General features: G+C 70.5%; 50 protein-coding genes (2 of these 50 cut by a window edge). 29 read left to right on the top strand and 21 right to left on the bottom strand.

Features of this window, described 5'->3' with window-relative positions:
* A protein-coding gene (locus tag ABH935_RS40605) for an MFS transporter (protein WP_370383299.1) crosses the window boundary here: on the bottom strand, window positions 1-1,127 show its 5' portion. It extends 247 nt beyond the left edge of the window; 1,127 of the gene's 1,374 nt are visible here — the first part of the coding sequence; the start codon lies at window positions 1,125-1,127; its stop codon lies beyond the left edge, outside the window.
* A gap of 310 nt (window positions 1,128-1,437) precedes the next feature.
* Between ABH935_RS40605 and ABH935_RS40600 the strand changes: the two genes are divergently transcribed.
* Window positions 1,438-3,393, top strand: coding sequence for a protein meaA (locus ABH935_RS40600; RefSeq protein ID WP_370383310.1), 1,956 nt, complete (start codon window positions 1,438-1,440; stop codon window positions 3,391-3,393).
* Window positions 3,394-3,503: 110 nt separating this feature from the next.
* Here the strand turns inward: ABH935_RS40600 and ABH935_RS40595 are convergent, their stop codons facing one another.
* Complete coding sequence (locus ABH935_RS40595) at window positions 3,504-3,827, bottom strand: hypothetical protein (protein WP_370383298.1); 324 nt, start codon at window positions 3,825-3,827, stop codon at window positions 3,504-3,506.
* A 321-nt stretch (window positions 3,828-4,148) separates the two neighbouring features.
* On the opposite strand from ABH935_RS40595, the gene nucS reads away from it, so the two are divergent.
* From nucS to ABH935_RS40580, 3 genes are all read left to right on the top strand, one after another.
* Window positions 4,149-4,826, top strand: coding sequence for an endonuclease NucS (gene nucS, locus ABH935_RS40590; RefSeq protein ID WP_370383297.1), 678 nt, complete (start codon window positions 4,149-4,151; stop codon window positions 4,824-4,826).
* Window positions 4,827-4,942: 116 nt separating this feature from the next.
* Window positions 4,943-5,911: a hypothetical protein gene (locus ABH935_RS40585; protein ID WP_370383296.1), complete on the top strand. Its 969-nt coding sequence runs from the start codon at window positions 4,943-4,945 to the stop codon at window positions 5,909-5,911.
* Between the two features lie 254 nt (window positions 5,912-6,165).
* Window positions 6,166-6,570, top strand: a complete 405-nt coding sequence (locus ABH935_RS40580; protein ID WP_370383295.1) for an SCO5389 family protein — start codon at window positions 6,166-6,168, stop codon at window positions 6,568-6,570.
* A 777-nt stretch (window positions 6,571-7,347) separates the two neighbouring features.
* On the opposite strand, the gene ABH935_RS40575 is transcribed toward ABH935_RS40580, so the two are convergent.
* Window positions 7,348-8,334, bottom strand: a complete 987-nt coding sequence (locus tag ABH935_RS40575) for an LLM class flavin-dependent oxidoreductase (protein ID WP_370383294.1) — start codon at window positions 8,332-8,334, stop codon at window positions 7,348-7,350.
* A 146-nt stretch (window positions 8,335-8,480) separates the two neighbouring features.
* Here ABH935_RS40575 and ABH935_RS40570 point away from each other — a divergent pair, with 146 nt between their 5' ends.
* The 4 genes from ABH935_RS40570 to cax all read left to right on the top strand — a co-directional run bounded on the left by ABH935_RS40570 (window position 8,481) and on the right by cax (window position 12,654).
* The gene (locus ABH935_RS40570; RefSeq protein WP_370383293.1) at window positions 8,481-10,271 is read left to right on the top strand and encodes a 3-hydroxyacyl-CoA dehydrogenase family protein; all 1,791 of its coding nucleotides are present in this window, start codon (window positions 8,481-8,483) and stop codon (window positions 10,269-10,271) included.
* 78 nt (window positions 10,272-10,349) lie between these two features.
* Window positions 10,350-10,667: a hypothetical protein gene (locus ABH935_RS40565; protein WP_370383292.1), complete on the top strand. Its 318-nt coding sequence runs from the start codon at window positions 10,350-10,352 to the stop codon at window positions 10,665-10,667.
* A gap of 104 nt (window positions 10,668-10,771) precedes the next feature.
* Window positions 10,772-11,536 (top strand): class I SAM-dependent methyltransferase, encoded by a 765-nt coding sequence (locus ABH935_RS40560; protein WP_370383291.1) that lies wholly within the window; start codon window positions 10,772-10,774, stop codon window positions 11,534-11,536.
* Window positions 11,537-11,556: 20 nt separating this feature from the next.
* Window positions 11,557-12,654, top strand: a complete 1,098-nt coding sequence (cax, locus tag ABH935_RS40555) for a calcium/proton exchanger (protein WP_370383290.1) — start codon at window positions 11,557-11,559, stop codon at window positions 12,652-12,654.
* Between the two features lie 37 nt (window positions 12,655-12,691).
* Here the strand turns inward: cax and ABH935_RS40550 are convergent, their stop codons facing one another.
* The 4 genes from ABH935_RS40550 to ABH935_RS40535 form a co-directional block, all read right to left on the bottom strand.
* Window positions 12,692-13,573 carry an ABC transporter permease gene (locus ABH935_RS40550; RefSeq protein ID WP_370383289.1) on the bottom strand — a complete coding sequence of 294 codons (882 nt, stop codon included), beginning with the start codon at window positions 13,571-13,573 and terminating at the stop codon, window positions 12,692-12,694.
* Entirely contained in the window at window positions 13,570-14,607 is a 1,038-nt protein-coding gene (locus tag ABH935_RS40545; RefSeq protein WP_370383288.1) for an ABC transporter ATP-binding protein, read from the bottom strand. Before ABH935_RS40545 ends, ABH935_RS40550 begins: the two co-directional genes overlap by 4 nt.
* 86 nt (window positions 14,608-14,693) lie before the next feature.
* Window positions 14,694-15,683: an ABC transporter permease subunit gene (locus ABH935_RS40540; protein WP_370383287.1), complete on the bottom strand. Its 990-nt coding sequence runs from the start codon at window positions 15,681-15,683 to the stop codon at window positions 14,694-14,696.
* Between the two features lies 1 nt (window position 15,684).
* Window positions 15,685-16,704, bottom strand: coding sequence for an ABC transporter ATP-binding protein (locus tag ABH935_RS40535; RefSeq protein WP_370383286.1), 1,020 nt, complete (start codon window positions 16,702-16,704; stop codon window positions 15,685-15,687).
* Window positions 16,705-16,808: 104 nt separating this feature from the next.
* Between ABH935_RS40535 and ABH935_RS40530 the strand changes: the two genes are divergently transcribed.
* Window positions 16,809-17,549, top strand: coding sequence for an alpha/beta hydrolase (locus tag ABH935_RS40530; RefSeq protein WP_370383285.1), 741 nt, complete (start codon window positions 16,809-16,811; stop codon window positions 17,547-17,549).
* 46 nt (window positions 17,550-17,595) lie between these two features.
* The gene (locus ABH935_RS40525) at window positions 17,596-17,916 is read left to right on the top strand and encodes a DUF2087 domain-containing protein (RefSeq protein WP_370383284.1); all 321 of its coding nucleotides are present in this window, start codon (window positions 17,596-17,598) and stop codon (window positions 17,914-17,916) included.
* On the opposite strand, the gene ABH935_RS40520 is transcribed toward ABH935_RS40525, so the two are convergent.
* Window positions 17,867-19,099 carry an AI-2E family transporter gene (locus ABH935_RS40520; RefSeq protein WP_370383283.1) on the bottom strand — a complete coding sequence of 411 codons (1,233 nt, stop codon included), beginning with the start codon at window positions 19,097-19,099 and terminating at the stop codon, window positions 17,867-17,869. The genes ABH935_RS40525 and ABH935_RS40520 overlap by 50 nt on opposite strands.
* 183 nt (window positions 19,100-19,282) lie before the next feature.
* Between ABH935_RS40520 and ABH935_RS40515 the strand changes: the two genes are divergently transcribed.
* Entirely contained in the window at window positions 19,283-19,780 is a 498-nt protein-coding gene (locus ABH935_RS40515; RefSeq protein ID WP_370383282.1) for a SigE family RNA polymerase sigma factor, read from the top strand.
* 53 nt (window positions 19,781-19,833) lie between these two features.
* Window positions 19,834-20,706, top strand: a complete 873-nt coding sequence (locus tag ABH935_RS40510) for a hypothetical protein (protein ID WP_370383281.1) — start codon at window positions 19,834-19,836, stop codon at window positions 20,704-20,706.
* 331 nt (window positions 20,707-21,037) lie between these two features.
* Here the strand turns inward: ABH935_RS40510 and ABH935_RS40505 are convergent, their stop codons facing one another.
* From ABH935_RS40505 to ABH935_RS40480, 6 genes are all read right to left on the bottom strand, one after another.
* Window positions 21,038-21,991, bottom strand: a complete 954-nt coding sequence (locus tag ABH935_RS40505) for a cellulose-binding protein (RefSeq protein WP_370351802.1) — start codon at window positions 21,989-21,991, stop codon at window positions 21,038-21,040.
* 273 nt (window positions 21,992-22,264) lie between these two features.
* Window positions 22,265-25,870, bottom strand: a complete 3,606-nt coding sequence (locus tag ABH935_RS40500; RefSeq protein ID WP_370383280.1) for a hypothetical protein — start codon at window positions 25,868-25,870, stop codon at window positions 22,265-22,267.
* A gap of 294 nt (window positions 25,871-26,164) precedes the next feature.
* A complete protein-coding gene (gene ccrA / locus ABH935_RS40495; RefSeq protein WP_370383279.1) occupies window positions 26,165-27,514 on the bottom strand; it encodes a crotonyl-CoA carboxylase/reductase in 1,350 nt (449 codons plus the stop codon).
* 186 nt (window positions 27,515-27,700) lie between these two features.
* The gene (locus ABH935_RS40490; RefSeq protein ID WP_370383278.1) at window positions 27,701-28,432 is read right to left on the bottom strand and encodes a GNAT family N-acetyltransferase; all 732 of its coding nucleotides are present in this window, start codon (window positions 28,430-28,432) and stop codon (window positions 27,701-27,703) included.
* A 28-nt stretch (window positions 28,433-28,460) separates the two neighbouring features.
* Entirely contained in the window at window positions 28,461-29,102 is a 642-nt protein-coding gene (locus ABH935_RS40485) for a response regulator (protein WP_370383277.1), read from the bottom strand.
* Window positions 29,103-29,117: 15 nt separating this feature from the next.
* On the bottom strand, window positions 29,118-30,392 hold the full coding sequence (locus ABH935_RS40480; protein ID WP_370383276.1) for a sensor histidine kinase: 1,275 nt from the start codon (window positions 30,390-30,392) through the stop codon (window positions 29,118-29,120).
* A gap of 174 nt (window positions 30,393-30,566) precedes the next feature.
* Here ABH935_RS40480 and ABH935_RS40475 point away from each other — a divergent pair, with 174 nt between their 5' ends.
* The gene (locus ABH935_RS40475) at window positions 30,567-31,778 is read left to right on the top strand and encodes a glycosyltransferase (RefSeq protein ID WP_370383275.1); all 1,212 of its coding nucleotides are present in this window, start codon (window positions 30,567-30,569) and stop codon (window positions 31,776-31,778) included.
* Window positions 31,778-32,485, top strand: coding sequence for a polysaccharide deacetylase family protein (locus ABH935_RS40470; RefSeq protein WP_370383274.1), 708 nt, complete (start codon window positions 31,778-31,780; stop codon window positions 32,483-32,485). Before ABH935_RS40475 ends, ABH935_RS40470 begins: the two co-directional genes overlap by 1 nt.
* Window positions 32,486-32,568: 83 nt before the next feature.
* Here ABH935_RS40470 and mce read toward each other — a convergent pair whose 3' ends face one another.
* Window positions 32,569-33,024: a methylmalonyl-CoA epimerase gene (gene mce / locus ABH935_RS40465; protein WP_370383273.1), complete on the bottom strand. Its 456-nt coding sequence runs from the start codon at window positions 33,022-33,024 to the stop codon at window positions 32,569-32,571.
* Between the two features lie 198 nt (window positions 33,025-33,222).
* On the opposite strand from mce, the gene ABH935_RS40460 reads away from it, so the two are divergent.
* The 3 genes from ABH935_RS40460 to ABH935_RS40450 are packed head-to-tail and all read left to right on the top strand — an operon-like array spanning window position 33,223 to window position 35,777.
* Window positions 33,223-34,374, top strand: coding sequence for an acetyl-CoA C-acetyltransferase (locus tag ABH935_RS40460; RefSeq protein WP_370383309.1), 1,152 nt, complete (start codon window positions 33,223-33,225; stop codon window positions 34,372-34,374).
* A gap of 25 nt (window positions 34,375-34,399) precedes the next feature.
* Window positions 34,400-35,359 carry a methylmalonyl Co-A mutase-associated GTPase MeaB gene (meaB, locus tag ABH935_RS40455; protein WP_370383272.1) on the top strand — a complete coding sequence of 320 codons (960 nt, stop codon included), beginning with the start codon at window positions 34,400-34,402 and terminating at the stop codon, window positions 35,357-35,359.
* A gap of 34 nt (window positions 35,360-35,393) precedes the next feature.
* Window positions 35,394-35,777 (top strand): VOC family protein, encoded by a 384-nt coding sequence (locus ABH935_RS40450; RefSeq protein WP_370383271.1) that lies wholly within the window; start codon window positions 35,394-35,396, stop codon window positions 35,775-35,777.
* Between the two features lie 13 nt (window positions 35,778-35,790).
* Here the strand turns inward: ABH935_RS40450 and ABH935_RS40445 are convergent, their stop codons facing one another.
* A complete protein-coding gene (locus ABH935_RS40445; RefSeq protein ID WP_370383270.1) occupies window positions 35,791-36,099 on the bottom strand; it encodes a DUF3817 domain-containing protein in 309 nt (102 codons plus the stop codon).
* A gap of 105 nt (window positions 36,100-36,204) precedes the next feature.
* Between ABH935_RS40445 and ABH935_RS40440 the strand changes: the two genes are divergently transcribed.
* The 4 genes from ABH935_RS40440 to ABH935_RS40425 all read left to right on the top strand — a co-directional run bounded on the left by ABH935_RS40440 (window position 36,205) and on the right by ABH935_RS40425 (window position 40,528).
* A complete protein-coding gene (locus ABH935_RS40440) occupies window positions 36,205-37,227 on the top strand; it encodes a DUF2127 domain-containing protein (protein WP_370383269.1) in 1,023 nt (340 codons plus the stop codon).
* 104 nt (window positions 37,228-37,331) lie between these two features.
* Window positions 37,332-37,811 carry a MarR family winged helix-turn-helix transcriptional regulator gene (locus ABH935_RS40435; protein ID WP_370383268.1) on the top strand — a complete coding sequence of 160 codons (480 nt, stop codon included), beginning with the start codon at window positions 37,332-37,334 and terminating at the stop codon, window positions 37,809-37,811.
* Between the two features lie 62 nt (window positions 37,812-37,873).
* A complete protein-coding gene (locus ABH935_RS40430; RefSeq protein ID WP_370383267.1) occupies window positions 37,874-39,424 on the top strand; it encodes an MFS transporter in 1,551 nt (516 codons plus the stop codon).
* 12 nt (window positions 39,425-39,436) lie between these two features.
* The gene (locus tag ABH935_RS40425; RefSeq protein WP_370383266.1) at window positions 39,437-40,528 is read left to right on the top strand and encodes a serine hydrolase domain-containing protein; all 1,092 of its coding nucleotides are present in this window, start codon (window positions 39,437-39,439) and stop codon (window positions 40,526-40,528) included.
* Here ABH935_RS40425 and ABH935_RS40420 read toward each other — a convergent pair whose 3' ends face one another.
* Entirely contained in the window at window positions 40,529-41,248 is a 720-nt protein-coding gene (locus ABH935_RS40420; protein WP_370383265.1) for a hypothetical protein, read from the bottom strand. It lies immediately after the preceding gene.
* 180 nt (window positions 41,249-41,428) lie between these two features.
* Here ABH935_RS40420 and ilvD point away from each other — a divergent pair, with 180 nt between their 5' ends.
* Both ilvD and ABH935_RS40410 read left to right on the top strand, forming a co-directional pair.
* A complete protein-coding gene (gene ilvD, locus ABH935_RS40415) occupies window positions 41,429-43,282 on the top strand; it encodes a dihydroxy-acid dehydratase (protein ID WP_370383264.1) in 1,854 nt (617 codons plus the stop codon).
* A gap of 3 nt (window positions 43,283-43,285) precedes the next feature.
* Window positions 43,286-44,167, top strand: coding sequence for a TIGR03560 family F420-dependent LLM class oxidoreductase (locus ABH935_RS40410; protein ID WP_370383263.1), 882 nt, complete (start codon window positions 43,286-43,288; stop codon window positions 44,165-44,167).
* Window positions 44,168-44,221: 54 nt separating this feature from the next.
* Here the strand turns inward: ABH935_RS40410 and ABH935_RS40405 are convergent, their stop codons facing one another.
* The 3 genes from ABH935_RS40405 to ABH935_RS40395 form a co-directional block, all read right to left on the bottom strand.
* Window positions 44,222-46,345, bottom strand: a complete 2,124-nt coding sequence (locus ABH935_RS40405; RefSeq protein WP_370383262.1) for a putative Ig domain-containing protein — start codon at window positions 46,343-46,345, stop codon at window positions 44,222-44,224.
* Between the two features lie 466 nt (window positions 46,346-46,811).
* Window positions 46,812-48,173 carry a M16 family metallopeptidase gene (locus ABH935_RS40400; protein ID WP_370383261.1) on the bottom strand — a complete coding sequence of 454 codons (1,362 nt, stop codon included), beginning with the start codon at window positions 48,171-48,173 and terminating at the stop codon, window positions 46,812-46,814.
* On the bottom strand, window positions 48,170-49,567 hold the full coding sequence (locus tag ABH935_RS40395) for a M16 family metallopeptidase (RefSeq protein WP_370383260.1): 1,398 nt from the start codon (window positions 49,565-49,567) through the stop codon (window positions 48,170-48,172). The genes ABH935_RS40400 and ABH935_RS40395 overlap by 4 nt, the downstream gene beginning before the upstream one ends.
* A 102-nt stretch (window positions 49,568-49,669) precedes the next feature.
* On the opposite strand from ABH935_RS40395, the gene ABH935_RS40390 reads away from it, so the two are divergent.
* A complete protein-coding gene (locus tag ABH935_RS40390; protein ID WP_194914005.1) occupies window positions 49,670-50,176 on the top strand; it encodes a MarR family winged helix-turn-helix transcriptional regulator in 507 nt (168 codons plus the stop codon).
* Window positions 50,177-50,246: 70 nt separating this feature from the next.
* Window positions 50,247-51,938 (top strand): methylmalonyl-CoA mutase, encoded by a 1,692-nt coding sequence (locus ABH935_RS40385; protein WP_370383259.1) that lies wholly within the window; start codon window positions 50,247-50,249, stop codon window positions 51,936-51,938.
* Between the two features lie 176 nt (window positions 51,939-52,114).
* On the opposite strand, the gene ABH935_RS40380 is transcribed toward ABH935_RS40385, so the two are convergent.
* A complete protein-coding gene (locus ABH935_RS40380; RefSeq protein WP_370383258.1) occupies window positions 52,115-52,783 on the bottom strand; it encodes a TetR/AcrR family transcriptional regulator in 669 nt (222 codons plus the stop codon).
* 247 nt (window positions 52,784-53,030) lie between these two features.
* Between ABH935_RS40380 and ABH935_RS40375 the strand changes: the two genes are divergently transcribed.
* From ABH935_RS40375 to ABH935_RS40360, 4 genes are all read left to right on the top strand, one after another.
* Window positions 53,031-54,044: a tetratricopeptide repeat protein gene (locus ABH935_RS40375; protein WP_370383257.1), complete on the top strand. Its 1,014-nt coding sequence runs from the start codon at window positions 53,031-53,033 to the stop codon at window positions 54,042-54,044.
* A gap of 540 nt (window positions 54,045-54,584) precedes the next feature.
* Window positions 54,585-55,247, top strand: coding sequence for a DUF6230 family protein (locus tag ABH935_RS40370; protein ID WP_370383256.1), 663 nt, complete (start codon window positions 54,585-54,587; stop codon window positions 55,245-55,247).
* 96 nt (window positions 55,248-55,343) lie between these two features.
* On the top strand, window positions 55,344-56,096 hold the full coding sequence (locus ABH935_RS40365) for a DUF6114 domain-containing protein (protein ID WP_370383255.1): 753 nt from the start codon (window positions 55,344-55,346) through the stop codon (window positions 56,094-56,096).
* Window positions 56,093-56,702 carry the 5' portion of a hypothetical protein gene (locus ABH935_RS40360; protein WP_370383254.1) on the top strand. Its footprint extends 1,178 nt past the window's final position, so 610 of the gene's 1,788 nt are visible here — the first part of the coding sequence; its start codon is at window positions 56,093-56,095; its stop codon lies beyond the right edge, outside the window. Before ABH935_RS40365 ends, ABH935_RS40360 begins: the two co-directional genes overlap by 4 nt.

The following is a 56,702-nucleotide window of genomic DNA, read 5'->3' as shown; positions in this document are numbered from 1 at the left end:
GCCAGCTCCCACGACACCAGCGAGCGCACCAGCTCCGCCGCCGTCACCACCACCGCGGCCAGCAGCAGCGTCACCGTCGCGACCACCGCGCCGCCGTGGCTGGACCCGGCGATCAGCGCGCAGCCCGCGAGCAGCGCCACGCCGTACCAGCACGCCGCACGCGCCGCCGCCCGGGCGCCGGCCACCCGGGACGAGACCGGCATCTGGAGGAACACGCACATCAGGGTGTTGATCACCATGACCGCCGGGATCACCGCGTGCGGGGCGTCGGTGCGGGTCACGGCCCACAGCGGCACGCCGACCATCAGGATCGCGTCGTCCAGGTTCAGGAAGACGTCGAGCAGGACGAACAGCAGGTAGCCCGGGTCGCGCCACGGATTGCGGCCGCGCGCCTTCGCCTTCTGAGCGCCGTCACCAGCGGAAGCGGCGACACGGCCCGGCTCCCGCCGCTTCGTCCGCATCACCAGCGCCGCCACCGCCAGGTACGACAGCCCGTTCCCGACCACGACGGCCTCGTATACCCCGCTGGTCCCCACCGCCACCGCGATCGCCGAGAGCCCCGCGCCCAGCGCGTACGCGGCGTTCATCACCACCCGCGACAGCGCCCGGTACGTCGCGCGCTGCTCCCCGGCGGCCTGGCCGGCGAACACGATCTCCATGGTCTTCGACCCGCGGTCGCACAGCGTCGTCGCGGTGGTGACCGCCAGCAGCGGTACGAAGCCGTGGCACAACGGAACCGCGCACAGCGTCAGCACCCTGATCAGGTGGCACGCCACCAGGATCGTGCGCACCGGGTACCGCTCGGCCAGCGCTCCGGCGACCGGCGCGCCGGCGATGCCGACCAGCCCGGCGATGCCCAGCAGGGCGCCGATCCGGCCCGCGCTGAGGTGGGACACGACGCTGAAATACAGCACCAGCGCCGAGGACCACACGCCGTTCCCGACCCGGTCCAGGAACAGCGCCGCGAGCATCCGCCGGGCGTCGCTTCCGCCAGGTGGGTTACGCAGCTGGGCGATGGTCCCGGTGCGCTTCGGAGCGGTCCCGGCGGCCGTGGCGGCATCGTCCCGGCGCCCCGTGCCGCCAGCCCTGATGCCACTGCCCGCCGATTGGCTCCTGCCCCACCGCATGTCCCACCCCTAGTGTCAGCCCTGCAGGTCCCTGTGGAGTGTGACGCAGCACATCGCTCGATGTCAAGAAGCTTGATATCGAGATAGTAGTCGTTGCGCGGACCCGCGGACCGGTGTGCGCAAGGTCACCGGTGACACTCCGGTTACCCGTCAGTAGGCTCCGGTCCAAGGCGCCGACCTCTCCCCGGGCGGCGACACCATCCACTTGGGAGCACCCGTGACCGAGCGCGACAGCCCTTCTGGTCGATACAGATCTTCCGGGCACGACGGATCTCACGACGGATCTGTCGAGCGAGACCGTCCCTGGGTGATGCGGACCTACGCCGGCCACTCCACCCCGGCCGAGTCCAACGCCCTGTATCGCAGGAACCTGGCCAAGGGCCAGACCGGTCTGTCGGTGGCCTTCGACCTGCCCACGCAGACCGGCTACGACCCGGACTCGGTCCTGGCCCGCGGCGAGGTCGGCAAGGTCGGCGTGCCGGTCTCGCACCTGGGCGACATGCGCGCGCTGTTCGACGGCATCCCGCTGGAGCGGATGAACACCTCGATGACCATCAACGCCCCGGCCATGTGGCTGCTGGCGCTGTACCAGGTCGCCGCCGAGGAGCAGGGTGCTGACATCGCCGCGCTGTCCGGAACCACGCAGAACGACATCGTCAAGGAGTACCTGTCGCGCGGGACGTACGTCTTCCCGCCCGGCCCCTCGCTGCGGCTGATCACCGACACCATCGCCTACACCGTGGCGAACCTGCCCAAGTGGAACCCGATCAACATTTGCTCCTACCACCTGCAGGAGGCCGGCGCGCAGCCGGTGCAGGAGGTCGCCTACGCGCTGTCGACGGCGATCGCCGTGCTGGACGGGGTGCGCGACTCCGGGCAGGTGGCGCCGGAGGACTTCGGCCAGGTGGTCGGACGCATCTCGTTCTTCGTCAACGCCGGCGTGCGCTTCGTCGAGGAGATGTGCAAGCTGCGGGCCTTCGCAGGGCTCTGGGACCGGGTCACGCGCGAGCGCTACGGCGTCACGGACGAGAAGCTGCGCCGCTTCCGCTACGGCGTCCAGGTCAACTCCCTGGGGCTGACCGAGGCGCAGCCGGAGAACAACGTGCAGCGGATCCTGTTGGAGATGCTGGCCGTGACGCTCTCCAAAGACGCGCGGGCCCGCGCCGTGCAGCTGCCGGCCTGGAACGAGGCGCTCGGCCTGCCGCGGCCCTGGGACCAGCAGTGGTCGCTGCGCATGCAGCAGGTGCTGGCCTACGAGTCGGACCTGCTGGAGTACCCCGACCTGTTCGCCGGCTCGAAGGTGGTCGAGGCCAAGACCGAGGAGATCGCCGAGGCGGCCTGGGCCGAGATCGAGCGGATCGAGGAGCTCGGCGGCGTCGTGGCGGCCGTGGAGTCCGGCTATCTGAAGGCGCAGCTGGTCGGGGCGCATGCCGAGCGGCGCGCGAAGATCGAGTCCGGCGAGCTGGTCGTGGTGGGCGTCAACAAGTTCACCGAGACCGAGCCGAACCCGCTGACCGCCGACCTGGACGCGGCGATCCAGACCGTGGACCCGGCGGTGGAGCAGCACGCCGTGGCGGCGCTGAAGGAGTGGAAGGCGCAGCGGGACGGCGCGGCGGTGGATGCCGCACTGGCCCGGCTGCGTCGGGAGGCCGCGACGGACGCCAACCTGATGGACGCGACGCTGGCGTGCGTGCGCGCCGGGGTCACCACGGGGGAGTGGACCGGCGTGCTGCGCGAGGTCTTCGGCGAGTTCCGGGCGCCCACCGGCGTCTCGGGTTCCGTGGGGACGGCGATCCCGTCCGAGGAACTGGTGGTGCTGCGCGCCGAGGTGGATCAGGCCTCTGCCGAACTCGGCCGCCGGCTGCGGCTGCTGGTCGGCAAGCCGGGCCTGGACGGCCACTCCAACGGGGCCGAGCAGATCGCGGTGCGCGCTCGCGACGCCGGTTTCGAGGTCGTCTATCAGGGGATCCGGCTGACGCCCGCGCAGATCGCGGCGGCGGCGGTGGCCGAGGACGTGCACTGCGTCGGGCTCTCGGTGCTGTCCGGCTCGCATCTGCAACTGGTGCCGGAGGTGCTGGCCGAACTGCGGGCGGCCGGAGCCGGCTCGGTGCCGGTGGTGGTCGGCGGCATCATCCCCGACGCCGACGCGCGGGCCTTGCGCGAGGCCGGTGTCGCGGCGGTGTTCACGCCCAAGGATTTCGGGATCACGCAGATCCTGCACACCATCGTCGAAGAGATCCGGCGTGCCGGATCGGTCGCTGTCTGAGCGGACTCCCTCACCGCCGGACGCGAATCGGCGCCCTTCCTAGGGGATATCCCGCTGGGAAGGGCGCCGATTTGTTGAACGCTTATTCGAACCCGGATTCACCCCGCGAATCAGGCGTCGGCCGCGGCGGCTTCCTTCTCCGCGACGGCGTCCGGGTGGTGCTCGCCGGCGAATTCGCGGCCCAGCACCTCGTGCGCCGCGCGCAGGTGGTCCAGGCCGGTCTCGCCGTGCTCGGCGGCGTGGCCGTCGAGGGCGTTCAGGATGCGCTCCACGGGCTCGTGGTGGCCTTCCAGGCGCTGCTCGGCGTAGTAGGCGATACCCAGCTTCATGAACAGCTTCGCGCCGTGCCGGTGGGCGCTCCACTCCTCGGCTTCCTCAACCGCGCCCTCGAAGCTCTTCTCGGTGATTTCGAGGCACTTGGCTATGAAACTCATCGGTCTGCGACTCCTCGCGTCGAAACGGCGCCCATCGACACTATCGACGAGGCGTATGCGTGCTCCCCTACACGCCCCTGCCGTGACGGACAGAGTGCGGGTTAGCAGCGTATCGAGCTGAATGATAGCGGCAACTGCGAGAACGGGTTACGGCGATGTGCGTATGCGGGACTAGTACTGCGATAGGGGAAGCACTGTGGGTCCGTCACGCAAGCATCGGGTAATGAACGAGGTGCCATCCGCGCGGCGCTCGACGTGTCCGTGCCCCGAAAGGGGTCATAGCGGCGTTGAGGATCGTCGGCGTTGATAGGCTCCGATCCCATGCGCATCGTCATCGCCCACTGCACCGTCGACTACGCCGGACGGCTTTCCTCGCACCTCCCGGAGGCCAAGCGGCTGCTGATGGTGAAGAACGACGGCAGCGTCTCGATCCACGCCGACGACCGCGCGTACAAGCCGCTCAACTGGATGTCGCCGCCCTGCGTGCTCAAGGAGTCCGAGGGCGACGAGGACGGCCGCATCGTCTGGACGGTCACCAACAAGGCCGGCGAGCGCCTGGTGATCACGTTGCGCGACGTCGAGCTCGACGCCAGTCACGACCTCGGCGTGGACCCCGGCCTGCAGAAGGACGGCGTCGAGGCGCACCTGCAGGAGCTGCTCGCCGAGCAGATCGAGACCCTGGGCAGCGGCTGGACGCTGGTCCGCCGCGAGTACCCGACGGCCATCGGGCCGGTGGACATCATGGCGCGCGACTCCGACGGCGCCCACGTCGCGGTGGAGATCAAGCGGCGCGGCGAGATCGACGGGGTGGAGCAGTTGACGCGGTACCTGGAGCTGCTGAACCGCGACCCGCTGCTGGCGCCGGTGCGCGGGGTGTTCGCGGCGCAGGAGATCAAGCCGCAGGCGCGGGTGCTGGCGGCGGACCGGGGGATCGAGTGCGCGGTGCTGGACTATGAGGTGCTGCGGGGGATGGACGACCCGAGTTCGCGGTTGTTCTGAGGTCTCGGCGCGGTTTCTCGCTTCCCGCCGTCCCAAATTCATCCCAGGCTCTTGGCTGCGGCCGAGCGGGTGAATCAGGATATTGCCCAACGGGAACCAACACGGTGGGAGCGAGAATGCAACTCAGCAGAAGGTCACTGCTCGCGGGGACGGCGGCCGTCGTGGCCGCGCCGGCCACGCTCTGGCTGGCCGAGGGCTCGGCTCAGGCGGCCGCGAGCTATGACGTCGCGGTGTGCGAGCAGTACCGGAACCAGATCCAGATCTACTCATCGTCGACCGGTTGGGGCGCGCCGCACTGGGTATGGTCGCCCGGCGGGGGCGGCTGGTCCAACCTGTCGGACGTGAAGTTCCGCAGCACGGCGAAGTTCGGCGAGGTGGCGCTCGTCGCGGCCTCCGGCGGGAACGTCGGGATCGTGCGCAAGAACGCCTCGGGGACGCAGGGGACCGGCAGCCTGCTGTGGGAGGCGTCGCCGGGGTCCAATCCGCACGCGATCGAGCGGATCCCGAACGTCGGCGCGGTGGTCGCGGCCTCCTCCGGCGGGTACCTGCACGTCTACGGGCCGAGCTCGGTCAACGACCCGAGCACGTTGCAGCTGGTGCAGACCATCGACTTCCCGGGCGCGCACGGGCTCTGGTACGACGACGTGCGTCAGCGGTTCTGGGCCGTCGGGCAAGGAAGAGCGACGTCGTACGCGGTCAGCGGCAGCTATCGGAACACACGGCTGGTCGGCGGGGTCGACGTGTCGATCGGTGCGGGGAATCTGGGGCACAGCCTGGACGCCTCGTACAAGGACAGCGGCATTCTGCTGGTCAGCCACAGCACCGCGGTGATCGCGATCAACAAGACGACGCACGCGGTGAGCACTGTGCACGCCAACCACGCGGTGAAGTCGTTCAGCCAGCACTCCTCGGGGGAGGCGTTCTGGGTGCAGAGCACCGGGAAGACGTATCACGGGGACAGCCGGAACTGGGTGAACCCCGATGTGCAGTTCTTCAACGCCTCGGGCGCGCGGACGTTTACGCGCGGACTGTCTTATGGGGCGGAGTTCTATAAGGCTCGGCTGCACGCGGTCGGCTACCACTGACGGCGACAGGCGGGTCGCGGAAACCGGGAAACACCGACGGCTGGGGGCGCGGCGACGCAGCGCGCGCCCCCAGCCGTCGGCCGGAGTACGTCCACACCACGGCCACACCACCTCTGGGCAGGGAGGGGCGCGAGATGTTGGACATCGGTCGTGTGCTGATGTCGTTTTGAAAGCCCTTCGCCCCGACAGGTTAGAAGACCTCTGGGATGGGCCATGCCTCTAGGTGTATCCCCTACCGGGAGGAGTCCCCTGATATGTCCCTCGATGTTTCCCCGGATTTGCTTGACGCCGCGGAACGCGGCGAGGTGTCGGACGAGCAGTTCGCCGAGTGCGTCCGGGACTCGCTGCCTTACGCGTGGCGGATGGTCAGCGACTTGTCGACGCGCCTGCACGTGGACGGCACCGGCGAGGTCGGCTTCGTCGACAACACCACACCGCCACCGGACGAGCAGGCCCGGGGGCAGCTCCTCCGCGCACTGGCCAGCGACGCCATCCGCGGCTGCCTGGAGCGGCACTTCGGGGTGCGCCTGGCCTTCCAGAACTGCCACCGCGTCGCGGTGTTCCCAGCCGGCACGGACAAGGACTCCGAGGTGTACGGCAGATTCACCTCGGTCCGCGCCCAGCTTCTGAACCAGTCGCCACTCCTGCGCGACTGCTGAGCCGCGGGTCCCCGGAGCTGGTGGGGACGGTTCGGGCGCGGATGAGCCGTACTGATCACGGGCTGGTGCGGGCTCCCGAATCGAGGCCGGAGGACTTGCGAACGGCCGGTGGCGTCCCAGGGGGCAGGGGACGCCACCGGCTTTTCTGTGTCTTGCCGGTACCCGCGAACACGACCACGTGGTTCGTCGTGTCCGACCGGACCATGCGGGGTGTTGGTTCTGGGTCCCTCGCCGCGTCGGCGGGCGAAGCCAACCTGCCCGGTTTGGTGGTGTCCAGCCGGACGAGGCAGCACCACAGCAGGTGTGATGCGGCTTGACGCCACCAAACCGGGCTGGTTCCGTAAGGCGACGACGCGGCGAGGGGCACAGAACCTCGGTGACCACAAGCAGCGACCGCCAGCAGACAACGCGACGCAGGCAACAGCGTAAAGGAAGCCGACCAGTCGCGGACCGGCGCCAAACAGCAGGTCGCTCGGGTCGCCCCCTCGCTGTAGAGCGCCCGCCGGAGGCCTCAAGGTGCCCACCACGCCCGACGATTGCCGCCTACGCCATGCGCAGTGACTCGGACCGGCGCGTGGTTGTGGACACGAAAACCGCCAGCCGCCAGCACACTCGCCCACCGACCCGAACCACCGCGCGATCGTGCCCCCGAAAACCGCCAGCCGCCACCGCAACCCGCGGCACACCACCGAACCGCGCCACCCCGCGAGCCCATCAAACCATCCGCGAAGCCATAAAAATCGCCCGCAAACCGCAGAAACACCGCACCCGAAACCCTCAGCCCCCACGCAGCACCGGCAGCACCGCCTCCCCCAGCGCCCTGATATTCCCCAGCGTATGCTCAGGCCCCCCGCCCTCGACGAACAGCAAGAAGCGCTCGATCCCCGTAGCCTCCCGCGCCTCCAGAATGCGCTCCGCACAGTACGACGCCGGACCGACCGGGTGGATCCTCGTCAGAAACTCGGCATAGTCGTCCGCATCGCGTGCCGGCGGCGTCGTTCCGTCGAACCGCACGTACCCCGCCAGCCCTGGCCGCAGCCATGGCGGCATCGTCTGTCGCAGGAGCCTGACCCCGCCACCGCGCGACTCCGCGACCTGCGCGACGACCGCCGAAGCGTGCGGCGCCGAAGCGTGCGGCGCCGCAGCTCCGTACGCCCGAACCATCGCCGCCTTCTCCGCATCATCGGCATGCATCCCGAGCAGCATGGGTAATCGGCGCCCGGCCGCCATCCCGACCGTCTCAGGGGACGTACACGCCACCAGCATCGGCGGCCGTCCGCGCGGCACCACCGAGACCTCCCGAAAGCGGTGGAACTCCCCGTCGTACGAAACAGTGTCCTGCGAACCCCACGCGCACAGCACGTCCAGCGCCTCGGCGAACGACCGGCGGGACAGCCCCTCCATCCCGGTCCCGAACACCTCCAGGTCCACCCACGGGCCGCCGCGTCCCACGCCGAGCGTGAAGCGGCCGCCGGTGAGCACGTCCAGCATCGCCGCCTGCTCCGCCACCGCGACCGGGTGTGCCGTGCTCAGCACCGTCACGGCGGTGCCGATCCCGATGCTCCGGGTGCGGCCGGCCAGGAGAGCGGCGAAAGTGAGAGCTGAAGGGCAGGTGCCGTAGGGCATGAAGTGGTGCTCGGCCATGAAGACGTCGTCGAAGCCGGCGTCCTCGGCGGCGGTGCCGTAGTTCAGTGCCGTGCGCAGCGTCTGCTCCGGCGAGATGCCCGGAAAGCCCGCTGCCAACAGAAAAACGCCGATGCGCATGGGTACCAGTGTGTAACCCATGTGGGGACTCTCACAGGCAAGAAGGTGCTGTCAGAACGGGGGTGTCGCGTAGATACTGGCCAGTAACCGCAGACTCCATCCCTCTAGTAGCTGCGAGTCACCGAAACTCAAGGAGACGGATACCCATGCCCCGCGAGTTCACCACCATCGGCGTCGTCGGCCTGGGCACGATGGGCGCCGGCATCGCCGAAGTCATGGCCCGCAACGGGATCAAGGTCATCGGGGTCGAGGTCGACGACGCCGGGCTGGCCCGGGGCCGGGGCCACCTGCAGTCCTCCGTGGCGCGCGCGGTCAAGCGCGGGAAGCTGACCGACGCCGAGGCCGCGGAGCTGCAGGACCGCGTCACGTTCAGCACCAGCCTGGACGACCTGGCCGCCGCCGAGCTGGTCGTCGAGGCGGTGCCGGAGGACCTGGCGCTCAAGCGTTCGGTCTTCCAGCGGCTGGACGCCGTCTGTCCGCCGGAGACGGTGCTGGCCACCAACACCTCGGCGCTGTCGGTGACCGAGATCTCGGTGGCGACCGCACGCCCCTCGCGCGTGGTCGGCGTGCACTTCTTCAACCCGGCCACGGTCATGAAGCTGGCCGAGGTGGTGCGCACGGTGGTCACCGACCCCGAGGTGGTCGACGACGTCGAGGCGCTGGTGCGCCGGCTCGGCAAGGACGACGTCACCTGCGGCGACCGGGCCGGCTTCATCGCCAACGCGCTGCTGTTCGGCTACCTGAACCACGCGGTGGCGATGTACGAGCAGAAGTACGCCACCCGCGAGGACATCGACACCGCCATGAAGCTCGGCTGCGGTCTGCCGATGGGCCCGCTGGCGCTCCTGGACCTGATCGGGATCGACACCGCCTACGAGATCCTGGACACGATGTACCGGCAGTCGCGCGACCGGCTGCACGCCCCGGCGCCGATCCTGAAGCAGATGGCGACCGCGGGGCTGCTCGGGCGCAAGACCGGCCGCGGGTTCTACACGTATGAGGGCGCTGACTCGCCGGTGGTGGTCGACGACGAGCAGACCCCGGGCGCCGGCGGCCCGGGCCGGCACGGCGACCAGGTCCGCGAGGTGCGGCGGATCGGCGTCGTCGGCTCCGGCACGATGGCCAACGGCATCGCAGAGGTCTGTGTCAAGGCCGGCTACGAGACCGTGCTGGTCGCCAGGTCCTCGGCCAAGGTGGACGCCGCGCGCGCGGCGATCGCGCGCTCGCTGGAGAAGGCGGTGCAGCGCGGCAAGCTGGCCGAGCCGGACCGGGACGCCGCGCTGGCCCGGCTGCACGGCGCCGTCGACCTGGCCGAGCTCTCCGACTGCGACCTGGTCGTCGAGGCGGTCGTGGAGGACGTCGAGGTCAAGCGCGCGCTGTTCGCCAACTTCGACGAGCTGTGCAAGCCCGGCGCGATCCTGGCCACCACGACCTCCTCGCTGCCGGTCATCGAGTGCGCGATGGCCACGCGGCGCCCGGCCGACGTGGTCGGCGTGCACTTTTTCAACCCGGCGCCGGTGATGAAGCTGGTCGAGGTGGTGCGCACGGTGACGACCGCGGACGACGTGGTCGCCACCGTCCACGCGGTGTGCGAGAAGCTGGGCAAGGTCGCGGTGGACTGCGGCGACCGCGCGGGCTTCATCGTGAACGCGCTGCTGTTCCCGTACCTGAACGACGCCGTGAAGATGCTGGAAGCGCACTACGCGACCGCCGACGACATCGACACCGCGATGAAGCGCGGCTGCGGATACCCGATGGGGCCGTTCGAACTGCTGGACGTCGTGGGCCTGGACGTCTCGCTGGCCATCCAGCGCGTGCTGTACCTGGAGTTCCGCGAGCCCGGGTTCGCCCCGGCGCCGCTGCTGGAACACCTGGTGACCGCGGGATACCTGGGACGCAAGGCAGGGCGCGGGTTCCGGGACTACAGCTCCCGCTGACCCGGTCGGCGCCGAATATCCGGTTGACATGGGACCCGCACGGCCGAGCACGGCGCGCGCTCTGATTACCCTTGTGTCATGAGCCCGCGCCGCCGCCCGCCCCGCCGCTCCGACGTCCCCGACGACGAGCAGGACGGCGCGTCCGCGCGGATGGCCTCGCGGGTCCTGGGCTACGACCGGATCGAGTCCGGGCCCGACGGCCGGGACTGGGCCGTGCGTGGCATCCGGGGACAGGCGGCGCAGAAGGTGTACCGGTGCCCCGGGTGCGACCAGGAGATCCGCGCCGGGGTGCCGCACGTCGTGGCCTGGCCGAAGGACCTCGGCCAGGGCATCCACGACCGGCGGCACTGGCACACGCCCTGCTGGAACGCGCGTTCGCGGCGCCGCGCCAGATAGCGCGGCGCGCGGCGTCGCCGTCCGAGGTAACGCTTCGACAAAGTCAGGGCGCGGACACGCCGTTGTCGTGGCGCGGGGCGCACTGACCCGCGATCATTTCCGCCATGGACCGCACATTCGAGGAACTGATCGCGGAGGCCGACGCGGTCGACGTCAGCGGCTGGGACTTCTCCTGGCTCGACGGCCGCGCCACCGAGGAGCGCCCGCCCTGGGGCTACCAGCGGCAGATGGGTGAGCGCATCGGCCGCGCGCACCTGCACCTGGACATCCAGACCGGCGGCGGCGAGGTGCTGGCCGGGGTGCCGCAGCGCGCGTCCGGCGCCACGGTCGCCACCGAGGGCTGGCCGCCGAACATCGCGGTCGCGCAGGCGAACCTGCGGGCCAAGGGCGTGGTCATCGTCGCCGACGAGGACGAGCCGCCGCTGCCGTTCGCCGACGGCAGCTTCGACCTGGTCACCAGTCGGCACCCGGTGATGGCGCACTGGCGGGAGATCGCCCGCGTGCTGGCCCCCGGCGGCACCTACTTCTCGCAGCACATCGGTCCGGACAGCGGCCACGAGGTCTACGAGTGGTTCCTCGGTCCCAAGCCCACCGGCAAGAGCTTCCGCGAGCCGGCCCTGGCGCGTCAGGAGGTGGCCAAGAACGGGCTCGAACTCGTGAGCCTGCAGGAGGCCGAGCTGAAGATGGAGTTCTTCGACGTCGGCGCGATGGTCTACTTCCTGCGCAAGGTGATCTGGTTCGTTCCGGACTTCACCGTCGAGAAGTACCGCGACGACCTGGTGCGCCTGCACGAGCACATCGAGCGCGAGGGGTCGTTCGTGGGGTACTCGCGGCGGTTCCTGATCGAGGCTCGCAAGCCCGAGGCCTGAGATCCCCTATAGTCCCCGGCATGACCGCACTCACGGGGGCCTCACGAGTCTTCTCCCGGTCGGATCTGATCCTGTTCGGCCTGACCGGGCTCGCGGTTCTGGGCTCGGCACTCGTGACGTCCGGCTCCCTGGCCCCGTTCCTGATCACGGCGGTCGCCGTCACGCTGGTGGCGGCGATGGTCGGACGCGCGGTGGACCACCTGGCCGACCGGCTCGGTGCCGGGGCGGTCGGCGTGCTGCAGGGGGCGCTGGGGAACCTGCCGGAGCTGTTCGTGTCCGTCTTCGCGCTGCGGGCCGGGCTGACCACGGTGGTGAGCTCGGCGATCATCGGCTCGATCATGGCGAACCTGCTGCTGGTCCTGGGGCTCTCGTTCGTGGTGGGCAGCGCGCGGCACGGCGTCCTGCGGTTCTCGATCCAGCGAGCCCGGCTCATCATGGGCCTGATGATCCTGTCTGTGGCCTCGATGCTGATCCCCAGCCTCGCCGCCTACATCCACTCCCCGGCCGCCGGGCACGAGGTCGCGCTGGCGCGGGTCACGGCGGTGGTGCTGCTGGCGGTCTTCGCGCTGTCGATCCCGGTGAGCCTGCGGCGCGATCTGGAGCCGACCGCCGCCGAGGAGGCCGCGGAGGTGAAGCAGGAGATCGACGCGGACAATCCGTGGCCGCTGTGGCTGGCGGTCGGGGTCCTGGTCGTGGCCGCCATGGGCGCCGCCTACGTCTCGGACCAGTTCGTCAATGCCCTGACCCCGGCGATGCACTCCCTGCACATCTCGCAGGCCTTCTCCGGCCTGGTGATCGTGGCGCTGGCCGGCAACGCCGTGGAGAACGCGGTCGGAGTGAAGCTGGCGTGGCAGAACCGCACCGACCACGCGTTGTCGGTGGTGCTGAACAGTCCGCTGCAGATCGCGCTGGTGCTCGCCCCGGCGCTGGTGCTGCTGTCGCCGGTGATCGGCGGTCCGGCGTTCACGCTGGTGTTCAACCCGATGCTGGTCACGACGGTCGGGATCGCGACGGTGGCGGTGCTCTACCTGATCTCGGACGGGGAGTCCGACTGGTTGGAGGGCTCGGCGATGATCGGGCTTTACGTCTTGATCGCGACGGCTTTCTGGTGGGGGTGAGGTGGTCGATCGCCCCACCCCCGGGGGTTGACGATTCTCAGGCGTCGCGCCGCTTCAGCATCCACTCGGCGGCGACCAACAACAGTGCGGTCCACAGCGCGAAGACTCCGTAGCCCTGCCAGGCGGACAGCAGGTCCTTCGGTCCCGGTGCCGACTGGGCGACCAGGTGCCCGGCCTCAGTCGGCAGGTACGCGTGAATGTGCTTGCCCACCGAACCCGGCAGGAGCTGTGCCAGCGGTGCCAGCACCAGCACGAAGCCGATGACGCCGGTGATGGCGCCCGCGGTGTGCCGGATCAGGGCGCCGATCGCCATCGCGAACAGGCCGAGCATCGTCAGGTAGAGGCCGGCTCCGACCAGGGCGCGCAGGACGCCCTTGTCGCCCAGGCTCACCTGGACCTTGCTGTGCAGGATCGGGGCCGCGATGAAGAACGCCCCGAAGGACACGATCTCGGTGACCACGAACGTCACCACGGCGAAGACCACCGACTTGGCCGCGAGCATCGGAGTGCGTCTCGGCACGGCGAGCAGAGAAGCCCGGATCATGCCGGTGGAGTACTCCGAAGTGATCACCATCACGCCCAGGACGCAGATCGCCAGCTGGCCCAGGAAGAAGCCGGAGCCGAGGATGTTACCGGTCGGGTCGCGCAGCCACGAGGCCTTCTGGTCGGGGTCCGCCTTGTCCCAGCTGTTCACCGTCAACGCCGTGATCAGCGCGGCCAGGCCGAGCGCCAGGACCACGAAGGCGAGCAGCGACCACACCGTCGAGCGCACGCTGCGGAACTTCGTCCACTCCATCGCCAGCAGGCGCGGGAACGCGGCGCCCGAGCTGCGGCCCTCGTTCGCGGAGACCGGGCCGGCCGGGCCGGTCGGGCCGGTCGGGCCGCCCGGGGTGGCGGCGCCGGTGGTCGTGGCGGTCATTCGGCGACCTCGCTCTCGGAAGTCTGATCGGTCGCGGCGGCCGGCGGCGTGCCCTGCGCCTGGACCGGGACGCCGTCAGCATGCTGATCCGTTCCGACGTGGTACTCGACAGAGCCGCGCGTCAGCTCCATGAACGCCTCCTCCAGCGAGGCCCGTTGCGGGGTGAGTTCGTGCAGGACGACGCGCGCCGCGGCCGCCTTCTCGCCGATCTCGGCGGCCTCCATGCCGCGGACGATCAGGGCGCCGTCGTCGGCGGTGGCCACCGTGACCGCACCTTCGCCTTCGCCGGAGCCGTCGCTTTGCGCCGGGACGGCGGCCCGCTCCAATTCCTTGGCCAGTTGCGCCGGCTGCGGGGTGCGGACCAGGACCGAGCGCTCGGAGGAGCGCGCGATGAACGCGTCCACCGACTCGTCCGCGATCAGCTGCCCGCGCCCGATCACCACCAGGTGGTCGGCGGTCTGCGCCATCTCGCTCATCAGGTGCGAGGAGACGAAGATGGTCTTGCCCGCGGCGGCCAGCGACTTCATCAGGTTCCTGATCCAGAGCACGCCCTCCGGGTCCAGCCCGTTGACCGGCTCGTCCAGGATCAGCACCTGCGGGTCGCCGAGCAGCGCGGCGGCGATGCCCAGGCGCTGGCCCATGCCCAGCGAGAAGCCCCCGGCCCGCTTGCGTGCCACCTCGGTCAGGCCGACCAGGGCCAGCGCCTCGTCCACGCGCTTGCGCGGCAGGCCCTGGCTCTGCGCCAGGCACCACAGGTGGTTGTAGGCGGAGCGGCCGGTGTGGACGGCGCGCGCCTCCAGCAGTGCTCCCACTTTGCGCAGCGGTTCGCGCAGGTCCGCGTACGGGACCCCGTCGATGGTGGCGGTGCCCGACTGCGGGCGGTCCAAGCCCAGGATCAGTCGCATCGTGGTGGACTTGCCGGCCCCGTTCGGGCCCAGGAAGCCCGTGATGTGGCCCGGTTCCACGGCGAACGTCAAGTGGTCCACGGCGACTTTGTCGCCGTACCGCTTGGACAGGTCGTGCACTTCGATCACGGCGGCCCCCTCAGACAGCACGAGACGGAGCCAGCGTGCCCTGGCTCCGTGTCGAAGCTTACGGAAAAGGTCTGGAGATGCAGCCCCTAAGCGTCCCTGCTGCGCATCACGATCGCGCCACCGATCAACGCGATGGCCGCATAGGCCGCGAACACCCCGAATCCGGCCCAGGGCGAGAGCATGTCGGTCTGTGGCTTGGTCGTGATGATCTGCAGCCCGGCGTTGAACGGGATCCACTTGCCGATGTCGTGCTTCCAGTTGCCCGGCAGGAACTGCACCAGGATGAACAGGATGAACAGCAGGCCGACCCCGGTGGTGATGGCGCCGGCCGTGTGCCGCAGCAGGGCGCCGAGGCCGAACGCCAGCAGGGCGGTGACGGCCATGTACAGGCCGCCGCCGATCACCGCGCGCAGCACGCCGGGGTCGGACAGGCTGACCTGGATGTGGTGCCCGGAGTAGATGGCCGAGGCGATGAAGAACGACGCGAACGAGCAGATCAGCCCGATCACCAGCGCCACGGCCGCGACGATCACGGCCTTGGCCCACAGCAGCGTGCCGCGCCGCGGCTGGCTGGTCAGCGAGGTGCGGATCATGCCGGTGCTGTACTCGGCGGTGATCGCCATCGCGCCGAACACCACGATCACCAGCTGCCCGAAGAACAGGCCGGACATCGAGTTCGCGGTCAGGTCGTCGTCCGGGGAGGGGTGGCTGGAGGAGCCCGCGGCGATCAGCGACCCCAGGCCGATGGTGATGACCGCGGTGATCAGCAGCGTCCAGAAGGTGGAGCGGACGGTGCGGATCTTCGTCCACTCCGAGCGCAGGGCGGTGCCGAACGTGGCCTTCGCCTGCGGGAAGGGGTCGGGGCCGGCGAAGGCCGGCTGCTGGTATTGCTGGTATTGCTGGTTCGGGGCGAAGCCGGGCCCGCCCTGCGGGGCGTACTGGTTCGGCTGGCCGGGCTGACCCGGCTGCCCGGGCACGCCGTACTGGCCACCGAAGTTCGGGTTCTGCGGTACCTGCTGGCCCGGGGCGGCGTATCCGGGATGCTGCGGCTGCCCGATCTGCGAGGGGGTGCTCATCTCAACGGGCTCCGATCATCTGGCCGGGGGCGGCGTACGGGTTCTGCGGTCCGCCCGGTCCGCCCGGTGCGCCGGGTCCGCCGGGCGCACCGGGACCGCCGGGGCCCTGCTGTCCGACGCCGACCGCGCGGTACTCCACGTCGTCCTTGGTCATCTCCATGAAGGCCTCTTCCAGCGAGGCCTGGTGCGGCGCGAGCTCGTGCACCCGGATCTGGTTGTCGTAGGCCAGGTCGCCGATCTGCTGCGGGCTGGCACCGCGCACCGTGATCAGGCCGCTGGCGTCGTTGGTCACCCGCGCGCCGTTGCCCGCGAGCAGCTGCATCAGCTTCATCGGGTCCGGGGTGCGCACCGTGACGGTCTGCTCGGAGTTGCGCTCGATGAACTCCTTCACCGAGCAGTCCGCCTGCAGCTTGCCGCGGCCGATCACGATCAGGTGGTCGGCGGTGTGCTCCATCTCGGACATCAGGTGCGAGGAGACGAAGACCGTCCGGCCCTCGGAGGCCAGCTTGCGCATGAACTCACGGATCCAGCGGATGCCGTCCGGGTCCAGGCCGTTGACCGGCTCGTCGAACATCAGCACCCGGGGGTCGCCGAGCAGGGCGGCGGCGATCCCCAGCCGCTGGCCCATGCCCAGGGAGAAGCCGCCGGAGCGCTTCTTGGCGACCTCGCGCAGCCCGGTCAGCTCCAGCACCTCGTCGACCCGGCGGGCCGGCAGGTGGTTGGACTGCGCCAGGCACAGCAGGTGGTTGTAGGCGGTGCGGCCGCCGTGGATGGCCTTGGCGTCCAGCAACGCGCCGACCTCGCGCATCGGGGCCACGGCCTTGACGTAGGGGCGGCCGTTGACGGTGACCGTGCCGGACGACGGCGCGTCCAGCCCCAGGATCATCCGCATGGTCGTCGACTTTCCGGCGCCGTTCGGACCGAGGAAGCCGGTCACCACCCCCGGACGCACGGTGAACGTCAAGCCGTCTACGGCTTTCTTGTCGCCGTACTGCTTGGTGAGCCCTGTAGCTTCGATCATGCGATAGACCGTATCGGGGTTGAGGTGGGTCCGTCGTCGGCCTTAGGTCTTTCGTTGCCGGGTCCGGTATTAGCCCTTAGTAGGGGGCGGTACCGTGGATCACGATGAGCACCGAGATCCGCGCCACCACGATCCTGCCGGCCGAGCGCAGGCCGGTGACCCTGACCACCGCCGACGGCCTGGAGCTGGTCGGCGAGCTGGCGCTGCCGCCGGGCGGCCGCACGCCGGCCGGGACCCTGGTCACGCTGCACCCGCTGCCGACGCACGGCGGCTTCATGGACAGCCACGTCTACCGCAAGGCCGCCTGGCGGCTTCCGGCGCTGGCGGACCTGGCGGTGCTGCGCTTCAACACCCGCGGCACGGTCTCGCCGGCCGGCCGGAGCCAGGGCGAGTTCGACGAGGCGGTCGGGGAGCGGTTCGACGTGCAGGCCGCGATCGAGTTCGCGGACTTCGAGGACCTGCCGAACCGGTGGCTGGTCGGCTGGTCGTTCGGGACCGATCTGGCGCTGATGTACGGCGACGATCCGACGGTGGACGGCTTGATCCTGCTCTCGCCGCCGCTGCGGTATTCGCGGCCGGAGGATCTGGACCGGTGGGCGGCGTCCGGGAAACCGGTCGTGGTGCTGGTGCCGGAGTTCGACGACTATCTGCGGCCTGATGAGGCTCGTGAGCGGTTCGCGCGCATTCCCCAGGCTGAGGTGATCGGCGTGGACGGCGCGAAGCATCTGTGGGTGGGGGAGAAGTACGTCCAGCGTGTGCACAACGAGATCGTGAAGCGGGTGAATCCGGCGGCGTATCCGCTGGCGACGACGTGGGACGGGGAGTTCGAGACGTTCGCCGAGTAGCGGATATTCGGTTGGCTTGGACGGCCCCGGTCGTGAGTATCGAGGCATGGACGAATCACGCCAACGCCAGGCTGCCGACCGAGGGTCGGGAAGCGCCGATCCGCAGATCATCCAGTGTTACAGCCACGGTCGCGTGGTACAGATGCCGTCGTTGCGTGGCCGCAGCCAGGACCTGCGCGACCGGCTGCTGAAGCACATCGCCTCCCGGGCCTTCGAGCCGGGGCGTGCTTACAACGAGCAGGAAGTCAACGCGGCGCTGATGCCGGTCTTCGACGACTACGTCGCGCTGCGCCGCTACCTCGTCGAGAGCCGGCACCTCATACGGGATCAGGCTGGACGGGAGTATCGGCTTCCGGTCCCGGCGTAGGCGGGGCGCTCGGCGGCGCGGCGTCCGGATCCCGGTCCTGCGCCGGCAGCACGACCTGCCGCACGATCACCAGCAGCCCGGCGGTCAGCGGGATGAACAGCAGCGCGCCGGAGACGCCCAGGATGGTGTAGCCGGCCAGGGCCGCTATCACCGCGACCGCCGGCGGCAGGTCGACGGTCCGGGACATCACGCGCGGGTAGATCAGGTAGTTTTCGAGCTGCTGGTAGAGGACGAAGAAGATCAGGGCCGCGAGCGCCTTGAACGGGGAGTCCAGCAGCAGGATCACGGCGCAGGCGATGAACGCGCCGAAGGTGGCCCCGATGATGGGGATCAGGTCGGTGAGGCCGACGAGCAGCGCCAGCGGCAGCGCGAAGCGCACGCCGATCACGGACATCGTGAGCCAGCTGGCGAGCGTGGCGCAGGTGGAGACGACCAGGGCGCCGGAGACGTAGCCGCCGACCCGGTTCAGGACCCGGTCGGTGAGGTCCGCGGCGCGCTCCCGGCGGGAACGCGGGACGAGCTTGAGCCCGCCGGAGGTCATGGCCGGCAGCGAGCCCAGGAAGTACAGCGTCAGCATCAGGATCGTGAACGCCTTGAAGACGCTGGTGAGCACCGCCTTGCCGAAGCCGAAGGCGCCGCCGGCCAGCGTCTTGGTGGTATCGGCGGTGCTGAACCAGTTCTGCAGCTTCGTGATGATGTGGTACTTCTTGTCCAGCCGCTGGATCGTGGAGTTCTCCTGGAGCTTCTTCAGCCCGTCGGGGACGCCGTTGTGCACCAGCGACGAGGTCTGATCCGCCAGCGGCTTGGCGATGACGAAGATGAAGCCGGCGAACAGGGCCAGCGCGGCGAGGGCGACTATCGTCACGGCCCAGCGCCGGTGGAAGCCCCGGGACGTGAGCATCTCCACGAACGGGTTGAGGCCGGCGGCCAGCACCAGCGCCATGGTGATCATGACGATGATGTCGATGACGTTGGTCAGGGTCTTGCCCAGGTAGTAGGCGCCCAGCACGCCGAACCCGCCGACGAGACCGATCGCGAAGGGCGGGGTCCGCGTCAGGGCCGGCCTGAACGCCGACGCGCCCGACGAGCTTGACGAGCCCGACGCCTCCGACGCGCCCTGCGCGCCTGGCGTGCCTGGCGCACTGCTGGCGGGCTCGGCGGGACCCTCATCGGCGGCGGTCATGGAGCGAGTTTAGATGAGCCGCGCGTCGCGGCGCCGACGGCGGAGCGGGGGCGGCGTGCTGGGGGCTGATGTTCGGCGGGGGTTGGGGCGGTGTTGGGGTTGCGCGGTCCCCGCGCGACTTTTCGAGCGCCGGGCAACTCTCCCGGACATCCGCCGGGTCTGCATGGTCGGAAGGAGGTGCCGATGAGAGTCGAGGACGAAGCAGAGTTCCGCGAGTATGTGACCGGTCGCTGGACCTGGCTGGTGCAGGCCGCGGTGCTGCTCACGGGGGACGCCGGGCACGCCGAGGACCTGGCGCAGACGGCTCTGGTGCGGGTGTTCGCCTCGTGGTCGCGGGTGCGCGGCGCGGAGAACATGGACGCCTACACCATGAGGATCCTGATCAACCAGAACAAGAACCGCTTCCGGAGGCGGCGGGTTGTGGAGGACCTGACGGCTGCGCCGCCCGAGCGCGGGGGCGGCGACGCGACCTCGCGGGTCGATCAGCGGGCCGGGCTGCTGGCCGCGCTGGCGTCGCTCCCCAAGCGGCAGCGGGAAGTCGTGGTGCTGCGGTACTGGGAGGACTACAGCGAAGCGCAGACGGCGCAGATCCTCGGCTGTTCGGTCGGCACCGTGAAGAGCCAGGCCTCGAAGGCGCTGGCGAAGCTGCGGACGCACGCCTCGGTGCTGGCGTCGCGCTGACTCACACCGACCAACCCACCCAACCGGACACCATTCACAGAAGACGGGACACCATGCAGGAAGATTTCGACGGCTCCGCGCTGCGCGAGCTGCTCACCCCCGCGGTCGCCGACCGCGGCCGGACCTCGGCGCCGACCGACGCCATCGTCATCGCCGGACGCCGGCGCGTCGTCGGGCGGCGCAGCGCCGTCGCGGGCGGGGCGCTGGTGATCGTCGCCGCGGTGCCGCTGGCCGCCACGGCGATCGCCGCGGGGCCCGACAAGGCGGCCGTGACGAGCGCGACCGGTAAGACGGGCTCGGGCACTGGTACTGGCACAGGCTCGGGCGGCAAGGGCACCACTCCCGGTGTCGTCGCCCCATCGCGCACCGACGCCAAGACGAAGGCGGAGGCAGAGAACAAGGCCCACGAAAGCGCCCCTCCGGCCAAGACGAACCGGGCCGGCTCCCTGCCGACCCACCCGACGCTCCTCGGATCCGGCGTGATCGAGGGCAAGCACTGGTCGATCTCCGGCGTGGCATCCGGCGGCAACAACGCCCTGACCGCGAACGACCAGTGCCTCAAGCTCATCGTCAGCGAGGACGGCCGGATGCCCGACCCGAGTCTCGGCGACCGCCTGCTCTACTGCCTTCCGGGCTCCGCGCCTGGGAACTACATGCTGGAGGAGATGCAGTACGACATCCAGGGCGGCGCCGGGAACGTGGCCATCGGCACCGTGCGGGCCGACGTCGTGAAGATCGTCGCCCGCGTCGGCGGCGCGGCGCCGCTCACCATCGCCACCGTGCCGGCGCCCGGTGCCCCGGACTCGGCGATCTTCCTCATCCCGGCGTCGGGGATCACCCCGTCCATCGCCTTCGACGAGTACGACGCGCAGGGCGTGAAGATCGGCAGCTGGGACAACTCGGCGCCGAACCCCACGAAGCACTGAGGCGAGCACCGACCTGACACCGGCACGAAAAAGCGCCCCGGACCCACCCAGAGGGTCCGGGGCGCGCTCGTGAGATCAGCGAGAGGAGCTCGGGGGACGAGGTGCGCCAGCCTGTCGCGGCACGCAGACCTCAAGCGAACCGGCTCCGGCAACCTGCTCGGCACCGCCGGGCAAGTCATGCCGACCGCCGCGCCGCTGCCCGATTCAGCCAAGCCTCAGCCGCGAACCAGCGCCGGCGGTCTGCCGGGCCCAGCCGAGCCAGATCTCCCCGCCCCCAACCGCGAACCAGCCCCGCCGATCACTCGGCGGGGCTGCCGGTCGTGCCTCAGCGCTAGCGCTGCGCCGGGATCGAAGCCTCGTCGGCCGCCTCCAGCTCGTCCTCGGCCTCGCCGAGGGCGGCCAGGGCGTTGACGTTCACCGCGCCGCCGGTCAGGGTGGCCAGCATCTCGCGCACGTTGTGGAGCTGCGCGTTGATGCTGTCGCGGCGGTGGGTCAGGGCCGCGAGCTCGCGCTCGGCCTCGCTGCGGATGCGGTCGGTCTTGCTGCGGGCGTCGGCGATGATGTCGTCGGCCTGGCGCTGCGCGGTCTCGATCGTCGAGCGGGCGCGACGCTCGGCGTCGGTGCGCATCTTCTCCGCCTCCAGGCGGAGCTGCTCGGCGCGGTTCTCGATCTCGGCGAGGCGCTTCTCGGCCTTGGCCTGGCGGGCCGCCAGGTCGCGCTCGGACTGCTCGCGGCGCTTGGCCAGCTTGGTCTCGAAGTCGGTCGCGGCCGCCGCGGCCTTGGCGCGGGTCTCCTCGAAGAGCGCCTCGGCCTCCTCGCGCTTGGTCGCCGCGTCCTTGGCGGCGGTGGCGCGGACCTGGTTGGCGTCGTCCTTGGCCTTCTCGACGATCCGCACGGCCTCCTCGTCCGCCTTGGCCTTGCGGTCCTTGGCGTACTGCTCGGCGTCGGTGCGGACCTTCATCGCGGCCTGGTCGGCGAGCTCGCGGTGCGCGTCGGCGGCGCGGCGGGCCTCCTCGCGCAGGTCCTTCGCCTCTTCCTCGGCCAGGCGCAGGATCTTCTCCACGCGCGCGCCGAGACCGGCGTAGCTGGGCTCGCTGTCGGCGAGCTGCGCCTGCACCGTCTGGTTCTCCAGGTGGAGTTCCTCGATGCGCTTCTCCATGGAGGAAGAACGCGAATGCGCCGCGTCCCGCTCGGCGATCAGCTTGGTGATTCGGTCGTTGACCTGGACCGGGTCGTACCCGCGGCGCACTTGCTCGAAGCCGTGCGGCGAATGCATGTCGCTCATGAGATCCCTGTCGCGATTCACTGGCCCGCGTCGGGCCGGGGGTGAGTGAACAATCTACAAGTGGCGGTGAAGGTGTATGTACCGAAGGAGGTGGTGTAGGGGAATCCTGGCACGAAACGCGCCTCGCTTCGACCGGGTGCCGCGTAATCGAACAAACGGACTCGCCAAACCCGCCCTATCGAGTGCACTAGACGATCATGATTCACGGGCCGTGGGCAAGAACCTGCGGCGAGTCATGATGCAGCGGCGGCGTCGGAACGCACACGATGTGTCTCAGTCCTCCGACGGCGGCCCGACGGGGACGGAGACCGATGTCGCCAGCGCGTCCAGCACGCCGTGCACCCGCGACATCTCGGCCTTGATCTCCTGCTTGCGCACTTCGATCTCCTCGACCTCGCGCTTGGCGTCCGCCCGCAACTGCTCGGTCTCTTCCTTCGCCTGCGACACCAGCTGCTCGGCCAGCTCCCGCGCCTCCGCGACCGTCTCAGCAGCCTGCTTCCGCGCCGTCGCGAGTGCCGTCTCGGCCTCGGAGTTCGCCTGCTCCCGGGTCTCCAGCGCCTTCTTGTCGGCGGCTTCCAGCACGCCGTCCGCGGTCCGCCTTATGCGCTCGACGTCCGCCTTGGCCCCCGAGGTGACGCGCTCGGCGTCGTTCTCGGCGGTCGTGGTGACGCGCGCGGCCTCCTCGCGGGCGGCGGCCAGCATCCGGTCGACCTCGTTCTCGCTGTCCGCGCGCACCTTGACGGCCTCCGAGCGCGCCATCGCGACCAGCTTGTCCGCGTCCCGGCCGGAGGCCTCCAGCTTGCGGCCGGCCTCCTCGCGGGCGTCGCTGCGGATCTTGTCGGCGTCCGCCCGCGCCGCCTCGGCGCTCGCCGCCGACTCGTGGTGGATGCGCTCGGACTCCGACTTCGCGGCCTTCACCATGGTGTCCGACTTGGTGCGGGCCTCGGCCAGCGCGGCCTCGGCCTCGGCACGCATCGCGGCGGCGTCCCGGCGCGCCTCGGCCCGGACCTGCACCGCCTCCTCGGCGGCCTCCACCCCGAGCACCGCGGCAGCCGCCTCGGCCTCGCCGCGGATCCGCTCGGCGTCGGCGATCTGCCGGTCCGCGGCGGCCTGCGCCTCTTCCACTATCCCGGCGACCTCGGCGCGCACGGCCGCGGCGTAGCGCGTGCCCTCCTCGCCGATCTTGCGCGCCTCGGCCTGCGCGGCCTCCATGGCCTCGTTCCCGGCGGCCTCGGCGGCCTGCCGGGTCTGCGCGGCGTAGGAGTCGGCCTCGGCACGCGTGACCTCCGCGGCCCGGTCGGAGTCGGCCTTGGTCTTGGCCGCGTACGCCTCGGTCTCGGCGCGCAGCGCGTTCGCGTAGTCGTCGGCGGCGACGCGGACGACCTCGCCGGCGCGCTCCGCGTCGGCCTTCGTCTTCGCCGAGTAGACGTCGGCCGCCGCACGCGTGGTGTGCGAGTACTTCTCCGCCTCGGCCCGCACCTCGTCGGCGGCCCGGTCGGAGTCGGCCTTGGTCTGCGCCGCGTACGCGTCCGCCTCGCCGCGCACCCCGGCCGAGTAGTTCTCGGTCTCGATCCGCAGGTTCTCGGCGGCCTGCTCGGCGTCGGCCTTCGTCTTGGCGGCGTAGGCGTCGGCCTCGCCGCACACCCCGGCAGAGTAGTTCTCGGTCTCGGCGCGCAGGTTTTCGGCGGCCTGCTCGGCGTCAGCCTTGATCTTCGCGGCGTAGGCGTCCGCCTCGGACCGCACGCCCACGGAGTAGTTCTCGGTCTCGATCCGCAGGTTCTCGGCGACCTGCTCGGAGTCCGCCTTCGTCTTCGACGCGTACGCGTCCGCCTCGGCCCGCACGCCGACCGAGTAGTTCTCGGTCTCGACCCGCAGCCTGTCGGCCGCGTGCTCGGCGTCGGCCTTGGTCTTGGCGGCGTAGCCGTCCGCCTCGGCCCGGACCCCGGTCGCGTAGTTGTCCGTGTCGGCCTGGAGCTTCTCCGAGGCGAGCTCGGAGTCCGCCCTCGTCTTGGCCGCGTACGCGTCGGCGTCGCCGCGCATGCCCTCGGAGTACGCGTCCGCGTCGTTCCGGGTCTGCATCGAGTACTGGTCGGCGGCCTGCTGCATCTGCTGCGCGTAGCCGTCGGCGTCCGCGCGGACCTTGCCGGCCTCGGCGTCGGTCGTCGCCCGGATCTGCGCGGCGTAGGTATCAGCGTCCTGCCGCGTCGTCCGCGAGTACTCCTCGGTGTCCGAACGCAGCTTGTCGGTCTCGGCGTTGACCGCGTTGCGGGTGTTGTCGGCGTAGCGGTCCGCCTCGGTCCGGGTCGTGGTCGCGTAGGTGTCCGCCTCGCCGCGGGTGTTCTGCGAGTAGCGGTCCGCCCCGTCGCGGGCCTTGGCCGTCTCGGCCTCGGTCCGGGCCTGCAGCTCGTCGATGCGCGCCTGGGTCTTCTCGCGCAGCCGCTGCATCTCCTCGCGGGCCGCGTTCTGCATCGCCTCGACACCGGCCTCGGTGTCCACGCGCAGCTGCTCGGCGGCCGTGTGCGCGTCCTCGTGCGCCTGCTGCGCCGCCGAGTGCAGCTCGCTGGCCTGCGCGTGCAGCGCCTCGATCTGGCCGCGCAGCGGGGCCACGTCCTCCTCGGCGGCCGCGCGCGTGGCGTCGGCGTCGCTCTGGCCCTTGGCGATCAGTTCCTCGACGGTCCTGGCGACCTGGTCCAGCCGCGTCGCCGCCTGCTCCTCGGCCTCGGCCAGGATCCGTGCGGCGTTGCCGGTGACCTGGTCGGCCTCCGAGCGGGCCTCGGCGCGCATCCGCGCGGCGTCGTTCGCCGCCTCCTGCCGGGCCTGCTGCGCGGCCGCCTCGGACTCGGCCCGCAGGTGCTGCGCCGCTGCCTCCGCCTCGCCCCGCACCCGCAGCGCCTCGGCGTTGGACTCGGCGCGCATCCGCTCGGCCTGCCCGCCGGCCTCCATCAGCATCCGCGAGGCCTCGGCGCGCGCGGCGTTCACCGACGCGTCGGCCTCGGTCTTGGCGGTGGCCCGGATCTGCTGGGCGTGCTCCTGGGCCTGCGCGGCCTGGCTTCCGGCCGCGTTCAGCACCCGCTCGGCCTCGGCCTGGGCCGCCTCGCGAGTCTTCTCGGCCTCGGCGCGCGCCGCGGTCCGCATGTTCTCGGTCTCCATGCGGACGTGCTCGATGGCCTGCGCGGTCTCCATCGCTATCCGGTCGCGGCCGGCCTCGACCTCGCCGCGGGCGGCCTCGATGATCCGGCCGCGGTGCGCCTCGGTGTCCGAGCGGACCTTCTCGGCCCACGCGGCCATCTCGTTGACCTGAGCCTCGGCCTGCTGCCGCTTCTCGGTGAGCTCGCGGTCCAGCGACTGCCGGCGGTTGCCGACCTCGGTGTGCCACTCGGCTTCCAGCTCCGCGGAGCGGTGCGCGGCCTCCTCCAGCAGGCGCGCGGTCTTCGCGCGGGACTCGCGCAGCTCGCGCTCGGCGGCGGCGCGGACCTGGTCGGCCTGGATCTGGGCGTTGCGGAGCATCTGCTCCACCTGCCCGGAGATGTTGTCGAAGCGGGGCTGGGCGGCCAGTCGGCGCTGCTCGTGGAGCTTGGAGCGCAGGACCTCGATCTGGTAGCGCAGGTCCTCGGTGTCGGTGACGGCCTCGTCGCGGGCCGTGCGGAGCTTGTCGAGCTCCTTCTCCATCTCCGAGAACGTGGCCTCGACGTCGTGCTTGTCGTAGCCGCCGGGTTCGTCCTCGTAGGACTCGTACGACTCGCCGTAGGGCGCGCGTGATCGCGGCGGGTAACCGCCGGATTGCGCGGAGTTCGCGCCGCGGCGCGCGTGGGATCCGCGATCGCCGGCACGATCGCCGTAGCGATCGGTGCTGCGTTCGTCGAGCCGCCCTGGTCCCATGACAGTGAATCGTGTCAGATTTCCGGCCGGATGACACCTAGTCGGGCCGGGGAATGAATAGAGGCTTCGGATGTTACCAGGCCGATCTCGCAGGCCATCTCAAGTCGGACATCGCCCAGGGAATCAGTGCCTTGTGGAAGGCGTGCAGGCCGCAGCGGTGCGGTGGCCCTGAGTCGCCGGATCCTCACGGTCGGTGGCGGCGAAATTCGAAAAACCGAGCGAAGGCGGGCAATGCCGCCTCCGCTCGGATGTCGGGACGCGCTGTCTCGCCCCGGGGGTGACCCGGGGCGCGGATCAGACGTTGCGGAACCGGTTGATCGCGGGCAGTAGCCGCTCCCGCTTGGCCGCGTCGCGCACGCCGAGCCCTTCCTCGGGCGCCAGGCAGAGCACGCCGACCTTGCCCTGGTGCAGGTTCTGGTGGACGTCGTACGCGGCCTGGCCGGTCTCCTCCAGCGCGTAGGTCTTCGACAGCGTGGGGTGGATCATCCCCTTGTCGATGAGGCGGTTCGCCTCCCAGGCCTCGCGGTAGTTCGCGAAGTGCGAGCCGATGATGCTCTTGAGGTTCATCCACAGATAGCGGTTGTCGTAGCTGTGGTTGAAGCCGGAGGTGGACGCGCAGGTGACGATCTTGCCCCCGCGCTTGGCGACGTAGACGCTGGCGCCGAAGGTCTCCCGGCCGGGGTGCTCGAAGACGATGTCCGGGTCCTCGCCGCCGGTCAGTTCCCTGATCTTCGCGCCGAAGCGCTGCCACTCCTTCGGGTCCTGCTCCGTCTCGTTCTTCCAGAAGCGGAAGCCCTCGGCCTTGCGGTCGATGATGAGGTCCGCACCCATCGCCCGGCAGATCTCCGCCTTGTCCGGCGAGGAGACCACGCACACCGGGATCGCGCCGCCGTTCAGTGCCATCTGCGTCGCGTAGCTGCCCAGGCCGCCGGAGGCGCCCCAGATCAGCACCACGTCGCCCTGCTTCATCGCCGCGCCGTTCTTGGAGATCAGCTGGCGGTAGGCGGTGGAGTTGACCAGTCCCGGGGAGGCGGCCTCCTCCCAGGTCAGGTGGCCCGGCTTGGGCATCAGCTGGTTGGCCTTGACCAGCGCCAGGTGCGCCAGGCCGCCGAAGTTGGTCTCGAAGCCCCAGATCCGCTGCTGCGGGTCGAGCATGGTGTCGTCGTGGCCCTCGGCGTCCTCCAGCTCGACGCTCAGGCAGTGCGCGACCACCTCGTCGCCCGGCTTCCACTTGTTGACGCCGGGCCCGGTACGCAGTACGACGCCGGCCAGGTCCGAGCCGATCACGTGGTAGGGCAGGTCGTGGCGGCGGGTGAGTTCGGACACCTTGCCGTAGCGCTTGAGGAAACTGAAGGTGGAGACCGGCTCGAAGATCGAGGTCCACACCGAGTTGTAGTTGATGGCGCTGGCCATCACCGCGACGATGGCCTCGCCCGGACCCAGCTCCGGCGTCGCCACGTCCTCCACGTGGAGCGACCGCCGCGGGTCCTTGTCCCGGCTCTCCATCCCCGCGAACATCTCGGCCTCGTCGGCGTGGACGGTGACCGCGCGGTAGGAGTCGGGAAGCTTCAGGTGCGCGAAGTCCTCCGCCGGGGTGTTCCCGGCTTGGATCGCTGCGAGAATCTCTACTGTTTCTTGCTGCATCGTCGGCCTCCAGGGGTCGGCGGCGTCGCGGGCCGGTGCTTGCCGTCTGTGAGGGCAGTACGGCAGTCGGCCCTGGGTGAGGGCGGGAGCTACTCACTGGTAACTATGGCGCTCCGCCAACACCCTGGCTAGGTGGGCCTTGTCACAGATTCCGCCGGGTCCCTATCACCCTGCAACATCTTGACGTCACAGGTGGCGGCAGTGATAACGGTGCGCGGTGGTGTAACCGAGGGACGCATAGAGCGCAAGCGCGGGAGCGTTCCCGTCTTCGACTTCCAAGTAGGTGTTCTCTGCACCGTTCTCCGCAGCGAAGCCCAAGAGGTCCCGCAATACGATCCGCGCCAGTCCGCCTCGCCGTGCGGCTTCCGCTGTCGCGAGTGCGGCGATCCCCGCATAGCCGCTTCTGGTGTCAATGGCGACGCGGCCGACAGAGAGGGCCTCTCCGTTGTCGCCGCGCACCACCGCGAAGGCGATCAGCGCGTCGCCGGTGGTCAGGATGTCCTTGAACTCGGGGATACCGAGGCCGCGGCGGTAGACCGTGAAGTAGTCCTCGGGGAGTTCTGGAGTGACCTTCGCAGAGCGATTGAAGTCCGTGGAACCGCTAAGCGTTTCCAACGCAGGGGCCAATAGCGCGGTCTGGCGCAGGGCGGCGCGAAGAGTCTCGGTGAAGCCGAGGGCGGCGATCTCGTTATCTAGCGGACTGCCGTCGATCGTCTGCACAAGGCCGGGGAGAGCGCGCTCTGCGAACCATTCCCGGACCGCGTCCAGAGTCTGGGGAAGCGGCATTCCGGAATCCCCTAGAGGGATCGCCGCGTTGGCTCGCGCAGTGTGTCCTCCGGCGGCGCGTACTTCCCAGTCGCCTATAGAGGCGCGCTCAGAGAAACCCCATCCTGTTGCGGCGATGGCCTGAAGATCCATGCGCGGAGGCTAATGGGGACGCTCTGCGTCACGCAGCCAGGTATCGCAATACGGCCAGCACGCGGCGGTGCCCGAGGTCATCCGGTTGCAGGTCCAGCTTCATGAAGATGTTGTTGATGTGCTTGCCCACGGCACTCTCACTGACCGCCAGCACGTCGGCTATAGCGGCGTTCGCGCGTCCCTCGGCCATCAGCGCCAGCACGTCTCGCTCGCGCGGAGTGAGGCGGTCCAGCGGGTCCGTGGGGCGGCGCACCAGCAGCTGCGCCACGACCTCCGGGTCCAGCGCGGTGCCGCCGGCCGCCACGCGCTCCAGAGCCTCGATGAAGGAGTCGATGTCGGCGACCCGGTCCTTGAGCAGATAGCCGACCCGCGTCGTGTCGCGGGCCAGCAGGTCGGTCGCGTAGCGCTCCTCGACGAACTGGGACAGGACCAGGACGGCCGTGGACGGGAACCGTTCGCGGATCTGCACGGCGGCGACGATGCCCTCGTCCTTGAACGTCGGGGGCATACGGACGTCGGCCACCACCGCGTCCGGCCGGTGCCGCTCCACGGCGGCCAGCAGCGTGATCCCGTCGCCGGTCTCGGCGACCACCTCGTGCCCGGCGATCTCCAGGACCCGCACCACGCCTGCGCGGATGAGGACGGAGTCGTCCGCGATCACCACGCGCATGGTTCCCCCTGGAACTCACACCCCGCAGGGCAGTTCGGCGGTCAGGACAGTCGGACCGCCGCTCGGTGATGTTAGCCGCAGCCGGCCGTCCACCGAAGCCACGCGCTGCGCCAGCCCGGTCAGGCCGGTGCCGCCCTGCGCGTCCGCGCCGCCGACGCCGTCGTCGGTGACCCGGATCAGGAGGTGGTCCTGCCGTCGGGAGACGTCGACCGCGGCCTGTTTCGCGCGGGAGTGCTTGACCACGTTCGCCAGCGCCTCGGAGACCACGAAGTAGGCGACCGTCTCCACCGACGCGCTCAGCGGACCGGTGGCGCCCACGGTCAGGCGCACCGGGACCGCCGAGCGGGCGGCGACACCCGACAGCGCGGCGTCCAGGCCCCGGTCGTCCAGGACCGCCGGATGCAGGCCGCGCACCAGGTCCCGGATCTCCGCCATCGCGTCCTTGACCTGCTCGTGCGCGTCGATGATGACACTCATCGCGTCCGGCGGCACGTCTCCCCGTTCTTTGAGCGTCTTGCGGGCGATGCCCAGGTGCACGGCCAGCGACATCAGGCGCTGCTGCGCGCCGTCGTGCAGATCGCGCTCGATGCGGCGGCGCTCGGCGTCGGCGGCCTCGACCGCGGCGGCGCGGCTGTCGGACAGCGTCTGCACCCGGTTCGCCAGCACGATGGTCTCGCTCGGGCCGAGCAGGCGCCGGGCGGCGGCGAGGTCGGCGGCGGCGAGCAGGCGGATCAGGCGCGGCGCGAAGTAGGTGGCGGTGCCGGCCAGCAGGATGTAAGCACCCTGACCCCAGAACTTGCTGCTGACGCCGTGCCGGGGGTCGATGAGGACCAGCGCGTGCGCGGGGAGTTTGACCGCCACCACGACTGCCAGCAGGTCCATGAAGGTCAGGCCCACGACGGCCAGTCCGACCAGCGGGCCGGCTATCAGGTGGTAGAGCGTCTGCCGCCACAGCGCCTCCGACCGCAGGGTCTGACGGAACTCGCCCCGGTACAGCCGCGGTGTCTCGACCCGGTGGATCTCCACGCTCCGGAACGTGCGGAAGCGTTTGCGTTCCCAGCTCGTCAGGAAGGGCGCCGCGACGAGCACCCCGGCCAGGACGACCACCACGGACATCACGAAGCGGATGGCGCCGGGGTCGGCCGCCTTCACGATCAGCAACACCGGCTGGCTCCAGACCAGCAGGACCACCATCGACCCGGCCCACAGCGGCAGCCCGCTCACCAGGAACAGGGCGTCCCACCCGGCCTGGCCCCAGCGGATTCGCAGGTTCTCTCGCGTCGTCGGCACGCGTTCACGGTATTCGCGCAGGTCGAGCCTGGTCCATCAGGTCTGCCTCACCTCGGCGGTGGTGCTGGCCCCACCCCCGAACCGCCAGGTCGCACTACTGATCCGGCGGCCCGCCGTGACCAGCATGGGATGAGTCCGAAACACCTTCTCCGAATGTTCTCCGGAAGGACTCACATGTCCCGCGTGGTCATCTTCTCCGCCTCGGTCGGCGCCGGTCACGACAGCGCCGCCAAGGCCCTCGCCGACCGGCTGACCGCGCGCGGCTTCGCGGTCGACCGGCACGACTTCCTGACCCTGATGCCCGCCGGCCGCGCGGTGTGCGGCTCCTACCGGCGCATCATCACGCACGCCCCGGCGCTGTACCAGTGCATTTACTCGCGCACCGAGCGTGCGGCCCGCCCCGGCCTGGTGCAGCGGCACCTGCTGCGGGGCGCGGAGCAGGCGGTGCTGGACGCGATACCGCCAGACGCGGTCGCGGCGGTCGCGACGTACCCGCTGGCGGCGCAGGTGCTGGGCCGGCTGCGGGCGTCGGGACGGCTGGCCGTGCCGGTGGTGGTGACGTTCACCGACTTCTCGGTGCACCCGCTGTGGATCGCGCCGGGCGTGGACCTGTACCTGGCACCGCACGCGGTGACCGCGGCGCAGGCGGTGGCGCACGGCGTGGCGCCGTCCCGGGTCGCGGTGGCCCGGCCGCTGGTGTCGGCGCGCTTCACGCAGCGCACGGCGGTGCGGCGTCAGACGGCCCGGGCGCGCTTCGGCCTGGACGCGGCGGACAAGCCGCTGGCCCTGCTGCTCGGCGGCTCGTGGGGCGTCGGCGACATCGAGCGCACGGCGCGCGACCTGGCGGCCTCGGGCGTGGTGACGCCGGTGGTGGTGTGCGGACGCAACGAGGTGCTGCGCGGCCGGCTCCGCGCGGCGGGGTTCCCGCACGTGTTCGGCTGGGTCGGGGACATGCCGACGCTGATGGCGGCCGCCGACGTGATGGTGCAGAACGCGGGGGCTTCCTCCACGCTGGAGGCCTTCGCCACCGGACTGCCGGTCGTCACCTACCGCAGCCTGGTCGGGCACGGCCGGACCAACGCGGCGGTGCTGGACGAGGCCGGGCTCGCGGTGTGGGTGCGGTCGGAGGGGGAGCTGGCGGGGACGCTGCGGGAGCTGGCTTCGGGGGTGCGGGGGCGGCGGCAGCACAACGCCGGGCTGGCGATGGTCGGTGCGGGGGCGGAAGCGGATGCGGTGATCTTGGAGCTGCTGGGCGGTGGGGGTTGGGTGGCCGGTGCCGGTGCCGGTGCCGGTGCCGCGGCCGGCTTGGCTAGCTCAGCTGGCTCGGCTGATCCGGCGGCCCTGGCCGGTTCGGCGGTCGGCTCGGCAGCGGTGGCGGCGGTCTGATGCGCACCTTGGCTGCTGCCGCGACCGTGCTCCTGCATCCGTTTCCGGCGACGACGACCTTTGGCCCGGTCCGCAACCGAGTGCTGCCCGGGTTGGCGGCGCACGGTGCGGCCGATCATGTGGCCCTGACCTTCGACGACGGTCCGGACCCGAACTCGACACCGCGCTTCCTGGAGCTGCTGGCGGCGCGAGGCGTGCAGGCGACCTTCTTCCTACTCGGCTCGATGGCCGAGCGCGCACCGGGTCTGGTCCGGGAGATCCAGGCGGCCGGGCACGAGATCGGCGTCCACGGCTGGCATCACCAGAGCCTGCTGTTCCGCAGCCCTCGGGCGACTGACCAGGACCTGACTCGGGCCCGCGACTTCCTCGCCGACCTCACCGGCGAGCAGCCGACACTGTTCCGGCCGCCTTATGGAGTCATGACCGCCTCGGCGCACCGCACCGCCCGGCGTCTCGGGCTGCGGCCCACGCTCTGGACCAGCTGGGGTGAGGACTGGACGGCGCGCGCCACCCCGAGCAGCGTCCATCGCCAGGTCACCAAGGACCTGCGCGGCGGCGGCACGATCCTGCTCCACGACACCGACTGCACCGCCAAGCCCGGCTCCTGGCACGCCACGCTCGGCGCCGTGCCGCTGCTGCTCGACCACTGCGACGCGCGCGGGTGGGCGGTCGGGCCGCTGCGTGAGCACGGCCGCGTGGGAGTGTGATGGTCGCCCGGATAAGCCATCCGGGCGACTCCGTCCGAGTGAAGGCCCTGTCTGCTTGTCGCTCTTATCGGTGCTCGTCCTTATCAGTGCTCGTCGCCCTCGGCGGCCTGCACCAGCTCCACCAGCACCCCGTGCGCGTCCTTCGGGTGCAGGAAGTTGATCGAGGAGCCCATGCTCCCGCGCCGCGCCTCCGGGTACAGCGAGCGCACGCCCTTGCCGACGATGTCCGTGGTCGTGGCCGCGACGTCGGCGGTGCCGAAGGCGACGTGGTGCACGCCCTCGCCGTTCTTCGCCATCCACTTGGCGATGGCCGAGTCCTCGCGGGTCGGCTCCAGCAGCTGCAGGTAGCTGGCGCCGCCGTCGCCGGTGTCGTTGATCTTCAGCATCGCCTCGCGGACGCCCTGCTCCTCGTTCACCTCGGAGTGGAAGACCTCGAAGCCGTAGGTGGCGCGGTAGAACTCGACGGTCTCGTCGAGGTTCCGGCACGCGATGCCGATGTGGTCGATGCGCGTCAATGGGGAATTCGGTGAAGACGACATGGGGACATCCTCCAGGGGTGGGCTTAAGCGCGCGCGGGGTTGTGTCGAAGACGACACCCTAAGCTACTGACGAGTAATTTACTGCTGACTAGGCTGGTGGCCAGCACCAAGCTCCACTTTCCCCTCACTCCCTCGACACTGGAGAGCATCGTCGTGAGCGCTACCAAGTCGGTGATCGTCGCAGGCGCGCGGACCCCCATGGGCCGCCTGCTCGGCTCCCTGAAGAACTTCTCCGGCGCCGACCTCGGCGGCGTCGCGATCAAGGCGGCGCTGGCGCGCGCCGGGGTCGCGCCCGAGCAGGTGCAGTACGTGATCATGGGCCAGGTGCTGCAGGCCGGCGCGGGGCAGATCCCGGCGCGGCAGGCGGCCGTCTCCGCGGGCATCCCGCTGACCACCCCGGCGATCACCATCAACAAGGTCTGCCTGTCCGGGCTGGACGCGATCGCGCTGGCGGACCAGCTGATCCGGGCCGGCGAGTTCGACATCGTGGTGGCCGGCGGCCAGGAGTCCATGACCAACGCCCCGCACCTGCTGCCGAAGTCGCGCGAGGGCTTCAAGTACGGCGCCGTCGAGATGCTCGACGCCATGGCCTACGACGGCTTGACCGACCCGTGGGAGAAGATCCCGATGGGTCAGACCACCGAGAACTACAACACCAAGCTGGGCATCGAGCGCGCGCCGCAGGACGAGTTCGCGGCCCGCTCGCACCAGCGCGCCGCCACCGCGCAGAAGAACGGCGTCTTCGAGGCCGAGATCACCCCGGTGTCGATCCCGCAGCGCAAGGGCGACCCGATCCTGTTCGCCACCGATGAGGGCATCCGGCCCGACACCACCGTGGAGAGCCTGGCCGGCCTGCGCCCGGCGTTCACCAAGGACGGCACCATCACCGCCGGCACCTCCTCGCAGATCTCCGACGGCGCCGCCGCCGTGGTCGTGATGTCGAAGGCCAAGGCCGAGGGGCTGGGCCTGGAGTGGATCGCCGAGATCGGCGCGCACGGCAACGTCGCCGGTCCCGACACCTCGCTGCAGTCGCAGCCCTCGAACGCCATCAGGCACGCCCTGGGCAAGCAGGGCCTGACCGTGGCCGACCTGGACCTGATCGAGATCAACGAGGCCTTCGCGGCGGTCGGCGTGCAGTCCATGAAGGACCTCGGCGTGGACGAGGAGATCGTCAACGTCAACGGCGGCGCCATCGCGCTGGGCCACCCGATCGGCATGTCCGGCGCGCGCCTGGTGCTCAGCCTGGCCCTGGAGCTCCAGCGGCGCGGCGGCGGCACCGGGGCCGCGGCGCTGTGCGGCGGCGGCGGGCAGGGTGACGCGCTGATCATCACCGTGCCGAAGCGCGGCTGACCCGGCGCGGATAGGATCACCGGCCGTGGCTGGCAATGACGTGACCGATCTTGTCGAACGCGCCCGCAAGGGCGACCCGCGCGCGGTGGCGCGGCTGATCTCCCACGTGGAGGACGGCTCCCCGCTGCTGCGCGAGGTGATGGCCGCGCTGACGCCGTACGCCGGCAACGCGTACGTCGTCGGCCTCACCGGCTCACCCGGCGTCGGCAAGTCCACGTCCACGTCCGCGCTGGTCACGGCGCTGCGCGCACAGGGCAAGCGGGTCGGCGTGCTGGCCGTCGACCCCTCCTCGCCGTTCTCCGGCGGCGCGCTGCTCGGCGACCGGGTCCGGATGCAGGAGCACGCCACCGACCGGGACGTCTACATCCGCTCGATGGCCTCGCGCGGGCACCTCGGCGGCCTGTCGGCGGCGACGCCGCAGGCGGTGCGGGTGCTGGACGCCGCGGGCTGCGACGTGGTGCTGATCGAGACGGTCGGCGTCGGGCAGTCCGAGGTCGAGATCGCCGCGACCGCCGACACCTCGGTGGTGCTGCTGGCCCCGGGCATGGGCGACGGCATCCAGGCGGCCAAGGCCGGGATCCTGGAGATCGGCGACGTGTTCGTGGTGAACAAGGCCGACCGGGACGGCGCCGACGCCACCGCGCGAGAGCTGGGGCACATGCTGGCGCTGGGAGAGTCCCGCTCGCCCGGCGGCTGGCGGCCGCCGATCGTGAAGACGGTCGCCTCCGCCGGCCAGGGCATCGAGGAGTTCGTCGAGGCGCTGGACAAGCACCGGGGCTGGCTGGAGGAGCACGGGAAGCTCACCGAGCGGCGTCAGTACCGGGCCTCGGTCGAGATCGAGGGCATCGCGCTGGCGGCGCTGCGGGCGCGGATCGGCGACCTGCGGGGCGACCGGCGGCTGTCGGTGCTCGCCGAGCGGGTCGTGGGGCGGGAGCTGGACCCGTATTCGGCCGCTGACGAGCTGGTGGCCGGGGTCGGGGCCTGAGCGCGGTCGGAGCTTGAGGGGGAGTCGAGGTCTGATGAAGATCAAGGACATAATCATCGACTGCCGGGACCCGGAGGCGCTGGCCGCGTTCTGGGCCGAGGTGCTCGACCGGCCGGTCGCGGCCCGGATCGGGCCCTTCGTCTGGCTGGTCCGCGGCGAGGGGCCGGGGCTCGGGTTCCAGAGGGTCGACGCGCCGAAGGCCGGCAAGAACCGTGTGCACTTCGACGTCGGCGCGGCGGATCCGGCGGCCGAGCGGGAACGCCTGGAGGCGCTGGGCGCTCGCCGGCTGCCGGAGTACGCCGGCGGAGGCTTCCTGGTGATGGCCGATCCGGAGGGGAACGAGTTCTGCGTCATCCCCGAGGGACCGTTCGAGCTCGACGACGAAGGGCGCGCGGACTACCTCCCGCGCACCCTGTGAGTACTCGGCGGCCTTACTTCTTCAGCGACTTGTGCAGCCAGAACGGCCCGGTCGGGATCACCGAGGCGACGAGCACCACGAGGAAGCGCTTGGCGTCCCAGTCGTGCGCCTGCTTCACGTCGTAGGCCAGCGCCAGGTAGGCCAGGAACAGCAGGCCGTGGATCATGCCGAAGACCATCGTCGGGGCCGGCATGTGCGCGGCGTACTTCAGCGGCATCGCCACGCACAGCAGGATGAGGAACGAGACACCCTCCGCCAGCGACACCACGCGGAAGCGCGCGAGCTTGGTGTCCTCGGCGGTCGTCACATCGGCAGTGGTCACGGGGTTCCTCGCAGTTCAGGGTTATCACCGACAACGTGCCGGTATATCCCGGGCAGAATACCCGACCTGGTACCACGGCTCTGCGGCTCCCCCTACTCTGGCACCATGCGTGACTGGAACAGGCGCCATTGTGCGCGTCGGGGGCATGAGACCTACGCACCGGTCGGCTCTGGGCTGGAGACGGAGCTGGCCGCGAGACTTCAGGTGGAGACCGTTCACGGGCAAGCGTGGCGGTGTCTGCGGTGCGGGGACTTCGTCATAGGGGAGCCCAAGGGCAGCGGGCCGGCGGATCGGGCGCCGATCGTGCCGCGGGGCAGGGCGTTGCGGGACTTGTTCATCCTGCGGCTGCTGGCGGTCGAGCGGATCGTCCGCGGTGTGGTGATCATGCTGATCGCCTGGGCGGTGTGGAAGTTCGGCAGCAGCCAGAACGCGGTGCAGCGGCTCTTCGAGTCGGATCTGACGGCGTTCAAGCCGTTCGCGAACCACTTCGGGTGGGACGTGGAGCACGCGAGCATCGTCGAGCGGGTCCGGAAGACGTTCAACTACAGCCCGAAGACGATCCACACCGTGGCGCTGCTGCTCGGCGGCTACGCGCTGCTGGAGACGGTCGAGGGTGTCGGACTGTGGCTGGCCAAGCGGTGGGGCGAGTACCTGACCGCGGTCGGCACGTCGATCTTCCTGCCGCTGGAGATCTGGGACGGCTACAACAAGGTGCACGAGCACAAGTCCTACATCTTCGCGATCTGCACGTTCACGGTCAACGTCGCGGCCGTGGTGTACCTGCTGGTCTCCAAGCGGCTGTTCGGGATCCGCGGCGGCGGCAAGGCGTTCGAGGCGCAGAAGCACGCCGAGTCGCTGATGACGGTGGAGCTGGCCGCGTGCGGCGGCGCGGTGTTCCCGGGCCAGCACGCGCTGGACGAGACGGTGATGTTGAGCGGGATGCCCGGACACGTCGGGGCGCCTGGAGTGCCCGGCATGCCCGCGCCCGGGGCGCCGCCCGCACCACAGCCCGCACCACAGCCCGCACCACCAGTGCGGCAGACGGCCGAGACCGTGGTCCTGACCACGTTGCCGACCACCCTGCCCACCCAGCCCCCGTCCGATCCGAACGGCGGCGGCGCGCACTAGCCACCGACGCGCTTGTGCAGTTTTCGTGCTCGGCCCGCCGCGCCCTTCACCAGGTCGGCGGGCTGAGCCCGTTGCGCGTTCAACCACTGCCGTAGGCTGGAAGCATGACCGCCGAGGGTACCGCCGAACCAGCCTGGCTCGACCAGACCGAGCAGGCCGTCTGGCGTCAGTACATCTCGGTGATGCGCCTGCTCCCGGACCGCCTGACCGCCAGCCTGTCCCGAGGCCACGGCCTCACCCTGATCGACTACGAGGTCCTGGCCCGCCTCTCCGAAGCCCCGCTCCGCCGCATCCGGATGACCGAGCTGGCCGAGGGCGCGCTCCTGTCGAAGAGCCGCCTGTCCCACCAGATCAGCCGCATGGAGAAGGAAGGCCTGGTCCGCCGCGAACCCTGCGAGACCGACGGCCGCGGCTTCTTCGCCGTCCTGACCGACCAGGGCTGGGAGAAGCTGCTCGCGGCGGTCCCCACGCACGTCGCGGACGTCCGCGAGGCGTTCATCACGCCGCTGAGCCGGGAGCAGCTGCTCACGCTGGGGGAGATCCTGGACGTGATCAGCAAGGGACTGGAGTCGGGGCGGGGCTAGGGCCCGGTCAGCGGGGGTCGCTCGACTTGCAGCCCATACCGACCGCTGTCACCGTGACGACTGTGACCTCCGCCACGGAAGACCCCGAACCGGACCCCGGCGCGGCGGCGGTCGCCGTGGATCCCGACGAGCCTCCCGAGGCGCACTCCAGCATCCCCGGCATCGCGGGGCTTTCCGAGCGTCACAAGTACCGTGCGCTGGCCGTCTGCCTGCTCGTCGGCTTCATGACGCTGCTCGATGTCTCCATCGTCAACGTCGCCCTGCCCTCCATGCAGAAGGGCCTGCACGCGACGCCCGCGGACCTGTCGTGGGTGGTCTCAGGCTACGCCCTGACCTTCGGCCTCATCCTCGTGCCGTCCGGCGTCTTCGGGGACATGGTCGGGCGGCGGACGGCGTTCCTGGTCGGGCTGGCCGCGTTCACCATCGCGTCCGGGTTGTGCGGGATCGCGCCGGGGGCCGCGTTCCTCGTCGTCGCGCGGTTGGTGCAGGGGTTCGCTTCGGGCATTCTCGGGCCGCAGATCTCCGGGCTGATCCAGGAGATGTTCTCCGGGGCGGCGCGGGCTCGGGCGTTCGGGTACTTCGGGGCGACGGTGGGGTTGGCGACGGCGATTGGGCCACTGGTCGGCGGGCTGTTGATCGCGGCCGGTGGCGAGGACCACGGCTGGCGCTGGGTGTTCTTCGTCAACCTGCCGATCGGGGTCGTCGCCTTCGTCCTCGCGCTGCGGCTGATCCCGGGGTGCGTCGGGTGCGGGCGGATCGGGGCGAAGGGACGCATCGACTGGGTCGGGGTGGCGTTGCTGGGTGCCTCCGTGGTCGCGATCATGCTGCCGCTGGTGCAGGAGCAGCAGTGGAAGGGCCGCGGCAAGTGGTGGCTGGTGGTGCTCGGGGTGCTGCTGGCCATCGGCTTCACGCAGTGGGAGCGCCGGGTCGCCGCCTCCGGTCGTACGCCGCTGGTCCCGCCGGCGCTGGTCCGCATCCGCTCCTACACTCGCGGCAGCGTGCTCGGCCTGCTCTACTTCGCCGGCTTCACCACGATCTTCTTCATCTTCACGCTCTTCGTGCAGAACGGCCTGCACTACAGCGCCCTGGAAGCGGGCCTGGCCACCACGCCCTTCGCCGTCGGCTCGGCGGTGAGCGCCACCCTCGGCGGACGCCTGGTCGGCAAGCACGGCCGCCCGCTGGTCATCCTCGGCATCGTCCTGGTGACGGTGGCCACCGGCGCCGCCATCCTGGTCGTGCACTGGGTCCACGGCCGCGGCGCGGGCGTCGCCACCGCCGGGCCGCTGCTGGTCGCCGGCGTCGGCTCCGGCCTGGTCATCGCCCCCAACCTGGCGCTGTCGCTGTCCGAGGTCCCGGTGGCGCGCGCGGGCACGGCCGGCGGCGTCATGCAGACCGCCCAGCGCCTGGGCTCCGCGCTCGGCATCGCCTGCGTCGGCGCGGTCTTCTTCTCCCGCGTCGGCCACGGCAAGGGCTTCGCCAACGCCTTCCAAGCCGGCGCCGTCGTCGCGATCTGCTTCGAGGCCGCCGCGCTGGTGGTCGCGGTCGCCGACTGGCGCAGCCGCCGGGCCGGCACGAGCGGGACGGGCGAGACTCCGGCCGACGACCCCGCCTGACAAGCTGGAGCGATGAACGAGGACGCCCTCACCCGCATCGCCGAGCTGGTCTCCCGACGCCCCGGACGCGCCCAACTGCACGTCCGGCACCACGGAACACCGATCCTCGACGTCTGCGTGCGATGCGACCCCGACACGCAGTTCCTCCTGTGGTCCACCGGAAAACCGTTCACCGCGATGGCCGTCCACCTGCTCGCCGAACGCGGCGCCCTCGACCTGGACGCCCCGATCGCCGACCACTGGCCCGAATACGGCCGCTCCGGCAAGTACGCCGTGACGCCCCGCCACGTGCTCACCCACTCCACCGGCGCGCCGCTGTCCACGTGGCACGTCGTCGGCGATGCCCTGATCATGCACGACTGGGACCGCTCGACCCGCGCGGCCGCCGCGGCGAAACCGAAGACGGAGCCGGGCCGGTCCTCGGCCTACCACATCCTCAGCCACGGCTTCATCCTCGGCGAACTCCTCCAACGCGTCACCGGAAGGCAGCTCGCCGAGTATCTGAGGACTGAGATATTCGCTCCGGCCGGGCTGGAGAACACCACCCTCGGACTCTCGCCTTCCGCATGGAACGAGCGAACCGTCCTGGAACTGTCCAAGGCGCCGAGAACCTCGTTTCCGGACCGCCTGAAGGTGGCCCGCTTCGACAAGAAGTTCGTCCGCACCGCCCCGATCCCCGCCGCGACCGTCCACTCCACGGCCCGCGACGTCGCACGCTTCCACCACCTGCTCCTGAACGGCGGCAGCCGCGACGGCGTCGCCGTCTTCAAGCCGGAGACCGTGCAGGAGGCGCTGAAACCCGCCTTCGCCGACACCGAGGCTATGCGCATCGATCCCGTCATCGGCCACGCCGTCCGCTGGTCCCCGGCTTTCCAACTCGGCTGGGGCACGATGCCGATCGAGACCGCCAAGCCCTTCGGCCGCACCGCGGGCAAGGAAGTCTTCGGCCACAACGGCAGCAACTACTGCAACGCCTGGGCCGACCCCGAGCACGACCTCGTGGTCGCCTACCTGTCGAACCGCATGACCCCGCGCGGCCCGGCGCTCGCCTGGCAGACCGAGATCAGTGATCTGATCCGCACCGCGGTCAGCCGGCAGAGCTGATCACGGCAGCCGCTTCGCCTGCGCCTGCGCCTGCGTTCTGGCCTTCCTCGCCGCAGCCCGTTGTCCGGGCACATAAGGCCGCGCCGCCGAAGGTGTCGCCACCCACGGCACGAACGGCCACGCCGCCGACAGCACCAGCACCGCGACCCCCGCCAGCCCGAAGCCGATCGCCGCATACGACGCCCGCAACAGCGCGGCGACCGCCGTCGCCGGCACCAGCCCGAGCAGCGTCCAGTCCGGGATCCGGTTGCGGTTCAGGTTGATCGCGATCCGGTTGCGCAGCAGCCGGCGGATCCGCGGCCGTCCGAACACCGTCGCCGCCGTCAGACAGAGCGCGACCTCCACCAGGTCGCCGGCGACGACGTGGTGCGGGTTCGCGTCGGAGTCGTGGGTGTGGCCGGCGAACGTGAACCGGGTGATCTGGTCGCGCCAGACCAGCACCGGCATGGTGTCGCCCTCGGCCACCGAGCCCGACAGGTCCTTCGAGGAGCTCAGGACGACCGACTCGTCCCGGCCGCCGATCCGCGGGTCCAGGAACGCCGAGGTGGTGGAGCCGTGGGCGTTCTTGCCGGTGTTCTTCGTGACGTCGACGAAGACCACGGTGGCGTTGGTGCGTAGCACGCAGCTCTCGGTCGCGTTCGTCACGCCCTGGCAGTACGGCGCGTGGTCATAGGCGTTCTGGTCGCCCTGGTGGGTCGCCAACTTCAGCGCCGCGGACACGGTGAACACCGTGGTACGCGCTGGTCACGGGGACCGGACCCGGGGTTCTCGCGCGGCGTCCACTTTCCGGACGCGGCTGGAACGGTAGAGTCCACAGTGCGAGAATGAACGTCTCAAGCCGAGCCCCCGGGTCGCCGGACTGCGGAGGGCCCGTTGGATGAATACAGATCGGAGCCGCGCATGCCAGCCCTGCGGTCGCGTACCAGCACCCACGGACGCAACATGGCGGGGGCGCGCGCGCTTTGGCGGGCCACCGGCATGGGGGACGACGACTTCGGCAAACCGATCGTCGCCATCGCCAACTCCTTCACCCAGTTCGTCCCGGGCCACGTGCACCTGCGCAACGTCGGCGAGATCGTCGCCGGCGCGGTGAAGGAGGCCGGCGGCGTCGCCAAGGAGTTCAACACCATCGCCGTGGACGACGGCATCGCGATGGGCCACGCCGGCATGCTCTACTCGCTGCCCAGCCGCGAGCTGATCGCCGACGCCGTGGAGTACATGGTGAACGCGCACTGCGCCGACGCGCTGGTGTGCATCTCCAACTGCGACAAGATCACGCCCGGCATGCTGATGGCCGCGCTGCGCCTGAACGTCCCGACCGTGTTCGTCTCCGGCGGGCCGATGGAGGCCGGCAAGACCACGGCCATCGAGGGCGTGGTGCACTCCCGGATCGACCTGATCGACGCGATGATCGCCTCGGCCAACGACGCGGTCACCGACGAGCAGCTCGGCGACATCGAGCGCTCCGCCTGTCCGACCTGCGGCTCCTGTTCCGGCATGTTCACCGCGAACTCGATGAACTGCCTGGTCGAGGCGCTGGGGCTGGGCCTGCCCGGCAACGGCTCGGTGCTGGCCACCCACGAGGCCCGGCGGCAGCTGTTCGAGCGCGCCGGCAGCACCGTCGTGGAGCTGGCGCGCCGCTACTACGACGGCGACGACGAGGCGGTCCTGCCGCGCGCAATCGCCACCCCGGCCGCGTTCGGCAACGCGATGGCCCTGGACGTGGCCATGGGCGGCTCCACCAACACCGTGCTGCACCTGCTGGCCGCCGCGCAGGAGGCCGGCGTCGGCTTCGGGCTGAAGGACATCGACCACGTCTCGCGCCGGGTGCCCTGCATCGCGAAGGTCGCGCCGAGCAGCCAGTTCCACATGGAGGACGTGCACCGCGCCGGCGGCATCCCGGCGATCCTCGGCGAGCTGCACCGCGGCGGACTGCTGGATCCGGAGGTGCACTCGGTGCACGCGCCGACCCTGCAGACCTGGCTGGACGAGTGGGACGTGCGCGGCGGCAAGGCCTCCGAGGCCGCGACCGAGCTGTACCACGCGGCGCCCGGCGGCGTGCGCACTGTGGAGCCGTTCTCCACCGCGAACCGCTGGGCCAGCCTGGACACGGACGCCGAGAACGGCTGCATCCGCGACCTGGCGCACGCCTACACCAAGGACGGCGGCCTGGCGGTCCTGTGGGGCAACCTGGCGACTGACGGCGCGATCGTGAAGACCGCCGGTGTGGACGAGAAGATCTGGGAGTTCTCCGGGCCCGCGAGGGTCTTCGAGTCCCAGGACGACGCGGTCGAGGCGATCCTGGCCAAGAAGATCGTGGCCGGCGACGTCATCGTGATCCGCTACGAGGGCCCCAAGGGCGGCCCCGGCATGCAGGAGATGCTGTACCCGACCGCGTTCCTGAAGGGCACGGGCCTGGGCGCCAAGTGCGCGCTGGTCACCGACGGCCGCTTCTCCGGCGGCACCTCGGGGCTGTCCATCGGCCACATCTCCCCGGAGGCGGCGGCCGGCGGCGTCATCGCGGTGGTGGAGGAGGGCGACACCGTGAAGATCGACATCGCCACCCGCACCCTGCACCTGGACGTTGACCCGGAGATCGTCGAGGAGCGCCGCGCGAAGCTGCTCGCCGACCTCGGCAGCTACCGGCCGCGCGAGCGCGACCGCCAGGTCTCGGTGGCCCTGCGCGCCTACGCCGCGCTGGCCTCCAGCGCGTCCACCGGCGGTGTGCGCGACCTCGGCCAAATCGGCGCCTGAGGCGTGGCAGCGGCCGGGCATCCCCTGCGGGTCGGCGCGAAGCTGGTCCCGCAGGGCACCACCATCGCGGCGCTGCGCGCGTTCTGGCGCCTCGCCGACGAATCAGGGTTCGACCACCTGTGGGTCTACGACCACCTGGCCGGGGCCGGCAACCTGGCCACCGTGACCGAGCCGGACCCGGCGATCGAGCTGTTCGACGGCTGGTCGCTGCTGGCCGCCATGGCCTCCGAGACCCGCCGGGCGCGCATCGGCGCCATGGTCACGGCGAACACCTTCCGCCACCCGGGAGTGCTGGCCAAGATCGCCACCACCGTCGACCACCTGTCCGACGGCCGCCTGGAGTTCGGGATCGGCGCCGGCTGGTCCGAGTACGAGCACCGGATGTTCGGCCTCGAACTCGGCGGCGCGCGTCAGCGTATTGAGAAGCTGGACGAGGCACTTCGGATCATCAAGGCCCTGTGGTCCCCGGAGCCCTTCACCGACTTCGCCGGCGAGCACTACACCCTCGACAAGGCGGTGCACGCGCCCAAGCCGGTGCAGACCCCGCATCCGCCGATCTGGCTCGGCGGCACCGGCGAGAAGCGGATGCTGAAGCTGGTGGCCGAACAAGCGGACGTCTGGAACACGGTGAACCACGACGGCGTCGAGGAGGCCGCGCGGCTCTCCGGCGTCCTGGACCGCTGGTGCGCCGAGGTCGGCCGGGACCCGGGGGAGATCCGGCGCTCGGTGCAGCTGCGGCCGGACCCGCGCCGGGTGGTGGACGACGTCGCGCCGTGGCTGGACGCCGGCTTCACCGAGATCGTGCTGTTCTTCTCACCGGAGCAGCCGCTCGCCGACCTGGAGAAGGTCGCCGAGCGGCTGCCGGCACTACGTGCTCTGATCTAGTTGTTCTGATCTGTATCTGATCTAGAACCTAGCCCCTGTTCAAGGACCAGGTCGTCAGTTCACGTTCAGACCGGTGTCGTCGATGACGAACGAGGTCTGCAGCGAGGCGTCCTCGGTGCCGGTGAACTTCAGGGTGATGGTCTGGCCGATGTAGCTGGCCAGGCTGAAGGAGTGCTGGCTGTAGCCACTGTTGGCGTTGAGGTTGCTGTAGGTGGCCAGGGTGCCCACGACGGTGCCGGAGGAGTTCAGGACCTGCACCGACAGCTTGTCGTAGGCGGTGCTGGTGGTGGTCTCGGCGGTGTCGATGTGCAGCCAGAAGGAGAAGTTCGCCGTCTTGCAGGTGGAGGCGATGCTGACCTTCTGCGACAGGGTGTCGGTGTGGGTGGTGCCGTAGCCGTCGAGCCAGGCGTCGAAGCTGCCGGTGTGGGCGGGCTCGGAGGTGGTGTCGCTGTTGATGACACCGGCGGTGGCGGACCACGGGGTGGCGCTACCGGTCTCGAAGCCGGGGTTGCCCAGCAGCTGTGCGGCGGTGCAGCCGCCGCCACCGGAGGGGTTGACGGTCCAGGAGAAGGTGGTGGAGCCCGAGGCGGTGCCCGAGGACGCCGTCACGGTCACCGACGAGGTGCCGGTGCCGCTGGGGGTGCCGGTGATGGCGCCGGAGGAGCTGATCGACAGGCCGGCCGGGAGACCGGAGGCCGAGTAGGTCAGCGACTTGCCCGCCGAGTCCGAACCCGAGATCTGCAGAGTGCTGATCGCAGTGCCCTGCGTCGAGGTCTGGTTGCCGGGGCTGTTGACGGTGACCGTCTCGGTGCCGCCCTGGGCGTTGACCGTCCACGAGAAGGAAGTCGTGCCGGTCGCGGTGCCCGAGGACGCGGTCACGGTGACGGACGAGGTGCCGGTACCGCTCGGGGTGCCGGTGATGGCGCCGGAGGAGCTGATCGACAGGCCGGCCGGGAGACCGGTGGCCGAGTAGGTCAGCGACTTGCCGGCGGAGTCAGAGCCGGAGATCTGCAGGGTGCCGATGGCGGTGCCCTGCGTCGAGGTCTGGTTGCCCGGGTTGGTCACCGAGACCGTCTCGGTCGTCCCGTGGTTGATGATCGGGTGCGAGAGCGCACAGGCGTTGGTGTCGTTCGACCACGACGCCTGCTCGGGGTAGGTCCCGAAGGAGCCGAAGGAGACGTTGCCGCCGCCGCCGGTGGTCCCGGGCGCCAGCCACGCGCACTCGTCGGAGTTTTCCTGGCCGTTGTAGGAGGACCCGGTGTTGTTGGTCCAGCCGCCGGCCGGGTTCTGGTCGGACATCATCTCGTGCCACTCGTGGCCGAGGGTGATGGTGTAGCCGTCCAGGGTGCCGGGGGAGTTCACGAAGCCCACGCCGCAGCCGGCGCCGGAGTCCATGTTGTACGGCTGGTTGGAGAACGCGATGTCGCCGTAGGGCGAGGTCACGGCGCCGCCGGTGAGGGTGGAGTCACCGTTGTAGTCGTGCCAGGCGCAGTACTGGCCCTGGTAGTTGTCCGGGTTGGTACCGGTCGGGGACAGGATCACGTAGTAGGCGTCGCGGTTGGCCGCGGCGGTGGTGTTGCCGAAGTGTGCGGCGGCGTTGACCGCTTCCTGGCCCAGCTGGTGGCCGGTGGCGGCGGACGGGGAGGCGCCGGAGTTGTCGTACCAGACACCGGCGAGCACGCCGCCGGCCTGGTAGTTGATGTACTGCGAGGCGGGCAGGTTGGTCGGGCACGCGACCGCGCCGGTGGCCACACCCGGGCCGTCACACCACTGGGTCAGGTCCGCGGACCACAGTTCGTTGTTGGTGCCGATGCCCTTGAACATCTGCTGGGCGACCGAGGCGCCGCCGTCCGGGTCGCCGGAGAACTTGGCGTTGCCGTTGGAGTCGGTGCTCTGGGTTCCCCACTGGCTGCCGTAGAAAACCAGGTAGACCTTGCTCTTGCCGCCGTCCTGCACACCGATGCCGTCGATACCGCCGCCGTAGGACAGCGTCTCCGTACCGGTCGCGGCGTTGGTGGAGTTGGTGCTGGGGTGCGCGGCGTTCCAGGCCTTCTCCTTCTGGTTCTGCTGGATGGTGGGGACGGCCCCGTGCCGGTAGGGGTGGCCGTACGTGGGGTTATACGGGTTCTGCGTGGTGGTGCCGGAGTTGCCGGCGTCGGCGCCGGAGGGCGCTGTCATCGCCGCTCCGTTCGCGGCGGTGGCGAACAGCGTGATCGCCGCTGCGGCAAGGCCTGCCGCCGCTCTCAGTGGGACCCGGTGCACGTGGTTTTCCTCTCCGAACCGGTTCACGGTCCAGTGTTGGAGGGTGGGGTATAAGGACACGTACCGACCGGGAAATTAGGGGGCTTTCGGTTCGCCGTCAACGCACATCGCCGGTAAATATTCTGTAAACCTGGGGAGGCGCCGTCAGAATTAGCGTGCGGAGGGTATGCCGCAAGGGGTGGGTAAGGGCGTCGCAAGAGGCGCGCGTGACGGTGAAGGCCGAGGTCAACACCTGGAGACAACATCAAGGCCCGCTGATCCCGGGGATCAGCGGGCCTTGATATTCAGAGCAAATTCAGAGGTTCGCGAGAAGGGCGTCTAAAGGCCTTGTCCCGCCAGCCGCGCGAAAAGATCAAGCCGGATCAAGCCCGATCAAGCCGGATCAAGCCTGTCCTTCGTCGTCCACCCGGACCGTGCCGATTCCGGCCTCGGTGAGCCCGGGAAGGATCTTCTCGGCGTCGCCCTCGATCACCACCACCGCGTGCTCGGGGAACAGCCGCTTGGCCGCGGCGGCGTCCACCTCGTCCTTGGACAGCTGCGTGTACTCGGTGTACTTGCGGGTGTAGTAGTCGTCCGGCAGCCCGAACTCCACGATCTGCGCCAGCGCGCCGCCGACCGAGCCGGGGGTCTGCAGCGCGATCGGCAGCGAACCGGTGCGGTAGGCCTTCGTCGAGGCCAGCTCGTCGTCGGTCACGCCGCCGGTCTTGATGCGCTCGATCTCGGCCAGGGCGTCCACCGCGGCGTCGGCGGTCACCTCGGTGTGCACCGAGGCCGTCGCCGAGAACACGCCGCTGTCGCGGCTCAGGTCGAAGCCGCCGCGCGCGCCGTAGGTGTAGCCCTTCACCTCGCGCAGCTGGTGGTTCAGCCGGGAGTTGAAGGTGCCGCCGAGGATCGTGGCCATGGCCTCGATCGCGGTGTAGTCCGGAGTGTCGCGGCGCGGCGCGTGGTGCGCGATCGCCAGCACGGACTGCACCGCGCCGGGCCGGTCCACCACCAGGATCTCGCGGTCCACCAGGTCGCGGGCGCCGGTCGGGGCCGGCGGCGTGACCTCCGGGGCGGCCTGCCCGAGCAGGATCTCGCCGAGCGCGGCGACGTCCACCCCGGACAGGTCGCCGGCCAGCAGCAGGGTGCCGCCGAAGGCCAGGTGCGCGCCGTGGAACGCGCGGACGTCGTCCAGCGTCAGGGCGCTGACGGAGGCGACGGTCCCGGTGTCCTGCTTGCTGTAGCGGCTCTCCGGCAGGTACAGCCCGCGGTTCAGGGCCTCGTTGGCGCGGGTCCCGGGCATCGCCCACGCGGTGGTCAGCTTGGCGACGCGGTCGCCGCGGACCCGGTCGAAGTCGTTCTCGGCCAGCAGAGGCCGGCGCAGCGCCTCGGCGAGCAGGGCCACCGCGGCGGCGAGCCGGTCCACCGGGGCCTGCACGCCGACCCGGAGCACGTCGGCGTCGACCGAGCCGGACCAGGAGGCGCCCAGGGACTCCAGGGCCAGCGCGAAGTCGTCGCCGCTCTTGAGCTCCGTGCCCTCGCGCAGCAGGTCCGCCGTGATCTTGCCGACGCCCTCCTTGCCCGCCGGCTCCCGGACGAATCCGGCCTCCAGCAGCACGCCGGCGTAGGCCATGCGCTGGCCCGGCAGGTGTGCGGCGACGACCTCGCCGCCGGGCAGCGCGGTGCGGGTGACGGCCGGGAACTCGTACGGGCGCGGGGGCCCGCCGGCCGGGCGCTCGGAAACCAGGGTGTTGGTGCTCATGCGTCGGCCTCCTGGGCGTCCTCGGCGTCGGCGTCCCCGTCCGTCTCGGCGTCCGGCGTCGCGCTCGTCACGTACTCGATGACGACGCGGTTGTCGTCGGGAAGGATCAGGGCGGCGGCGCGCTGCACGTCCTCGGCGGTGACCGCCTCCAGACGCCCGAGGTACTCGCGCACGATCTTCGGGTCGCGCTCCAGGGTCGCGTACTGGCCGAGCAGGTCGGCTCGCCCCCCGAGCTCGCTGACGGCCCGCAGCCAGTCGCTGGTGAGCAGCGCCTTGGCCCGGCCGAGTTCGGCCTCTGACACCGGGTCGGTGCCGTCGGCCAGGGCGTCCAGCACGGCGGTGAACTCCCGCTCCACCTCGGCGGCCTCGACGCCGTCGCGCGGGCTGAACAGACCGAAGAAGACCGAGGCGCCGTAAGCCAGATTCCACACCGAGGTGTAGGACTCCTCGCGCTGCGCGAGGTTCTTCTCGGTGACCAGCTTGCGGTACAGCCGGGCGCCGCGGCCGCGGCCGAGGACGGTGGCCAGCACCTCGACGGCGGTGAAGTCCGGGTGCCGCGAGTCCGGCGCGCGGAACATCACGAACGTCATCGGGCGGGGCACCGAGTCGTCCGGCTCCACCCGGCGCTTCGTCTCGCCGATCTTGATCTGCGGCAGCGTGCCGTCCGGCGCGGCCGGGATGTCGCCGTGCCGCTGGATGCCGCCGAAGTACTTCTCCGCCAGGCGCACGACCTCTTCGGCGTCGACGTCGCCGGCGACGGTGAGCACCGCGTTGTTCGGCGAGTAGTAGACCGCGTTGAAGTCCTGGAAGTCCTCCAGGGCCGCTTCCTGCAGCTCGTCCATCGAGCCGATGGTGGTGTGGTGGTACGGGTGGCCCTCGGGGAAGGTGAGCTCCAGGGCGTATTCCACCCAGCGGCCGTAGGGCGGGTTGTCGTAGCGCTGCCGGCGCTCGTTCTTCACGACCTCGCGCTGGTTGTCCAGGGTGTCCTGGGTCAGGGCCAGCGAGCCCATGCGGTCGGCCTCCAGCCACAGCGCCAGCTCCAGCTGCGAGGAGGGCATGACCTGGAAGTAGTTGGTACGGTCGGGGCTGGTGGTGGCGTTGATCGCGGCGCCGCCGGCGGCCGTGACCCACTCGAAGTGCTCGCCCTTGGCCACGTGCGACGACCCCTCGAACATCAAGTGCTCGAACAGGTGCGCGAAGCCGTGTTTCCCGGCCCGTTCGTGGCGCGAGCCCACGTCGTACCAGAGGTTCACGGCGGCGATCGGCGTGGTGGGATCGGCGCTGACCACGACGCGCAGTCCGTTGTCGAGCACTGCTTCGTGGATCGGCCAGGGGAATGATGCGGCGGCCTTCTCGGCCTCTGGCGTACCCGGTTCGCTCTTGACCTCTGTCACGTTTGCCAGTCAACGCGATCGGTCGCCGGTTCGTCCACTCAACGCGCACAGCGTCCGCTGTAGGGGAACACCCCGCGCGCCGGGAGCGACTAACGTAACCGCGTGCCCAAGGACCACAGCCTCAACTTCGATCCGATCGAGCGCGCCTTCCAGTCGTGGACGGACCGCTGGGGTGAGTCCACCTCGATGCTCGCCATCACCTCGGTCATGCGGGCCCAGCAACTGCTGCTGGCCAGGGTGGACGCGATCGTGAAGCCCTACGAGCTCACCTTCGCGCGCTACGAGGCGCTGGTGCTCCTGACCTTCAGCCGGGCCGGATCGCTGCCGCTGTCGAAGATCGGGCAGCGCCTGCAGGTGCACCCGACGTCGGTGACGAACATCATCGACCGGCTGGAGAAGTCGGGCCTGGTGGCCCGGCGCCCCAATCCCGACGACGGCCGCGGCACCCTGGCGGAGATCACCGCCAAGGGGCGCGAAGTCGTCGAGGACGCCACCCGCGACCTGATGGCCGCCGAGTTCGGGATAGGGGCGCTGAGCGCGGAGCAGCACCGATCGCTGTTCGAAGTGTTGCGGGAGCTGCGGGTCGCGGCCGGCGACTTCGAGGTCTAGGGAGCCCGGGTTGCCTGCTCGGCGGACTCCTGTTCGCATTTAGTAGGACGTCCTAGTAAAATCTCGGGGTATGGACTCCGAGCAGATCTCCGCAGGCCGCGACCGCTGGCAGGCACGCTACGACGCCGCGCGCAAGCGGGACGCCGATTTCACCACGATCTCCGGCACCGACGTCGAGCCGGTCTACGGCCCGCCGGAGGGCTCCGAGGTCCCCGGCTTCGAGCGCATCGGGTGGCCGGGGGAATTCCCCTACACGCGCGGGATCCACCCGACCGGGTACCGCGGCAAGCCGTGGACCATCCGGCAGTTCGCCGGCTTCGGCAACGCCGAGCAGACCAACGAGCGCTATCGGATGATCCTGGCCAACGGCGGCGGCGGCCTGTCCGTGGCCTTCGACATGCCGACGCTGATGGGGTACGACTCCGACTCCGGCCGCGCCCTCGGCGAGGTCGGGCACTGCGGCGTCGCCATCGACTCCGCCGCCGACATGGAGGTGCTGTTCAAGGACATCCCGCTCGGTGACGTCACCACCTCGATGACGATCAGTGGCCCGGCGGTCCCGGTGTTCTGCATGTACCTGGTCGCCGCCGAGCGTCAGGGTGTGGACATCGGCCGGCTCAACGGCACGCTGCAGACCGACATCTTCAAGGAGTACATCGCGCAGAAGGAGTGGCTGTTCGACCCCGAGCCGCACCTGCGCCTGATCGGCGACCTGATGGAGTTCACCGCCGAGAAGGTGCCGGCGTACAAGCCGCTGTCGGTGTCCGGCTACCACATCCGCGAGGCGGGAGCGACGGCCGCGCAGGAGCTGGCGTTCACCCTGGCCGACGGGTTCGGCTACGTGGAACTCGGACTGTCGCGCGGCATGGACGTGGACGTGTTCGCCCCCGGCCTGTCGTTCTTCTTCGACGCGCACGTGGAGTTCTTCGAGGAGATCGCCAAGTTCCGCGCGGCCCGCCGCATCTGGGCCCGCTGGATGCGCGACGTCTACGGCGCCAAGACCGAGAAGGCGCAGTGGCTGCGCTTCCACACCCAGACCGCCGGTGTGTCGCTGACCGCGCAGCAGCCGGACAACAACGTGGTCCGCACCGCGATCGAGGCCCTGGCCGGCGTCCTGGGCGGCACCAACTCGCTGCACACCAACGCCCTGGACGAGGTGCTGGCCCTGCCCTCGGCGAAGGCGGCCGAGATCGCGCTGCGCACGCAGCAGGTGATCATGGAGGAGACCGGCGTCGCGAACGTCGCCGACCCGCTGGGCGGCAGCTGGTACGTCGAGGCGCTGACCGACCGCATCGAGGCCGAGGCCGAGGCGATCTTCCAGCGCATCAAGGACCTGGCACCGAACGGCGCCCAGCACCCGGTCGGCCCGATGACCGCCGGCCTGCTGCGCGGCATCGAGGACGGCTGGTTCACCTCCGAGATCGCCGAGGCCTCGTTCGCCTACCAGCGCTCGGTCGAGAAGGGCGACAAGCGCATCGTCGGCGTGAACGCCTACACCGACGCGATCGACGAGCCGCTGGAGATCCTGCGCGTCTCGCACGAGGTGGAACGCGAGCAGGTGCGCGTCCTCGGCGCGCGCAAGGCGCAGCGCGACAACGCCGCGGTCGAAGCGGCCCTGGCGACGATGCTGGAGGCGGCGCGCAGCGGGGCGAACATGGTGCCCTCGATGCTGGACGCGGTGCGCGCCGAGGCGACGCTCGGCGAGATCTGCGACGCGCTGCGCGCGGAGTGGGGCGTCTACCGGGAGCCGGCCCGGATCTGAGAATTCAGTTCGCTGAGAACGGCCGGCCGGACCCGATCGGGTCCGGCCGGTTTGTTGTGGGCCCGGAACCAGACGCCGGCCGGTGGCGCGAGCGCGGGACCATCGGCACGACGAGCGCCGCGACTTGATCTGGATCAGGGCTCTGGACCCCGGCGCTCGTCTCCTGACTCAGGAGGCTAGATCCCGCCGCTCAGCCGCAGCTGCGCCAGCCCCGCCAGCACCACCGAAACGAACCGCGTCAGGTAGTCCTCGTCGACCGGCTGCCCCTTGATCAGGATCCGGTGCACCAGCGTCCCGCAGATCATGTCGAAGATCAGGTCGATGTCCGTCTCGCCCTCGACCTCGCCGCGGGCGCACGCGCGCTCCCAGGCCTCGTACACCAGGTGCCGTTGCGGGTCGATCACCTTGCCGATCACCTTCGCGCGCAGCGACGGGTCGCGGTCGGCCTCCGCCGACAGCGCCAGCAGTGCCGCCTGTGTTTCCGGAAGTTGCAGCAGTTCCACGTACTGGCCGACGGTGGCCAGGGCGTCCTGCAGCATAGAGCCGCGGTCCAGGACCTCCAGGTGCGAGAACAGCTCGGCCATCGCGTCCACCACCAGGTCGGCCTTGCCCGGCCAGCGGCGGTAGAGGGTGGTCTTGGCGACGCCGGCGCGCGAGGCCACCTCGGCGATCGTCAGATCGGGCCAGCCGCGTTCGGCGAGCAGGGCGCGGGTGGCGGTGAGGATGGCGATGTCGGCGTCGGCGTTGCGGGGCCGGCCGCGGGTGCGGGCGCCGCTGCTCTGCGCTGGATCTGCTGGATCTGCTGGATCTGAAGGATCCCGTGTGTCCTCGGACCCCGACGCCATGGCCGCCGCCTCCTTCTGAAGTCGCTCGTCGTCGGATGCCCGGTATACCGGTGCGTACTCGTGGACCCCTGGTGACAGCTTGTTCACCCGATCTTCACGCGGCCCGGTCTTTTGCGATACGCTTCGACGCGTATCTTAATGACGAGTCTTGCTTCCACGAGCGGGACACGCAAGTACGCCGCCCCCTCCAGGTGGGGACCCGGAGGGGAGTTGGCGTGAGGTTAGTCGGAAAGGGGAGGATGGCGCCATGAGACAGCGACCTCAGATCCCCGGGATGGCCGCCGGCGGAGGCGCCGGCCTGCCCGCCTCAGCCTTGCGCGGCGTGGTGGACCTCGGGGCCCTCGCCGCCAAGCCGCAGGCCGCAGGGCCCGCGTCGGCCCAGGCGGCCCCGGCCGAAGGCGGCGCGCCGGGCTCCGGCCCGGCCGGCGACGGTACCGGCTCCATCACCTCGCCCCTGGTCTTCGACACCTCCGACGGCACGTTCGACGCCGACGTCATCGAACGCTCGATGACGGTTCCGGTCGTCATCGACTTCTGGGCCGAGTGGTGCGGCCCGTGCAAGCAGCTCTCCCCGGTGCTGGAGCGGCTGGCCGGCGAGTACGGCGGCCGCTTCGTGCTGGCCAAGCTGGACGTGGACGCGAACCCGCTGCTGGCGCAGGAGTTCGGCATCCAGTCCATCCCGATGGTGATGGCCGTGGTCGGCGGCCGCCTGGTCCCGCTGTTCCCGGGCGCGGTCCCGGAGGCGCAGGTCCGCCGCTACCTGGACGAGCTGCTGCGGCTGGCCGCCGAGAACGGCGTCACCGGCACCGCCGACGGCCAGGCTCCGGCCGAGCTGCCCGAGCCGCCGATGGACCCGGCGCTGGCCGCCGCCTACGCCGCGCTGGAGGAGAACGACCTCGACGGCGCCGCGCAGGCCTTCCGCAACGTGCTGGCCGCGAGCCCCGGCGACACCGAGGCCAAGCTGGCGCTCGCGCAGGTCGAGCTCATGCTCAACACCCGCGACCTGGACGCCGGCCAGGTGCAGGCCGACGCCGAGGCCAAGCCGGACGACGCCGCGGCCCAGATCGCCGCCGCCGAGCTGGACCTGTCCACCGGCCGGGTGGAGGCCGCGATCGACCGGCTGGTGGCCTTCGTGGCCCGCACCGCCGGCGCCGACCGGGACGCCGCGCGGGTGAAGTTGCTCGACTTCTTCGAGCTGCTCGGCCCGGAGGACCCGCGTACCGCGGTGGGCCGTCGCAAGCTCACCAGCGTGCTGTTCTGAAGGCTTGCTCAACCCCGGCTCAGCGGGGCGTTCCAGCCCCTTGGGACGCCCCCGCCGCAGGGCCTGGAAAAACGCCCCCGCGCCTGATCAAGACCGGCGTGGGGGCCGTGATTTTACCTTTTCTTTGCCAAGTGTCACACCGGCTTGACGGCTCGTCAGACCTCGGATGAGAGCGCCGTCACAGCCTGGGGGTTAGCGGCTTTTGTCCGCATTTCGCAACTACACAGAGTATCCAATTAGGCGTCAGTTCTCGTTTATGAGTGCCTGAAGCCTCTCCGGCGGGCAAAGGCCGTCCCGCGTTCGTGTTACCGGTCGGTAACGAACCCCTTGTGCGGCGGGCGCGAGTAGACCACGATCACATCCGCTCGGTCTGTTAATCCGACGATCCCCGAAACGATCGCGCGGCAGCAGGTCCCCACCGGGTCGGCAGAGCTTCTCGTCGCTGCCGTAGCCGAGGAGCCCCCAGGGGCTCCCCTCGGTCCGCATGCCGCGGTCCGGCGCGTGCCGGACTCGTCCCATCCGCTCGTGGAGGAGTAACGCATGAAGGACGCATTGGGCTCCCAGGTGCTGGGCGGCACCAAGTGGAAGCGCTTCGCCCTGGTGATGGTCCCCACCGTCGGCATCGCCGGCGCGATGACCGTCGCGATGGCCAACGGTGTGCTGGCGAGCTCCTTCGCCGTGTCCGGCCAGCAGTTCAAGGTCTCCGCCGACCAGCTCGACGGCCAGACCTTCGCGCAGTCCGGTGACGTCATCGTGGATGCGAACGGCAAGGCCCACGCGGTCGCCGTGGCCGGCATCAAGAGCGCCACCATCACCAACATGTGCCAGTCGGTGGTCGTCCCGGTCCCGGTCCTGGGCAACCTGTCGATCATCCTGCGGGCCGGCGGCGGCGGGACCCCGGTCAGCGCCACCGACCTGGTCCTGGACACCAACCAGGTGAACGCGGACGCGACGTTCACCGGCGTGACCATCGGCGCCAGCGCCGGGGACATCGCCGCCAAGACCGGCATCCAGGGCTTCGACAAGCACACCGGCAACCCCGACGGCTCCACCACCCCGTTCGCCGCCGGCGACTTCGGCCAGGTCGTGGACCACGCGGTGCTGACCGGCGTGAAGCAGACCGCCTACTCCACCACCGCCGGCACCATGGCGCTCAAGGGCCTGTCGATCTCGGCCAACCTGAGCAGCAAGGGCTGCTTCTAGCCCTTGAGGCTCGCAAGGGTTCTGATACAGCCTGGGGGTGGGCGTGAGTAGGGCGCGTCCACCCCACACCATCAGCACATGTCGGGAGTATTAGCCGTGAGTACCTTGAACGCCGAGTTCTCCGCCGGGCCAGAGCACGTCGTGGTCAGAGGGTGGCGCACGTTCAAGGTGTGGCGCCGCTCCCGGCCCTTCTGGGCCGGGCTGTGGACCCTCCTGGCCGCCCTGGAGCTGTGGAGCATCCCGTTCCTGCAGCCGCTGCTGGTGCAGCACAAGCTGAACATCAAGATGGCCGGCATCGCCGGCGTGTCGACGATGGCGATCACCCCGGCGCTGATCATGATGGCCGCCGCGATGTGGTTCGCACCCGGCTACCGGGTCTTCGCCGGCGTCTTCACCCTGGTGTGCGCGCTGCTGTCCATGGTCGTGTCGAACTTCGGCGGCTTCCTGCTCGGGATGCTGCTCGGCGTGTTCGGCGGCGGGCTGGCCTTCTCCTGGACGCCCCGGCTGACCGAGGAGCAGATCGCCGCCCAGGCCAGAGCCGAACAGGCCTACCGGGACGCGCTGGCCGGCGACATGCCGCCCTCGGCGCGCGCGCCGCTGGCGTCCGCGGCCGCCGAGGACCAGGACCCGGCCCCCTACCAGTTCCAGGAGACCGAGGAGCAGAACTCGGCCGCCGGACCCATTCCGGGCGTCGCGGGTTACCAGGGCACCAGGGGCGAGATGACCTCGGCCCTGCCGCAGACTGGCGACCCCGAACCCGCCGATACTGTTCCGGCCACGCCGCCGCGGGATTCCGTCCCGCCGCTGCCGCGGGCCGAGGACACACCCGCAGGGGGCTTGACGTCTTGAGTGCCACTGGCCGCAATGGAAACGACAACACCGCCGGACCGGACCCGGAGGAGCCGCAGGCCCACCGGGAGCGCGGCACGGCGGCGGGAGCCGGCCCGCTGGGCTTCGCCGACCTCGCCGAGATGCGGGCCGCGATCCTGCGCGCCGAGCGTGCCAAGCTCGCCGGTGCCGCGGGGGCGCCGGCCGGGCGTGACGCGGTGCTGGAGGCCCTGATGCGGGCCCGGCGCGAGAGCCGGGGCGCTGCCGCGTCCTCTGCCGCGTCCACCGGCGTGTTCGCGCTCGACGCCGGTCCGGAGCCCGAGCCCGACACCGAGACCCCGCTGCGCTCGCGCAGCGGCGGCGTGAACAAGCCGCGCGCCGTCGTGCCGACGCCGCTGCTGGCCGCCGAGGCTGTGCGCCTGGTGGACTCCGCGCACACCAAGCGGGCCCGCATGGTGACCGCGATCGGCCTGCCAGCCGTCTTCCTGGCCGCCACCGGCGTCGCGGTGATGCCGACGGTCGCGAACGCGGCCAGCTCGTCGTCGACCTCGCCCTCGTCGTCCACAGCCTGCGCGCCGGGATCGGCGGCGGTGAAGAACCCGGCCGCCCCGAAGACCACCGCGCCGA

This window comes from Catenulispora sp. GAS73 (genome assembly GCF_041262085.1).
Lineage (GTDB): Bacteria > Actinomycetota > Actinomycetes > Streptomycetales > Catenulisporaceae > Catenulispora.
This window is presented reverse-complemented; position numbering and strand designations above follow the sequence as displayed.

Bases quoted from the DNA above. Each gene is read 5' to 3' on its own strand.
- ABH935_RS40575 (WP_370383294.1), bottom strand. From the start codon at position 8,334: ATGCGCATCGGCGTTTTTCTGTTGGCAGCGGGCTTTCCGGGCATCTCG.
- ABH935_RS40380 (WP_370383258.1), bottom strand. From the start codon at position 52,783: ATGGCGTCGGGGTCCGAGGACACACGGGATCCTTCAGATCCAGCAGAT.
- mce (WP_370383273.1), bottom strand. From the start codon at position 33,024: ATGTCGTCTTCACCGAATTCCCCATTGACGCGCATCGACCACATCGGC.
- ABH935_RS40490 (WP_370383278.1), bottom strand. From the start codon at position 28,432: ATGGATCTTCAGGCCATCGCCGCAACAGGATGGGGTTTCTCTGAGCGC.
- ABH935_RS40535 (WP_370383286.1), bottom strand. From the start codon at position 16,704: ATGATCGAAGCTACAGGGCTCACCAAGCAGTACGGCGACAAGAAAGCC.
- ABH935_RS40475 (WP_370383275.1), top strand. From the start codon at position 30,567: ATGTCCCGCGTGGTCATCTTCTCCGCCTCGGTCGGCGCCGGTCACGAC.
- ABH935_RS40375 (WP_370383257.1), top strand. From the start codon at position 53,031: ATGAGACAGCGACCTCAGATCCCCGGGATGGCCGCCGGCGGAGGCGCC.
- ABH935_RS40450 (WP_370383271.1), top strand. From the start codon at position 35,394: ATGAAGATCAAGGACATAATCATCGACTGCCGGGACCCGGAGGCGCTG.
- ABH935_RS40550 (WP_370383289.1), bottom strand. From the start codon at position 13,573: ATGACCGCCACGACCACCGGCGCCGCCACCCCGGGCGGCCCGACCGGC.
- ABH935_RS40470 (WP_370383274.1), top strand. From the start codon at position 31,778: ATGCGCACCTTGGCTGCTGCCGCGACCGTGCTCCTGCATCCGTTTCCG.
- ABH935_RS40400 (WP_370383261.1), bottom strand. From the start codon at position 48,173: ATGAGCACCAACACCCTGGTTTCCGAGCGCCCGGCCGGCGGGCCCCCG.
- ABH935_RS40585 (WP_370383296.1), top strand. From the start codon at position 4,943: ATGCAACTCAGCAGAAGGTCACTGCTCGCGGGGACGGCGGCCGTCGTG.
- ABH935_RS40370 (WP_370383256.1), top strand. From the start codon at position 54,585: ATGAAGGACGCATTGGGCTCCCAGGTGCTGGGCGGCACCAAGTGGAAG.
- ABH935_RS40540 (WP_370383287.1), bottom strand. From the start codon at position 15,683: ATGAGCACCCCCTCGCAGATCGGGCAGCCGCAGCATCCCGGATACGCC.
- ABH935_RS40525 (WP_370383284.1), top strand. From the start codon at position 17,596: ATGGACGAATCACGCCAACGCCAGGCTGCCGACCGAGGGTCGGGAAGC.
- ABH935_RS40405 (WP_370383262.1), bottom strand. From the start codon at position 46,345: ATGACAGCGCCCTCCGGCGCCGACGCCGGCAACTCCGGCACCACCACG.
- ABH935_RS40515 (WP_370383282.1), top strand. From the start codon at position 19,283: ATGAGAGTCGAGGACGAAGCAGAGTTCCGCGAGTATGTGACCGGTCGC.
- ABH935_RS40510 (WP_370383281.1), top strand. From the start codon at position 19,834: ATGCAGGAAGATTTCGACGGCTCCGCGCTGCGCGAGCTGCTCACCCCC.
- ABH935_RS40595 (WP_370383298.1), bottom strand. From the start codon at position 3,827: ATGAGTTTCATAGCCAAGTGCCTCGAAATCACCGAGAAGAGCTTCGAG.
- ABH935_RS40460 (WP_370383309.1), top strand. From the start codon at position 33,223: ATGGGCCGCCTGCTCGGCTCCCTGAAGAACTTCTCCGGCGCCGACCTC.
- ABH935_RS40500 (WP_370383280.1), bottom strand. From the start codon at position 25,870: ATGGGACCAGGGCGGCTCGACGAACGCAGCACCGATCGCTACGGCGAT.
- ABH935_RS40560 (WP_370383291.1), top strand. From the start codon at position 10,772: ATGGACCGCACATTCGAGGAACTGATCGCGGAGGCCGACGCGGTCGAC.
- ABH935_RS40565 (WP_370383292.1), top strand. From the start codon at position 10,350: ATGAGCCCGCGCCGCCGCCCGCCCCGCCGCTCCGACGTCCCCGACGAC.
- ABH935_RS40485 (WP_370383277.1), bottom strand. From the start codon at position 29,102: ATGCGCGTGGTGATCGCGGACGACTCCGTCCTCATCCGCGCAGGCGTG.
- ABH935_RS40570 (WP_370383293.1), top strand. From the start codon at position 8,481: ATGCCCCGCGAGTTCACCACCATCGGCGTCGTCGGCCTGGGCACGATG.
- ABH935_RS40580 (WP_370383295.1), top strand. From the start codon at position 6,166: ATGTCCCTCGATGTTTCCCCGGATTTGCTTGACGCCGCGGAACGCGGC.
- ilvD (WP_370383264.1), top strand. From the start codon at position 41,429: ATGCCAGCCCTGCGGTCGCGTACCAGCACCCACGGACGCAACATGGCG.
- ABH935_RS40440 (WP_370383269.1), top strand. From the start codon at position 36,205: ATGCGTGACTGGAACAGGCGCCATTGTGCGCGTCGGGGGCATGAGACC.
- cax (WP_370383290.1), top strand. From the start codon at position 11,557: ATGACCGCACTCACGGGGGCCTCACGAGTCTTCTCCCGGTCGGATCTG.
- ABH935_RS40435 (WP_370383268.1), top strand. From the start codon at position 37,332: ATGACCGCCGAGGGTACCGCCGAACCAGCCTGGCTCGACCAGACCGAG.
- ABH935_RS40385 (WP_370383259.1), top strand. From the start codon at position 50,247: ATGGACTCCGAGCAGATCTCCGCAGGCCGCGACCGCTGGCAGGCACGC.
- ABH935_RS40425 (WP_370383266.1), top strand. From the start codon at position 39,437: ATGAACGAGGACGCCCTCACCCGCATCGCCGAGCTGGTCTCCCGACGC.
- nucS (WP_370383297.1), top strand. From the start codon at position 4,149: ATGCGCATCGTCATCGCCCACTGCACCGTCGACTACGCCGGACGGCTT.
- ccrA (WP_370383279.1), bottom strand. From the start codon at position 27,514: ATGCAGCAAGAAACAGTAGAGATTCTCGCAGCGATCCAAGCCGGGAAC.
- ABH935_RS40520 (WP_370383283.1), bottom strand. From the start codon at position 19,099: ATGACCGCCGCCGATGAGGGTCCCGCCGAGCCCGCCAGCAGTGCGCCA.
- ABH935_RS40505 (WP_370351802.1), bottom strand. From the start codon at position 21,991: ATGAGCGACATGCATTCGCCGCACGGCTTCGAGCAAGTGCGCCGCGGG.
- ABH935_RS40600 (WP_370383310.1), top strand. From the start codon at position 1,438: ATGCGGACCTACGCCGGCCACTCCACCCCGGCCGAGTCCAACGCCCTG.
- ABH935_RS40530 (WP_370383285.1), top strand. From the start codon at position 16,809: ATGAGCACCGAGATCCGCGCCACCACGATCCTGCCGGCCGAGCGCAGG.